Source organism: Mesorhizobium sp. M0923 (assembly GCF_040319365.1).
Classification (GTDB): Bacteria; Pseudomonadota; Alphaproteobacteria; order Rhizobiales; family Rhizobiaceae; genus Mesorhizobium.
Genome location: NZ_JAMYNW010000002.1, coordinates 339,272 through 393,515 on the forward strand (window position 1 = coordinate 339,272; position 54,244 = coordinate 393,515).

The 54,244-nt window shown below is 63.7% G+C and carries 60 protein-coding genes and 3 pseudogenes (2 of these 63 cut by a window edge); 30 read left to right on the top strand and 33 right to left on the bottom strand.

The window, feature by feature from the left end; translation table 11 throughout:
* Window positions 1-232, bottom strand: partial view of a glycosyltransferase gene (locus tag NKH89_RS05390; RefSeq protein ID WP_023716858.1) — the 5' portion only. The gene continues 272 nt to the left of window position 1, outside the view; only the first 232 of its 504 coding nucleotides appear in the window; the start codon lies at window positions 230-232; its stop codon lies beyond the left edge, outside the window.
* 151 nt (window positions 233-383) lie between these two features.
* On the opposite strand from NKH89_RS05390, the gene NKH89_RS05395 reads away from it, so the two are divergent.
* Entirely contained in the window at window positions 384-1,538 is a 1,155-nt protein-coding gene (locus NKH89_RS05395) for a PA0069 family radical SAM protein (protein WP_352483734.1), read from the top strand.
* Between the two features lie 166 nt (window positions 1,539-1,704).
* Window positions 1,705-2,400: a ribonuclease HII gene (rnhB, locus tag NKH89_RS05400; protein ID WP_352483735.1), complete on the top strand. Its 696-nt coding sequence runs from the start codon at window positions 1,705-1,707 to the stop codon at window positions 2,398-2,400.
* 247 nt (window positions 2,401-2,647) lie between these two features.
* On the opposite strand, the gene NKH89_RS05405 is transcribed toward rnhB, so the two are convergent.
* From NKH89_RS05405 to NKH89_RS05435, 7 genes are all read right to left on the bottom strand, one after another.
* Entirely contained in the window at window positions 2,648-3,139 is a 492-nt protein-coding gene (locus NKH89_RS05405) for a F0F1 ATP synthase subunit B (RefSeq protein WP_023716855.1), read from the bottom strand.
* A 10-nt stretch (window positions 3,140-3,149) separates the two neighbouring features.
* On the bottom strand, window positions 3,150-3,731 hold the full coding sequence (locus NKH89_RS05410) for a F0F1 ATP synthase subunit B (protein ID WP_023716854.1): 582 nt from the start codon (window positions 3,729-3,731) through the stop codon (window positions 3,150-3,152).
* A gap of 81 nt (window positions 3,732-3,812) precedes the next feature.
* Window positions 3,813-4,037: a F0F1 ATP synthase subunit C gene (locus NKH89_RS05415; protein WP_006206606.1), complete on the bottom strand. Its 225-nt coding sequence runs from the start codon at window positions 4,035-4,037 to the stop codon at window positions 3,813-3,815.
* 67 nt (window positions 4,038-4,104) lie between these two features.
* Window positions 4,105-4,863 (bottom strand): F0F1 ATP synthase subunit A, encoded by a 759-nt coding sequence (locus NKH89_RS05420; protein ID WP_023716853.1) that lies wholly within the window; start codon window positions 4,861-4,863, stop codon window positions 4,105-4,107.
* Between the two features lie 70 nt (window positions 4,864-4,933).
* Entirely contained in the window at window positions 4,934-5,332 is a 399-nt protein-coding gene (locus NKH89_RS05425) for an AtpZ/AtpI family protein (RefSeq protein ID WP_023716852.1), read from the bottom strand.
* 255 nt (window positions 5,333-5,587) lie between these two features.
* Complete coding sequence (locus NKH89_RS05430; protein WP_023716851.1) at window positions 5,588-6,772, bottom strand: cell wall hydrolase; 1,185 nt, start codon at window positions 6,770-6,772, stop codon at window positions 5,588-5,590.
* A 107-nt stretch (window positions 6,773-6,879) separates the two neighbouring features.
* Window positions 6,880-8,199, bottom strand: coding sequence for an MFS transporter (locus NKH89_RS05435; RefSeq protein WP_023716850.1), 1,320 nt, complete (start codon window positions 8,197-8,199; stop codon window positions 6,880-6,882).
* 120 nt (window positions 8,200-8,319) lie between these two features.
* Here NKH89_RS05435 and NKH89_RS05440 point away from each other — a divergent pair, with 120 nt between their 5' ends.
* Window positions 8,320-9,237 carry a LysR substrate-binding domain-containing protein gene (locus NKH89_RS05440; protein ID WP_352515631.1) on the top strand — a complete coding sequence of 306 codons (918 nt, stop codon included), beginning with the start codon at window positions 8,320-8,322 and terminating at the stop codon, window positions 9,235-9,237.
* A gap of 14 nt (window positions 9,238-9,251) precedes the next feature.
* Here the strand turns inward: NKH89_RS05440 and der are convergent, their stop codons facing one another.
* Both der and NKH89_RS05450 read right to left on the bottom strand, forming a co-directional pair.
* Window positions 9,252-10,685, bottom strand: a complete 1,434-nt coding sequence (der, locus tag NKH89_RS05445; RefSeq protein ID WP_023716848.1) for a ribosome biogenesis GTPase Der — start codon at window positions 10,683-10,685, stop codon at window positions 9,252-9,254.
* Between the two features lie 6 nt (window positions 10,686-10,691).
* Window positions 10,692-11,357, bottom strand: coding sequence for a tetratricopeptide repeat protein (locus tag NKH89_RS05450; protein WP_352807834.1), 666 nt, complete (start codon window positions 11,355-11,357; stop codon window positions 10,692-10,694).
* Window positions 11,358-11,554: 197 nt separating this feature from the next.
* Between NKH89_RS05450 and NKH89_RS05455 the strand changes: the two genes are divergently transcribed.
* The gene (locus tag NKH89_RS05455; RefSeq protein WP_502896873.1) at window positions 11,555-12,553 is read left to right on the top strand and encodes a polysaccharide deacetylase family protein; all 999 of its coding nucleotides are present in this window, start codon (window positions 11,555-11,557) and stop codon (window positions 12,551-12,553) included.
* A 26-nt stretch (window positions 12,554-12,579) separates the two neighbouring features.
* Here NKH89_RS05455 and sbmA read toward each other — a convergent pair whose 3' ends face one another.
* The 3 genes from sbmA to NKH89_RS05470 all read right to left on the bottom strand — a co-directional run bounded on the left by sbmA (window position 12,580) and on the right by NKH89_RS05470 (window position 15,453).
* Window positions 12,580-13,857 (bottom strand): peptide antibiotic transporter SbmA, encoded by a 1,278-nt coding sequence (sbmA, locus tag NKH89_RS05460; RefSeq protein ID WP_352588966.1) that lies wholly within the window; start codon window positions 13,855-13,857, stop codon window positions 12,580-12,582.
* 119 nt (window positions 13,858-13,976) lie between these two features.
* A complete protein-coding gene (locus NKH89_RS05465) occupies window positions 13,977-15,131 on the bottom strand; it encodes a YbfB/YjiJ family MFS transporter (protein ID WP_352588963.1) in 1,155 nt (384 codons plus the stop codon).
* Window positions 15,132-15,243: 112 nt separating this feature from the next.
* Window positions 15,244-15,453 (bottom strand): hypothetical protein, encoded by a 210-nt coding sequence (locus tag NKH89_RS05470; RefSeq protein WP_352496674.1) that lies wholly within the window; start codon window positions 15,451-15,453, stop codon window positions 15,244-15,246.
* 97 nt (window positions 15,454-15,550) lie between these two features.
* Between NKH89_RS05470 and NKH89_RS05475 the strand changes: the two genes are divergently transcribed.
* On the top strand, window positions 15,551-16,465 hold the full coding sequence (locus tag NKH89_RS05475) for a LysR substrate-binding domain-containing protein (RefSeq protein WP_352496673.1): 915 nt from the start codon (window positions 15,551-15,553) through the stop codon (window positions 16,463-16,465).
* Here the strand turns inward: NKH89_RS05475 and NKH89_RS05480 are convergent.
* The 3 genes and pseudogenes from NKH89_RS05480 to NKH89_RS05490 form a co-directional block, all read right to left on the bottom strand.
* Window positions 16,462-17,094: pseudogene (locus NKH89_RS05480) on the bottom strand (IS5 family transposase). The gene NKH89_RS05475 and the pseudogene NKH89_RS05480 sit on opposite strands and share 4 nt — an antisense overlap.
* Before the next feature lie 190 nt (window positions 17,095-17,284).
* The gene (locus tag NKH89_RS05485) at window positions 17,285-18,127 is read right to left on the bottom strand and encodes an SDR family oxidoreductase (protein WP_352548684.1); all 843 of its coding nucleotides are present in this window, start codon (window positions 18,125-18,127) and stop codon (window positions 17,285-17,287) included.
* 102 nt (window positions 18,128-18,229) lie between these two features.
* Window positions 18,230-18,613 (bottom strand): DUF1330 domain-containing protein, encoded by a 384-nt coding sequence (locus NKH89_RS05490; RefSeq protein WP_352484075.1) that lies wholly within the window; start codon window positions 18,611-18,613, stop codon window positions 18,230-18,232.
* A 152-nt stretch (window positions 18,614-18,765) separates the two neighbouring features.
* On the opposite strand from NKH89_RS05490, the gene NKH89_RS05495 reads away from it, so the two are divergent.
* The 3 genes from NKH89_RS05495 to NKH89_RS05505 all read left to right on the top strand — a co-directional run bounded on the left by NKH89_RS05495 (window position 18,766) and on the right by NKH89_RS05505 (window position 21,538).
* Window positions 18,766-19,656, top strand: coding sequence for a LysR family transcriptional regulator (locus NKH89_RS05495; protein WP_352908469.1), 891 nt, complete (start codon window positions 18,766-18,768; stop codon window positions 19,654-19,656).
* A gap of 211 nt (window positions 19,657-19,867) precedes the next feature.
* Complete coding sequence (locus NKH89_RS05500; RefSeq protein ID WP_352484077.1) at window positions 19,868-21,124, top strand: aminopeptidase; 1,257 nt, start codon at window positions 19,868-19,870, stop codon at window positions 21,122-21,124.
* A 57-nt stretch (window positions 21,125-21,181) separates the two neighbouring features.
* Window positions 21,182-21,538, top strand: coding sequence for a DUF488 domain-containing protein (locus NKH89_RS05505; protein ID WP_023716841.1), 357 nt, complete (start codon window positions 21,182-21,184; stop codon window positions 21,536-21,538).
* A 201-nt stretch (window positions 21,539-21,739) separates the two neighbouring features.
* Here NKH89_RS05505 and NKH89_RS05510 read toward each other — a convergent pair whose 3' ends face one another.
* Window positions 21,740-22,093, bottom strand: a complete 354-nt coding sequence (locus tag NKH89_RS05510; RefSeq protein ID WP_352908470.1) for an ArsC family reductase — start codon at window positions 22,091-22,093, stop codon at window positions 21,740-21,742.
* A gap of 174 nt (window positions 22,094-22,267) precedes the next feature.
* On the opposite strand from NKH89_RS05510, the gene NKH89_RS05515 reads away from it, so the two are divergent.
* Entirely contained in the window at window positions 22,268-22,618 is a 351-nt protein-coding gene (locus NKH89_RS05515; protein ID WP_031193345.1) for an ArsR/SmtB family transcription factor, read from the top strand.
* A 2-nt stretch (window positions 22,619-22,620) separates the two neighbouring features.
* Window positions 22,621-23,100 carry an SRPBCC family protein gene (locus NKH89_RS05520; protein WP_023716838.1) on the top strand — a complete coding sequence of 160 codons (480 nt, stop codon included), beginning with the start codon at window positions 22,621-22,623 and terminating at the stop codon, window positions 23,098-23,100.
* 17 nt (window positions 23,101-23,117) lie between these two features.
* Here NKH89_RS05520 and NKH89_RS05525 read toward each other — a convergent pair whose 3' ends face one another.
* From NKH89_RS05525 to NKH89_RS05555, 7 genes are all read right to left on the bottom strand, one after another.
* Window positions 23,118-23,753: a 2'-5' RNA ligase family protein gene (locus NKH89_RS05525; protein WP_352484078.1), complete on the bottom strand. Its 636-nt coding sequence runs from the start codon at window positions 23,751-23,753 to the stop codon at window positions 23,118-23,120.
* Window positions 23,754-23,974: 221 nt separating this feature from the next.
* Window positions 23,975-25,060, bottom strand: coding sequence for an ABC transporter ATP-binding protein (locus NKH89_RS05530; protein ID WP_023716836.1), 1,086 nt, complete (start codon window positions 25,058-25,060; stop codon window positions 23,975-23,977).
* A complete protein-coding gene (locus NKH89_RS05535; RefSeq protein ID WP_023716835.1) occupies window positions 25,050-25,658 on the bottom strand; it encodes a cupin domain-containing protein in 609 nt (202 codons plus the stop codon). The genes NKH89_RS05530 and NKH89_RS05535 overlap by 11 nt, the downstream gene beginning before the upstream one ends.
* 59 nt (window positions 25,659-25,717) lie before the next feature.
* Window positions 25,718-26,788 (bottom strand): ABC transporter substrate-binding protein, encoded by a 1,071-nt coding sequence (locus NKH89_RS05540; RefSeq protein ID WP_352484080.1) that lies wholly within the window; start codon window positions 26,786-26,788, stop codon window positions 25,718-25,720.
* The gene (locus NKH89_RS05545) at window positions 26,773-27,651 is read right to left on the bottom strand and encodes an ABC transporter permease (RefSeq protein ID WP_023716833.1); all 879 of its coding nucleotides are present in this window, start codon (window positions 27,649-27,651) and stop codon (window positions 26,773-26,775) included. The genes NKH89_RS05540 and NKH89_RS05545 overlap by 16 nt, the downstream gene beginning before the upstream one ends.
* Window positions 27,648-28,535 carry an ABC transporter permease gene (locus NKH89_RS05550; protein WP_352484081.1) on the bottom strand — a complete coding sequence of 296 codons (888 nt, stop codon included), beginning with the start codon at window positions 28,533-28,535 and terminating at the stop codon, window positions 27,648-27,650. The genes NKH89_RS05545 and NKH89_RS05550 overlap by 4 nt, the downstream gene beginning before the upstream one ends.
* A gap of 84 nt (window positions 28,536-28,619) precedes the next feature.
* Entirely contained in the window at window positions 28,620-29,903 is a 1,284-nt protein-coding gene (locus NKH89_RS05555) for an NAD(P)/FAD-dependent oxidoreductase (protein ID WP_023716831.1), read from the bottom strand.
* Here NKH89_RS05555 and NKH89_RS05560 point away from each other — a divergent pair.
* Window positions 29,788-30,132 carry a hypothetical protein gene (locus tag NKH89_RS05560; RefSeq protein WP_352908471.1) on the top strand — a complete coding sequence of 115 codons (345 nt, stop codon included), beginning with the start codon at window positions 29,788-29,790 and terminating at the stop codon, window positions 30,130-30,132. The two genes, NKH89_RS05555 and NKH89_RS05560, sit on opposite strands and share 116 nt — an antisense overlap.
* The gene (locus NKH89_RS05565; protein WP_352850382.1) at window positions 30,129-31,286 is read left to right on the top strand and encodes a fumarylacetoacetate hydrolase family protein; all 1,158 of its coding nucleotides are present in this window, start codon (window positions 30,129-30,131) and stop codon (window positions 31,284-31,286) included. Before NKH89_RS05560 ends, NKH89_RS05565 begins: the two co-directional genes overlap by 4 nt.
* A 45-nt stretch (window positions 31,287-31,331) precedes the next feature.
* Here NKH89_RS05565 and NKH89_RS05570 read toward each other — a convergent pair whose 3' ends face one another.
* The 3 genes and pseudogenes from NKH89_RS05570 to NKH89_RS05580 form a co-directional block, all read right to left on the bottom strand.
* Complete coding sequence (locus NKH89_RS05570; protein ID WP_352494013.1) at window positions 31,332-31,766, bottom strand: substrate-binding domain-containing protein; 435 nt, start codon at window positions 31,764-31,766, stop codon at window positions 31,332-31,334.
* 37 nt (window positions 31,767-31,803) lie between these two features.
* Window positions 31,804-32,181, bottom strand: a pseudogene (locus tag NKH89_RS05575) (type 1 periplasmic-binding domain-containing protein); the annotation flags it as partial.
* Window positions 32,182-32,206: 25 nt separating this feature from the next.
* Window positions 32,207-32,386: pseudogene (locus NKH89_RS05580) on the bottom strand (LacI family DNA-binding transcriptional regulator); the annotation flags it as partial.
* Between NKH89_RS05580 and NKH89_RS05585 the strand changes: the two are divergent.
* Complete coding sequence (locus tag NKH89_RS05585; RefSeq protein ID WP_352494032.1) at window positions 32,385-32,678, top strand: AMP-binding enzyme; 294 nt, start codon at window positions 32,385-32,387, stop codon at window positions 32,676-32,678. The pseudogene NKH89_RS05580 and the gene NKH89_RS05585 overlap by 2 nt on opposite strands.
* 6 nt (window positions 32,679-32,684) lie before the next feature.
* Here the strand turns inward: NKH89_RS05585 and NKH89_RS05590 are convergent, their stop codons facing one another.
* The 4 genes from NKH89_RS05590 to NKH89_RS05605 all read right to left on the bottom strand — a co-directional run bounded on the left by NKH89_RS05590 (window position 32,685) and on the right by NKH89_RS05605 (window position 35,982).
* A complete protein-coding gene (locus tag NKH89_RS05590; RefSeq protein WP_352484086.1) occupies window positions 32,685-33,893 on the bottom strand; it encodes a CaiB/BaiF CoA transferase family protein in 1,209 nt (402 codons plus the stop codon).
* A complete protein-coding gene (locus NKH89_RS05595; protein ID WP_023716825.1) occupies window positions 33,893-34,384 on the bottom strand; it encodes a MaoC family dehydratase in 492 nt (163 codons plus the stop codon). The genes NKH89_RS05590 and NKH89_RS05595 overlap by 1 nt, the downstream gene beginning before the upstream one ends.
* Before the next feature lies 1 nt (window position 34,385).
* Window positions 34,386-34,622, bottom strand: a complete 237-nt coding sequence (locus tag NKH89_RS05600; protein ID WP_023716824.1) for a biotin/lipoyl-containing protein — start codon at window positions 34,620-34,622, stop codon at window positions 34,386-34,388.
* Window positions 34,623-34,794: 172 nt separating this feature from the next.
* On the bottom strand, window positions 34,795-35,982 hold the full coding sequence (locus NKH89_RS05605; protein ID WP_352908472.1) for an ABC transporter ATP-binding protein: 1,188 nt from the start codon (window positions 35,980-35,982) through the stop codon (window positions 34,795-34,797).
* Between the two features lie 246 nt (window positions 35,983-36,228).
* Between NKH89_RS05605 and NKH89_RS05610 the strand changes: the two genes are divergently transcribed.
* The 8 genes from NKH89_RS05610 to NKH89_RS05645 all read left to right on the top strand — a co-directional run bounded on the left by NKH89_RS05610 (window position 36,229) and on the right by NKH89_RS05645 (window position 43,320).
* The gene (locus NKH89_RS05610; protein ID WP_352814336.1) at window positions 36,229-37,362 is read left to right on the top strand and encodes an enolase C-terminal domain-like protein; all 1,134 of its coding nucleotides are present in this window, start codon (window positions 36,229-36,231) and stop codon (window positions 37,360-37,362) included.
* Window positions 37,363-37,401: 39 nt separating this feature from the next.
* Window positions 37,402-38,199, top strand: coding sequence for an SDR family NAD(P)-dependent oxidoreductase (locus NKH89_RS05615; protein ID WP_352814338.1), 798 nt, complete (start codon window positions 37,402-37,404; stop codon window positions 38,197-38,199).
* A gap of 19 nt (window positions 38,200-38,218) precedes the next feature.
* Window positions 38,219-38,692 (top strand): VOC family protein, encoded by a 474-nt coding sequence (locus NKH89_RS05620; protein WP_023716820.1) that lies wholly within the window; start codon window positions 38,219-38,221, stop codon window positions 38,690-38,692.
* Window positions 38,693-38,787: 95 nt separating this feature from the next.
* A complete protein-coding gene (locus tag NKH89_RS05625; RefSeq protein WP_352908473.1) occupies window positions 38,788-39,795 on the top strand; it encodes an alpha-ketoacid dehydrogenase subunit beta in 1,008 nt (335 codons plus the stop codon).
* Complete coding sequence (locus tag NKH89_RS05630) at window positions 39,792-40,826, top strand: thiamine pyrophosphate-dependent dehydrogenase E1 component subunit alpha (RefSeq protein WP_352814341.1); 1,035 nt, start codon at window positions 39,792-39,794, stop codon at window positions 40,824-40,826. Before NKH89_RS05625 ends, NKH89_RS05630 begins: the two co-directional genes overlap by 4 nt.
* Window positions 40,805-41,089: a muconolactone Delta-isomerase family protein gene (locus tag NKH89_RS05635; protein ID WP_352494005.1), complete on the top strand. Its 285-nt coding sequence runs from the start codon at window positions 40,805-40,807 to the stop codon at window positions 41,087-41,089. Before NKH89_RS05630 ends, NKH89_RS05635 begins: the two co-directional genes overlap by 22 nt.
* Before the next feature lie 15 nt (window positions 41,090-41,104).
* Window positions 41,105-42,109 carry a MaoC family dehydratase gene (locus NKH89_RS05640; RefSeq protein ID WP_352494004.1) on the top strand — a complete coding sequence of 335 codons (1,005 nt, stop codon included), beginning with the start codon at window positions 41,105-41,107 and terminating at the stop codon, window positions 42,107-42,109.
* Window positions 42,106-43,320, top strand: coding sequence for a CoA transferase (locus NKH89_RS05645; RefSeq protein ID WP_352494003.1), 1,215 nt, complete (start codon window positions 42,106-42,108; stop codon window positions 43,318-43,320). Before NKH89_RS05640 ends, NKH89_RS05645 begins: the two co-directional genes overlap by 4 nt.
* A gap of 114 nt (window positions 43,321-43,434) precedes the next feature.
* Here NKH89_RS05645 and NKH89_RS05650 read toward each other — a convergent pair whose 3' ends face one another.
* On the bottom strand, window positions 43,435-44,451 hold the full coding sequence (locus tag NKH89_RS05650; RefSeq protein ID WP_352484090.1) for a LacI family DNA-binding transcriptional regulator: 1,017 nt from the start codon (window positions 44,449-44,451) through the stop codon (window positions 43,435-43,437).
* Between the two features lie 5 nt (window positions 44,452-44,456).
* Window positions 44,457-45,254, bottom strand: coding sequence for an SDR family NAD(P)-dependent oxidoreductase (locus NKH89_RS05655; RefSeq protein ID WP_023716813.1), 798 nt, complete (start codon window positions 45,252-45,254; stop codon window positions 44,457-44,459).
* Window positions 45,255-45,548: 294 nt separating this feature from the next.
* On the opposite strand from NKH89_RS05655, the gene NKH89_RS05660 reads away from it, so the two are divergent.
* The 9 genes from NKH89_RS05660 to NKH89_RS05700 all read left to right on the top strand — a co-directional run.
* Window positions 45,549-46,991 (top strand): extracellular solute-binding protein, encoded by a 1,443-nt coding sequence (locus NKH89_RS05660; RefSeq protein ID WP_352494002.1) that lies wholly within the window; start codon window positions 45,549-45,551, stop codon window positions 46,989-46,991.
* Window positions 46,992-47,028: 37 nt separating this feature from the next.
* Window positions 47,029-47,952 (top strand): carbohydrate ABC transporter permease, encoded by a 924-nt coding sequence (locus NKH89_RS05665; protein WP_352908474.1) that lies wholly within the window; start codon window positions 47,029-47,031, stop codon window positions 47,950-47,952.
* The gene (locus NKH89_RS05670; protein ID WP_352494001.1) at window positions 47,949-48,782 is read left to right on the top strand and encodes a carbohydrate ABC transporter permease; all 834 of its coding nucleotides are present in this window, start codon (window positions 47,949-47,951) and stop codon (window positions 48,780-48,782) included. The genes NKH89_RS05665 and NKH89_RS05670 overlap by 4 nt, the downstream gene beginning before the upstream one ends.
* Window positions 48,779-49,687, top strand: coding sequence for an SMP-30/gluconolactonase/LRE family protein (locus NKH89_RS05675; protein WP_352484092.1), 909 nt, complete (start codon window positions 48,779-48,781; stop codon window positions 49,685-49,687). Before NKH89_RS05670 ends, NKH89_RS05675 begins: the two co-directional genes overlap by 4 nt.
* The gene (locus tag NKH89_RS05680) at window positions 49,684-50,511 is read left to right on the top strand and encodes an SDR family NAD(P)-dependent oxidoreductase (protein WP_352789887.1); all 828 of its coding nucleotides are present in this window, start codon (window positions 49,684-49,686) and stop codon (window positions 50,509-50,511) included. Before NKH89_RS05675 ends, NKH89_RS05680 begins: the two co-directional genes overlap by 4 nt.
* A gap of 357 nt (window positions 50,512-50,868) precedes the next feature.
* Window positions 50,869-51,801 (top strand): substrate-binding domain-containing protein, encoded by a 933-nt coding sequence (locus NKH89_RS05685; RefSeq protein ID WP_023716807.1) that lies wholly within the window; start codon window positions 50,869-50,871, stop codon window positions 51,799-51,801.
* Between the two features lie 107 nt (window positions 51,802-51,908).
* Complete coding sequence (locus tag NKH89_RS05690; protein ID WP_352493998.1) at window positions 51,909-52,895, top strand: ABC transporter permease; 987 nt, start codon at window positions 51,909-51,911, stop codon at window positions 52,893-52,895.
* A gap of 4 nt (window positions 52,896-52,899) precedes the next feature.
* Window positions 52,900-53,694 carry an ATP-binding cassette domain-containing protein gene (locus tag NKH89_RS05695; RefSeq protein WP_023716805.1) on the top strand — a complete coding sequence of 265 codons (795 nt, stop codon included), beginning with the start codon at window positions 52,900-52,902 and terminating at the stop codon, window positions 53,692-53,694.
* Between the two features lie 50 nt (window positions 53,695-53,744).
* Window positions 53,745-54,244, top strand: partial view of a LacI family DNA-binding transcriptional regulator gene (locus NKH89_RS05700; protein ID WP_352908475.1) — the 5' portion only. The gene runs 523 nt beyond the window's last position; the window shows 500 of its 1,023 coding nt (coding positions 1-500); its start codon is at window positions 53,745-53,747; the stop codon falls past the right edge of the window.

A 54,244-nucleotide genomic window follows, 5' to 3' on the forward strand; every position in this document is an offset into this window, starting at 1 on the left:
GTTCCAGCAAAAGCAGCCAGTCGCCCTTGGCCTGCCTGATGCCGGCGGCGATGCCGCCGCTGACATAGTGGCAGCCGGCATGTTCGGCGACGCGGTGCGTCTGATCGGTCGAGCCGGTGTCGCAGACGAGAACGTCGCGCACCACGCCTTCGACCGCGCCGCCGATCAGCGAGGCGAGCGTGCGGGCGAGGCCCTCCTCGTCATTCAGGGTTTCGATCAGGACGCTGAGCATGTTTAGCCGAATAGCGGAAAGCGGTGGGCAGCGCCAGTTTTTGCGGCACGCCGCGAGAAAGTTCTTGCTTTGTTCCACTCGGTGCGATAGGAATACATTCATGAGCAGAGCGATTCGACAGCGGGCGGACAGTCCCTGGGAAAGGGCCAAAATGGAACAGATCGTGCGTGCCGACATTGCCGCCTTCGGCGCTGGCAGGGCCGAGATGGCGAATGCGATGATCGAGCAGAGCGGCATGCGCGTCCGCCCAGACCGCAATCGCGGCAGGTCGGCGGGCATCAATCCGTCCGGCCGTTTCGAGCCGGTCAGCCGGCATGTGTTCGACGACGGCTGGAATTCGCTGGAGGAGCTGCCGCCCTTCAAGACCGAGGTACAGGTCGAGAAGCCGCGCACCATCATCACCCGCAACGAATCGCCCGACATCTCCTTCGACCGCTCGATCAATCCCTATCGCGGCTGCGAACATGGCTGCGTCTATTGCTTCGCGCGGCCGACGCACAGCTTCATGGGCCTGTCGCCGGGGCTGGATTTCGAATCGAAGCTGTTTGCCAAGCCGGATGCGGCGCGGCTGCTCGACAAGGAATTGTCCAGGGATAATTACCAGCCGCGCACCATCGCCATCGGCACCAACACCGATCCCTACCAGCCGATCGAGAAGCAATACCGGATCATGCGCGAGATCCTCGAAGTGCTGGAGGCGCGCGGGCATCCGGTCGGCATCGTCACCAAGTCAGCGCTGGTGACACGCGACATCGACATTCTGTCACGCATGGCCGAACGCGGGCTGGCCAAGGTGGCACTGTCGGTGACGACATTGGACAGGATGCTGGCCAGAACGATGGAGCCGCGCGCGTCGACGCCGACCAAGCGGCTGGAGGCGATCAGGCAGCTTTCGGACGCCGGCATTCCGGCCTCGGTGATGGTCGCGCCGATCATCCCCGGACTGACCGACTCGGAAATGGAGCGCATTCTCGATTCGGCGCAGGCAGCGGGCGCGCGTGAAGCGGGCTATGTGCTGCTGCGCCTGCCGCTGGAGGTCGCGCCGATCTTCAAGGACTGGCTGCTGCGCCACTATCCCGACCGCTATCGCCACGTCATGTCGCTGATCCGTTCGATGCGCGACGGCAAGGACTACGATTCGGAATGGGGCAAGCGCATGAAAGGCTCCGGCCCTTATGCCTGGCAGATCGGCCGCCGTTTCGAGATCGCCGCCAAACGGCTCGGCCTCAATGCCGAGCGGCGCTCGCTGAGGACCGACCGGTTCGTCCCCGCCGCCAAGGCAACCGAGCAGCTGATGCTGCTGTGACAAAGCGTCTCGCGCCAGCCGCTTGAAGCGGCCGCAGCAGGCGAAAAATCCCGTCCGGCCTGTCCTGTCCCCGGGCTTGCAGACGGTAGCCCCTCCTGGTCCGGTGCCCCGCCCGACCCGGAGGGGACTTGCGGAGAATCGGAGCCGATGCGAACCTCGCCGCACCATGGCTCGCCCGCGTTCCGATTCTCCGCTTCTCTTCGAAATCGTCGAGAAACCCGACTTCTCGTTCGAGACGAAGGCGATGGCCGAAGGCCTGTGGCCGGTGGCGGGGATGGACGAGGCCGGCCGCGGCCCGCTCGCCGGGCCGGTGGTGGCTGCAGCGGTGGTGCTCGATCCCGCCAACATCCCCGACGGCCTCGATGATTCCAAGCGGCTGACGCATTTGCAGCGCGAGGCGCTGTTCCTGAAAATCCTCGGCTCCGCACTCGCCGTATCGATGGCCTCGGTCAGCGCCGAAGGCATCGATGCCTCCAACATCCTCAAGGCCAGCCTGGAGGCGATGCGCCGTGCAGTGGCCGGCCTGTCAATCCGGCCGAAGCTGGCGCTGGCCGACGGCCGCGACGTGCCGCCCGGCCTGCCCTGCGAGGGCAAAGCGCTGATCAAGGGCGACCAGCGCTCGCAGTCGATCGCTGCAGCCTCGATCGTCGCCAAGGTGTTGCGCGACCGCATGATGTGCGGCTGCGGCAGCCATCATGCGCGTTACGGCTTCGAGCTGCATATGGGCTACGCCACTGTGCGCCATCGCACGGCGATCGATCTGCACGGGCCAGTGGCACGGCTGCACCGCGCCTCCTTCGCGCCGTTCCGGTTCGGCGGCACCGAGGTGCTGGAGGAAGAGGGCCTTTCGGGCCTGGATTGAGCGAAAGCGGCTAGGCGTAATCTCCCCCTAGAGGGGGAGATGGCCAGGCCAGAGGGGGTCGCCTCGCGTGAAGCGCCAACCTTCTCTTTCGTCCCACATGGCGTCGCGCCAGGACGTACTGACCCCCTCTGTCGCCTTCGGCGACATCTCCCCCTCGAGGGGGGAGATTTGCGCTCAGCCGCTTTCGCTAACAAAAAAGCCGCCAGGTTTCCCAGGCGGCCTTGGATGAATTTCTCGACGACGTCGCTTAATTCAGCTTCGACTTCAAATCCTGCAGCGAGGCGTTGAAAAGGTCGGCGCCGGCCTTGGCGTCGATCTTGCCGGCCAGCAGCGCGCGCGCGGCTTCGACCGCGATGTCGACGGCGCTGGCGCGCACTTCGCCGATCGCCTCGCGCTCGGCCTGGCCGATCTTCTGCTCTGCCAAGGCGGTACGCCGGGCGACATAATCCTCGGTCTTCTTGTGCGCCTCGGCGGCGAGCATGTCGGCTTCGCGCTTGGCGGCGGCGACGATGGCCGCGGCCTCCTGCTCGGCTTCCTTGCGCTTGCGCTGATATTGGCCGAGCAACTGCTGGGCCTCTTCGCGCAACCGGCGCGCTTCCTCGAGTTCGCTGCTGATCTTGTCGGCACGGGCATCGAGCGCCTTGGCGATCATGCCCGGCACCTTGATGTAGATGGCAATGCCGAGGAAGATTATGAGGGCAACGGTTGCCCAAAGCGTCGCGAGAGATGTGGCGTCCATGATGCGCTCCTCACCCGGCCACGGATTTGACCGCGGCCGCGATCTCGGCCTTGCTGGCCTTGCCGCCGACCAGCGCCTCGACGATGGCCGAAGCGGTGTCCTCGGCGATCGTGCCGACTTCCTTCATGGCATTGGCCTTGATGGAAGATATGCGCGCCTCGGCCTCGCCAAGCTTCTGGTCAAGCGCTGCCTCGATCGTCTTGCGGGCAGCCTCGGCTTCCGCCTTGGCCGCATCGTTGGCCTGCTGGCCGATCGCATTGGCCTTGCCCTTGGCTTCCGCCAATTCCTGCTCATAGGCGGCAACGGCGGCATCGGCCTCGCCTTTCAGCCGGGCAGCATGATCGAGATCCTGCGTGATGCGGTCGTTGCGCACGTCGATGATGCCGCCGACGCGCGGCATCACTACCCGCTTCAAGAAGAGGTAGAACAGCCCGAAAGTGATTGCCAGCCACAGCAGCTGTGACGGGTACGTCGCCGGATTGAATGGCGGGAACGTGCCGTGCGCCTCGGCAGGCACGCCGGTGGCGGCGTGCGTTTCGCCTTCCGTTGCGGCGGGCGCGGACTCTTGCGCAAAGGCAGATGTCACGAACATGGACTATCCCCGAAATTCAGACCCGCCGCAGGATCGCGGCCGGCCTGTTCAATTCTTCCCAATGTTCAGCCGAACAAGTATTCAGCCGAACAGGGCGAGAAGCGCGATGAGAAGCGAGAAAATACCCAGCGCTTCGGTCACGGCGAAGCCGAAAATCAGGCGGCCGAACTGGCCGTCGGCGGCCGACGGGTTGCGCAGCGCGCCCGCCAGATAGCTGCCGAATATGTTGCCGAGGCCAATGCCCGCGCCGCCCATGCCGAGGCATGCGATGCCGGCGCCGATGTACTTTGCTGCTTCTGCGTCCATTTGTTCAACTCCTTTGGATCTAAAATTCCGTTGCAAATTCGATCCGGCGGCAATGCCGGAAACCTTGTTAGTGCCCGGGATGCAGGGCGTCGTTGAGATACATGCAAGTCAGCACGGCAAAGACGTAGGCCTGCAGGAACGCGACCAGCAGCTCCAGCGCCGTCAGCGCCACGGCCATCGCCAGCGGCAGAACCGAGCCCGCCACGCCGACCGCGCCGAGCGCGCTCAGGCTGACGACAAAGCCCGAGAACACTTTCAGCGTGATGTGACCGGCAAGCATGTTGGCGAACAGACGAACCGAGAGGCTGACCGGACGCGAGACGAAGGAAATCACCTCGATCAGCACCACCAGCGGCAGCAGGTAGACCGGCACGCCATGCGGGACGAACAGCTTCAGGAAGCCAAAGCCGTGCTTGGTGAAGCCGTAGACGACGACCGTTCCGATCACCAGCGCAGCGAGGCCGAAGGTGACGATGATGTGGCTGGTGATGGTGAAGAAATATGGGAACAGGCCAAGCAGGTTGGCGACAAGCACGAACATGAACAGCGAGAACACGAAGGGGAAGAACTTCATGCCTTGCGTGCCCGCGGCGTCCCTCAGCATATTGCCGACAAATTCATAGGCCATTTCCGAGACCGACTGAAGGCGGCCGGGAACGAGGCTGCGGCTCGACGTGCTGAGGTAGAGAAACGCCGATGCAACAGCAACCGTCGCAAGCATAAACAGAGCCGAATTGGTGAAAGACAGGTCGTAGCCGCCGATGTGAATCGGAATGATCGGCTGAATCTGGAACTGGTGGATCGGATCGACCTTGTCAGCAGCCACTTTAAATCCCCATCGAAGCCGCAGACGGCTTGAGTATCCTGTTCAATGCGCCGGCATGCGGCGCCTCAATTCATTCTTTCGGATCGCGCGGTTTGTCGCCCGTTCCGAATTCCGACACAAGCCCGGCTGAACGCAGGACATTGAGCACGCCGGCGCCAAAACCCAGCAACAGCCCGACTATCAGACCCCATGGCGATGTCCCCGCCACGCGATCGATAAACCAGCCGAGAGCCGCGCCGACCACTATCCCGGCGATGAACTCGCTGGACAGCTTGAGCGCCTGGCCGTACCCGGCCACACTGCCCGCTTTCGCGTCGTCTTTCCCCTCGAGCCGGTCCGGCCGCCTTGTCGCAAGCGATGCTTCAAGGTCGCGCCGACGGCGCTCAAGATCGTCGTCGCGGATGTCGGCTTCATGCTGCTTGCCGCGGCCGGTTTTTCCGGTTCCGTCTGGCCCATTCTTGTCGGCCACGCAACCCCCCTGCCCGGTCAGACCGTCACCGTCCGTCCGCTTCTTAAAGTCGCCGGCAACATAGTTAGAGGGTCCGCGCCCGTCAAGCCACGAGCGGACGTTCAAGCTCAAGTATTTTTTCGTTATAAATCAGCTACTTGCTTGGGTGCGACATCGTGCCCGACGCGGTCTCTGGCGGGCTGCGGCCGAATCCCCACGACGACGGGTCTTCGATCGGCCGCTCTCCCGCGAAAGATGCAAGGGCTGCCCGAGCACTCAGCTCCAGCCGCCGCCATAGGTGCGGTAGAAGATATGCAGGCCGATCCTGGTCATTTTCTTCATCGTCCTCGCCCAGCCCGGATGGACGTAGTTGGCGTAATAATGGGTCGACGAGCCGACTTCCGGAATGAATATCTTGCCGGCTGTGACAGCCATGGCGACATCCTGGGCGGTCTTGTAGGCGGCGGGATTGTCGATGCGCTTCTTCCTGCCGTCGCAGGCGAAGGAAAACTGGCAGCGGTTGAACCAGTTGTCGTTCTGGTAGACGACGCCGCAGATCGAGTTCGGATAGGCCGGGTTGCGGACGCGGTTGAGGATAACCTGGGCGACGGCGGCCTGGCCGCGCACGGATTCGCCGCGCGCCTCGAAATAGATGCCGTTGGCGAGACAGGCCTGCTCCGGTTTGGAAAAGACGCTCGCCGGCAGCGGCGTCTGCATCCAAGAATGATCGCCCTTGCTCAGCGGTGGAATGAAGCGGCCATCGTTCGGGTCCTCGTCCTGCAGCAAGGCCTCGAAAGGCGATGCCTTGGCATAGTCGGGAGCCGACGAGGCATAGGCGGTTGCCAGCACGTCGGGATGATCGTTGTTGACCAGCGCGGCAAGCATCGCCGGCACGCCGGGATCCGGCTTCTTGTCGACGCGCGTGTGGAAGGCGGCGGCGATCTGGATTTCCTTGCCTTTGATCTCGGGCTTGGCGAAAGCCATCCTCAGGCCGCTGTCCATGCTTGGGCGGAGCAGTGAGGAGGTGCGCTCGAAGATCGAGCCGGCGTTGAAGTTCTTCGGCGGCGAGACGGGCGAGACCTGGATGATGCGGCCCTTCTTGTCGGCACGCGTGATACGGTTCTCGTCCGGCGTCGTGCCGGCGATGCCGCCCTTGCCGCGAAACGAGACGGAGCCGATGCCGGGCAGTTGGACGCCGGAGCCGGAGAGCGAGCCGGTGCTGCTGGAATCGAGGAAGGGCATTTCGGCGGCGTGAACGGAGCCGGCGACGGACTTCTCGACATAGGCGTTCCAGCGGACGCTCGGCGCCTCAAGGCCGGAGACCAGGCTTGTCATGTCCTGATAGGCAGCGACCGTCGGAAAGCCGATCCAGATGCCAAGGCCAATAATAAACGGAGACAGGAAGGAACGTTTTTTGTCACCGGCGGCGGCGACAAGCCGCGTCAAAACACGTCGATGCACGGAACTCTCCAGAAACGCAACGGACCCCACTGGAGAGCTACAATGATGCATTAACCTTGATGGGGCGTTAACAGCTTAGAACGTTGTTTTCCCATCTCATGTCGAAGTCAGGCGCTTTTGCGGCCATCGCTTGACGGAAGAAAGATCGGCCAGGCGATCAGTGCGCAAATAGCCGCACCCAGCCAGACGCCTGCCCACGAGCAGAGCACGAGAAGTCCGGGAATGGCGATCGGCACCAGGAAGAAGGCAATAAAGACCAGGCTGTTGGCGAGGCCGAGCGCCGTTCCGGCCTGGCTCGCGCCGGCCAGCGTCGCAAGCTCGGTGTAGGCGACGCCATGCCAGGAGGAGACGCAAATGCCGGCCACGACCAGCATCGCGACGATCGCCGGCGACAGCATCGGCACTTGGCCTGACAAGAATTGGGCCGCCAACAAGACGAGCGCCGCAAGCACGGTGAAGGCGATCAGGCTCAACAGGCTGCACAGACGCAGAAACGACCGGCGGTTGCCGTGACGGTCGGTGTAGCGGCCGCTCCAGACGCGCATGACCATGGCGCCGACCTGCACGGTGGCGAGGCTGGCGCTGATCACGGCTGTTCCCATGCCGGCGAAATCATGCAGGAAGACGGAAGCAAAGGTGAGCACCGCCACCTGCGGAAAGCACAGCAGGCCGATGGCTGTTGCGATGCGCCAGACGGCCGGGTTGCGCAGCGGCGCCGGGCCGGCCGGCAATGCCGTGCTGCTCGAATTGGTATCGTCATGCACCGGTGGCTGATGCAGCCAGCGCCAGGCGAGAGAGGTCGAGACGGCGGATGCAGCCGCCAGAAGTCCGAAGACCGCCGTGAAGCCATGGGCCGAAGCGAGCGACGGCAGCACGAGCGCGCCAAGCCCGCCGCCAAGCGGCACCGCTGTCTGCCTGATGCTCATGGCAAAGCCGCGCTCGCCTTCGCCGAACCAGGCCATGATGGCACGGCCGCTGGAGCCGTTGACGCTGCCGCCGAGCAATCCGGTGACCAGCAGGGCAGCGGCGAGAAGCGCGATGCCAGGAATGTGGGCCGGTGACGGCACGATCAGCGCGGCCATGACAAGCAGCCAAACCGCGGTTGCGCCGAGCCCGGTCAGCAGCACGCGGCGGTCGCCCCAGCGATCGGTCAGCAGTCCCCACGGCAATTCGCTCAGCGCTACGCCCAGGCCGAGAAGACCAAGCGCCATGCCGAGTTCGCCATTGGAGAGATGATAGCCCGAGCGCAGGAACACCGCCGTCGCCGGAATGCCGGAGAAGGTCGCGGAAAAGCAGGCATTGGCGGCGACGCCGATGCCCAGCACCTTCCAGCGATGATTGGCTCGAAGTGCCGCCGCTTCCGACGGGGCGGCAACGGCGCCTGGGCGAAGCGGTTTGCAATCTGGTCCTGTGGCGACAGCAGACATGGTTCAGCTCCTGCATGGGCTGGTTGCGTTCGGTCTTGACGCGCTGTCTCTATCGCCATAGCTTCGTCCTGAATATCAGGAAGTTTTTGACGTAATGTCCCAAATATCAGGATTATTGCCATGCGACGCGTGACATTCGATCTCGACGTCCTGCGCAGCTTCGTCACCGGTATGGAGTTGGGCAGCTTCGCCAAGGCCGCCGACCGGCTCGGCCGCTCGACCTCGGCAATCAGCGCACAATTGAAGAAACTGGAGGAGCAGGCGGCGACGCCGATCTTCCGCAAGTCGGGGCGCAGCCTGGCGCTGACCGAGGCAGGCGAGACCATGCTGGGCTATGCGCGGCGGCTGATCGAGCTCAACGACGAGGCCGCGTCCGCCATCCACGACGTCGAGCTGGAGGGCTGGGTGCGGCTTGGATTGCAGGAGGATTTCGGCGAGGCGGTCCTGCCGGAGGTGCTCGGGCGCTTCGCCCGCGCCCATCCCAAGGTCAAGATCGAAGCCAGGATCGCACGCAGCCACGAGCTTGCCGAACGGATCATTTCGGGCAGCCTCGATATCGCGCTTGCCTGGCACAATGGCGCGACGCTGCCCTACAGCCGGCATGTCGCCGACGTCCAGATGCGCTGGATCGGCCCGGCAAAACAGATCGAGACCAGCCTGCGCGATGGCGAGCCTTTGCCGCTGGTGGCGCTCGAAGCGCCGTGCCTGCTCCGCAGCGTGGCGACCGAAACCCTGGACCGCGCCGGTCTGGCATGGCGGATGGCCTTCTCCAGCCCGAGCCTTGGCGGTATCTGGGCAGCCGTCGCCGCCGGGCTCGGACTGACGATCCGCACCGATATCGGCCTGCCGGCCACCGTCAGGGCGATGACGCCGGGGATCGCCGGGCTGCCCGCTTTGCCCAAGATGGCGCTGTTCCTGCATCGCAAGGAGGCCGAGCCCGACCCGGTGGCGGCGCGGCTTGGCGACATCCTGCTGCAGGCGGCGCTGGAAGCGTTGCCGCAGACGCAAACAGCGCCTGTCCTGCGCAACGTGGCGTAGAGGAGAAGTGGCGCTCAGCGGCGCTTCTTTGCCTTGCTGGCGAATGGGTTGTCCGAGGTGCGCAAGGCGATGCGGATCGGCACGCCGGGCATGTCGAAAGCCTCGCGCAGGCTGTTCGAGAGATAGCGGACATAGGATTGCGGCATCGCGTCGGGCCGTGAGCAGGAGACGACGAAGCCCGGCGGCCGCGTCTTGGCCTGCGTGACATATTTGATCTTCAGCCGGCGTCCGGCGACGGCGGGCGGCGGGTGATGCGCCAGGATGCCTTCCAGCCAGCGGTTGAGCTTGCCGGTCGACACGCGGCTGTTCCAAACGCGATGCGTCCTGATGACAGCATCCATCAGCTTGTCGAGGCCACGCCCGGTCTCGGCCGAGACCGGCACCGCCTGCATGCCGCGCGCCTGCGGCAACAGCCGCTCGGTTTTTTCGCGCAGCTCGGCCAGCAACTCCTGGGGATGGTCGATAAGGTCCCATTTGTTGAAGGCGATCACCGGGGCACGGCCCTCGCGGATGATCAGGTCGGCGATCTGCAGATCCTGCTTCTCGAAGGGAATAGTCGCGTCGAGCACGATGATGACGATCTCGGCAAAGCGGATGGCGCGCAAGCCGTCCTGCACCGACATCACTTCGAGCTTTTCGTGGATCCTGGCCTTGCGGCGCATGCCGGCGGTGTCGAACAGTTTTAAGCGGCGGCCATGCCAGTCCCAGTCGACCGAGATGGAATCGCGGGTGATGCCGGCCTCGGGGCCGGTCAACAGCCGTTCCTCGCCGATCAGCGCGTTGATCAGCGTCGACTTGCCGGCGTTGGGACGGCCGACGACGGCGATGCGCATCGGCTTGGTGTCGTCATAGCTCGGCTCTGCGTCCGGGTCGGTGATGTCCTCGCCGATCAGCACCTCGCTGGCGGCGACCTCATCCTCGCCGGCCTCTTCGTCCTCGCCGAAGGCGCGCGCCTCGCCAAGTGCCGCGATCACCGCGTCGCGCAGATCGGGCAGGCCCTGGCCGTGTTCGGCCGAGACCGGGATCGGTTCGCCAAGGCCGAGCTCCCAGGCCTCCAGCATGCCGCCCTGGGCGCCGCGCGCCTCGGCCTTGTTGGCGACGACGACAACCGGCTTGCCGGATTTGCGCACGATCTCGGCGAAGGTCTTGTCGTCGGGCATCAGCCCGGACTTGGCATCGATCGTGAAAAAGATCAGGTCGGCCTCGCGGATGGCGATCTCGGTCTGGGCGCGCATGCGGCCGGGCAGCGTCGAGGCGGCCGCATCCTCGAAGCCGGCGGTGTCGATGACGTCGAAATGCAGATCGTAGAGTTTTGCGGCATGGACGCGTCGATCGCGGGTGACGCCCGGCGTATCGTCGACAAGCGCCAGCTTCCTTCCCACCAGCCGGTTGAAAAGGGTCGATTTGCCGACGTTAGGCCGGCCGATGATGGCGACTTTGAAGGTCATCCGGTCTTACGATACACCGCCCGAGCCGCGGATCAGCTCGGACATCAATGTCGCCCTTTCGCGCGTGTTGCGCGGGGCGCCGTCATCCGCGGCGATCTGGTCGAACAGCTTCAATGCATCCGCCGCCTTGCCTTCCTTCCAGGCGGCAAGGCCAAGCGCCTCGCGCGCCGTATGGCGCAGCGTGTTGGTGTCGGCGGTGAGCGCCTCGACGCGGCTGGAGACATCGGCGAAAGTGCCATGGTCGACCAGAAGCAGCGCTGCCCTGAGCCGCGCCATGTCGCGAATGCCGGAGGGGATCTTGGTGTCGGCGGCGACCTCGTCGAAATCCTTGACGGCGGCATCGACGTCGCCCTTGTCCGCCTTGACGGTTGCCGCACGCATGCGGGCGAGCAGCGGATAGGCGCCGTAGCCGTCCTTCTCAAGCCCCTCCAGAGCGGCAAGCGCCTCGTCGTTCTTGCCCTCATTGGCAAGCTTTAGCGCTTGCGAGAAGGCATCCCCCGAGCGGTTGGCGCGGGTCTCGTCCCAATAGCGGTAGCCGACGACAGCAGCCGTGCCGAGCACCACCAGCACGGCCAGCACAAGCACGGCGGGACCGAAACGGTCCCACAGCGCATGCGCCTGATCGCGACGAATCTCTTCGTTGACTTCGCGGATAAAACTGTCGTCCGACATAGATCAAAACCATTCATGCCCCGGCCGGGGCGGTTGATGAGCCCGCGTTTTAGCGAAATTTTGCCGGCATGGAAGGGGTTCGGCAGGAAAATCGCCTATTCACGAGGCTGTCGCCGCCAACGGCGGCCGACAGGTCGATCGTACCCGTGCCATATTTCACCGGTAGGCGGTGCTTCTACATTCCTTGATCCGGTCAGATGCCTTTGCCTCGTTTGTATCGCGCTGTTGCGTTTTCCATTGCCGCATTTGCTGCCGGCACGGCTTTTGCCGACCCGCCGGCGACGCCGGCAAAACCGAAGCAGATCGTCATCATCTCGTTCGACAGTGCCCGCGACATTTCGCAATGGCAGCGCAGCCGGGCGCTGGCCGCACGCACGGGTGCGCATTTCACCTATTTTGTCTCCTGCGTGTTCCTGCTCTCGCCCGAGACACGCAAGGAATATACCGCGCCAGGCAAGACAGAAGGCAAATCAAACATCGGCTTTGCCGCCTCCAAACAGGAAGTCGCCGAGCGGCTCGAGCAGATCAACCTCGCCGCCTCCGAAGGCCACGATATCGGCAGCCATGGCTGCGGCCATTTCGACGGCAAGGACTGGAGCAAAGCCGACTGGCTGAGCGAGTTCGGCGCCTTCAAGCATATTCTCGAAAACGCCTATTCGATCAACGGCATCGCACCCGAACCAAAGGGATGGCGCGATTTCGCGCGCAAGTCGGTGGTTGGGTTTCGCGCACCCTATCTGTCGGCAAACAAGGCGCTTTACGAGGCGCTGCCCGCGGCCGGTTTCCTGCTCGACGCAAGCGGCGTTTCGCGCGGGCCGGTCGAACCGCCGACCCTAAATGGCGTCACGCGCTTTTCGCTGCCGCAGATTCCGGAAGGGCCGAGCTCAAGGCGCGTGATCGCCATGGACTACAATCTCTATGTCAGGCATTCCGGCGGCTTCGAGCGGCCGAGCATGGCAGAAGAGTTCGCTGACCGGACCTATCACGCGTTCCGCGCCGCCTTCGATGCGCAATACCAGGGCAAGCGCATTCCGCTTGAGCTCGGCTTCCACTTCACGCTAATGAATGACGGCGCCTACTGGAACGCGCTGGAACGCTTTGCCGGCGAGGTCTGCGTCAAAGCGGACGTCGAGTGCGTTAGTTTTCGCGATTATGTTTCACGGCGTGGCGAAAGGCAGGCGGCGGTGGGCGGCTGAGCCCAAGTGATCGCCGCCCGCCATCATCAGCTTACCGGTTGATCCTCAGGGCGCAAGCCGGCTTGCTCACGTTCCAGATAGCGCTGGTCGATTTCAGGCAGCGGTTCCCCTTCCAGCGTCGCCTCGAAGGCGCGTAGGCGTTTGTGCACCGACTGCAATTCAACGATGGTCGACCAGGATGTGAGCAGGAACTGGAGCGATCCTGTTACTCGGCCGAACGCATTGGAAATCTGCTGGAAGGGTCCGAAAGTTATCCTGTGAGCCACGAAGGATGGCCCAAGGATCAGCATGGCGAAGATATTGTCGGCCTGCAGGTAGGTGTAACGCACCACATTGAAATAAATATAATGAAAGTACAGCCGGAAATAGTTGTGACGGACCTTGGAAAACAGCTCGGCAGTGGTTGCAGGCTGAGCCCTGTCCGCATGATCCTCGCCGTAGACGAGTTCCTTGCGATAAGCAGCCTCGACACGTTGGTTGCGAAATTGCAGCCCAGGCAGCTTCAAACCCGCAACCATAACCGAAATCGTTCCGAACAGGCACCAGGCAAGCGCGGCAACGACCAGTGGCTGCGGAATCGCACCGACGATTGGCAGTTCGCTGATATGGCTCTGCAACTGGATCATCACCGGCAGGAATGCGATCAAGGTCATGATCGACTGGACAAAGCTGGAACCCAGATCTTCCATGATCTGCGAGAACCGCATCGTATCCTCCTGAATGCGTTGTGAGGCGCCCTCGATGTGGCGGAGCCTGCTCCAGTTCTCTACAAAGTAATTGTTCATCGCGGTGCGCCAGCGGAATATCCAGTGACTTACGATGAAGGCATTGACGACCTGCACATTCATTCCTATCAGCGCGAGCCATGAAAAGCTGGCCAATCCGGCATAAAACTCTGCGTCGGTGGATTTAATAGTCCCCGACATCAATCCCTGGATATAGTCGAAGAAAGGCCCATACCAGGCGTTGACCGCGACACTGACCTGCACATTGAAGTAGATGAGGAACAGGATGACCGCGCTGATCAATATCGACCAGTTTTGCCACGGATGCGGTGCATACCAGCTCCAGAATGCATAGAAGACGGCGACGCAAAAAGCGAAATAGAGATAGAACCACAGAAACGGCTTCGACCAGAGTACGGCGATACCGATAATGGGCGGTGCATCAGCCGCAGCTGGCGGCAAGCCGAACACAGCGCCCAGCTGTCCGCCACCGAAAAACCAGAACAGGATAGCGGCAAGGCTCCAGACGGCCAGCGAACTGAAGAACAGCTTCGGCTGCGGGAAGAAGGATACAAACACTGTGGGGAAATCCTCGCTCGATGCGCAAATCAGCGGCGTTGTTCAGCGGGCATAAAGTCACACATTAGTGGGAAAGAAAATGCCCGCTACCCGACGCCCGGTGCCGAGCAAGACCATAATCATGGCGATTTTGGCGCAGCCGACCAGGCGATCGCGCCGGAGGCGAGCAGGACGGCGGCGGCCACGATCGAGGCAAGGAAAAAGTTACCCGATGCCTGCGCAAGCATCCCGGCGACGATCGGGCCGATGATCTGGCCGAGGCCGAAGGCGGCCGTCATTACCGCCAGCATCCGGCGTGGTGCTTGCGGAGCAAGCTGCCTGCCGGTCTGCAGTCCAAGCGCGGTGATGGCGATGAAGGTGCCGCCGACAAGAAGGCCGCCGAGCAGCGGCCCTGTGTGCCCGCCCATGATGACACTGGCGCTGACGCCGACCACCTCGACCAGGCACCCAAGGGCGTAGGTGGCATAAAGCCCGATTTTAGCCGCGAGCTTCTGCCACAGCCAGACCGAGGGAAAACCGGCAAGTCCGGTGACCATCCAGACCACAGCCTCGAAGAGGCGGCCGCCGCCGCCCTGGCGGACGATGGCGACCAAGAACGTTGCCGTGACGATGTAGCCGAAGCCGAACAGGCCGTAGGCGACGATGATCTTCACCAGCGACTGGTGTGTCGGCAATGCCGGCTCGCTCCCGGTGGTGCTGTTCGCGGCCGAGGTGCCGCCGGCCAGCAAGGCGACGGCGGCAAAGCCGCAGGCTGAAATCACCGCCGACCACAGCCAGCCCGCAGCCCAGCCGGCATGTTCGGTGACGAGGACTGCCAACAGCGCCGAAGACGCCGCGATGCCGAGGCCGACTCCGCCGAAATACAGCGCCTGCAGGTCGTTTCGCCCGGCTGCGGCGAGATGACCAAAAACGATGCTGGTCATGAAGACCAATACGAAGGCGCTGGCGAGGCCGGCAAGAAAGCGGATGAGGAGAAAGACGGGCATCGTGCCGGTCAGGCCCATCAGGCCGGCGAGGATCGCAGTGGCGGCGAGGCCGGCCAGCATCAGCTGGCGCTCGCGGCCTTGCGCCCAGCCGCCGGTGGCGGCAAGCGCGCCGACGAGGTAGCCGAGATAATTGGCCGATGCGATCCAGCCGGCATCGGCCGGCGACAGGCCGAGCTCTTCCATCATTCCGGGCAGGATCGGCGTATAGACGAAGCGGCCGATGCCCATGGCGACGGCCAGGGCGATCATGCCGGCGATTGCCAGACGCAAGGGCGAAGCGATGTTCATCGCGGTGCACCATAGGTGCGCCTGCCAGTGAGACAATCCGCCTTTTATTGGGCCAGAAGTGTTCGCGGCCGCGTCGGCGGCTGGCTCGCCTGAAGTGCCAGCAAGTCCTTGTTTAGCCGCAGCAGGTCCTTGGCGGGGCCGTCTCAAAGTGAGTACGACCCGCAGTCAGCCTGAACGGCATGTCGGCGAGTTCGCGCTCCGACATGGTGTCGAGCACCGGATGCGACAGCGGATCGGTCACCCAGTTGGTGGCCTCGCTGTCATGCCGGTGTGGCTGCATTCCGATTGGGGAAAAGGCGCCGAGCCATGATAAAATCTTCATCGGATTTGCCTCCTCACTCTGAGTAACCCACCTAAAATCCGGCATTCGGCAGCGCCTGGCAATTGAGATTTAAGCCGTACGAGTTTAGAAAAACTGTATGGCTATGCTGAACCGTGTCCATCTCAACGGCTTGCGCGCCGTCGAAGCCGTCGCCCGCCTGGGCTCGCTCGCGGCGGCGGCCGGCGAGCTCAACGTCTCGGTCAGCGCCGTCAGCCAGCAGATCAACCGGACCGAAAAGCAGCTCGGCCGGGCGCTGTTCGAACGAACGCCAGCTGGCCTGGTGGCGACGGAATTCGGCACCGTCTTTACCGCGCGGCTCAGCGCAGGCTTCCGCGAGCTCGCACAGGCGGTAGCGCTTGCCGATGAAAGCTCGGAGTGCACGCTGGTGGTTTCGGTGGCGCCGGCTTTCGCCTCGAAATGGCTGCTGCCGCGGCTGTCGCGGCATTTCGCCCGCCATCCGAACGTGCTCCTGCGCATCGATGCCTCGGTGCGGCTTGCCGATCTCGATCGCTCGGACATCGACGTCGCCATCCGGCTCGGCGACGGCAAATGGCCGGGCGGGCGGGCAGAATTGCTGCTGGCGCAGGAGGTGTTTCCGGTCTGTGCACCGGTGATCGCCAGCAAGCTGAAATCGATCGAGGACCTTGCTTTGACCTGTGCGATCACCGACGAAAGATCGATGATCAGCTGGGGGAGCTGGTTCGAAGCGGCGGGGGTGGAGCCGGTCACCTTCATGAAGGGCGCGCGCTTCACCGATCCGATGCTGTGCCTGGAATCGGCGATTGCCGGTCACGGCGTCATGCTCGGCTGGCAGTTGCTGGCCGCCGACGCACTGGCCGACGGCCGGCTCGTCGCGCCGTTCGGCGTACGCGCGCAGAGCGGCCTCGGCTATTGGCTGGTGACTTCGGCCAGCAAGGGCGAAAGCCGCAAGGTCAGGGATTTCAAGACCTGGATGCGCGAAGAGATCGAGGCGACGATGGCGCAGTTCAGATCGCTCGAGAGGGCCAGCTAGGACGTAGACTCATTACCGCGTAGCCAGATGCGGATTGCGACGAGTTTGAGCGCGGTAAGATAGTTCTCAGCCAGCTTGTCGTAGCGGGTTGCGATGCGGCGGAATTGCTTCGCTTTGTTGAAGAAGCGCTCAACTAAGTTGCGGGCCTTATACAAGAAGGGGCTGAAGCAGATCGGGTCCTTGCGGTTGGCCTTGGGCGGGATGTTGGCCCATGCTTTTCGCTCGCTGACCGCATTGCGCAAGGCGTCGGCATCATAGCCCTTGTCGGCGAGTAGCATGGCACCCTCCGGCAAATCCGTGATCAGGTCCGCGGCCGAGGTAATGTCACTCATCTGACCTGCCGTGAGCATCAGTTTGATCGGCATGCCTTTGGCGTCGACAAGAGCATGGATTTTGGTTGTCAGCCCGCCTCGGGAACGACCGAGACAATGATCTCGATCCCCCTTTTTTGCCGTCGCGCCCTGCTGATGGACGCGAACAATAGAGGTGTCGATCATCTGCACCTTGCCGTCATGGACTTTGGTGATAGCACGCGCCGATCATCGACACGCGGCACACCTCGTGGCCTTTTTGGGCAAAAGTGGCTTGATCACGTGCCATTCGAAGTCGGTCAGGTCATATCGGCTCATGCAGAGTCTGGAATCAGATTCCCCTGCAATAGGAAAGCCGCCAGTCGACAATCGACCTCTTAGCGGACGTATTTGATCAATTCACAGGTGGTCTTGAGAGTGCCGCAGCCACGAAGTCTTGACCTCGGAATTGCAGTGCCAATGGTGTTCAGCCACCAGCACGGCAAGTCCGGACGTTCCGCAGGGGTCGTTAGTTGCGGCCGTTGTCGTCGATGGCGAGGGAACTCGACAGCTCGCGATAGGTATCGATCTGCTGCTGCAGAATGGCAATCTTCTGCTCTGCCGTGGCAATGGCATCGGCACCGGCAAGGAAACGGTGGGGCAGCACGTCCCCAGCCGCGAGCGTGATCAGGGCGCGCGCAAGCTTGGCGGGGTCACCCCCTTGCTTGCCGTTTTGAGAACGCCAGAAAGCGATCTGCGCCGTCCGCCGCTCATGGTAGTCCTCGACGGAAGGCGCGGCATAGTTGGTCGACTCTTCCGTGAGAAGCTCGGTGCGGAAGAAGCCGGGGTTCACGATCATCGTCTCGATGCCGAACGGCACGACTTCGGTCTGCAGCGCCTCCATCCAGCCGTCGAGGCCGAACTTCGAGGCTGAATAGGCCGAGCAGAACTCGAAACCCATCAGCCCGGCCGTCGAGGAGATCGAAATGACCCTGCCGGACCGCTGGTTGCGCATCGCTGGCAGAAAGGCCCGCGTCACCTTCATGGGACCGACGAGGCTGGTGCTGAGCTGCAGTTGCATCTGTTCGGCGGTCAACTCTTCGAAGTACCCGGCAAAGAAACTCGCCGCATTGTTGACCAGCACGTCGATGCGGCCAAACCGGTCAAGCGTTGCCTGGGCAGCGGCTTCGGCGTCGGCCGCGCTCGTCACGTCCAGCTTGACGATAAGGAGGTTCTCGGACTTTCCGACGGCCCTTGCGACCTTTTCCGTGTTGCGGCCGGTTGCCACCACCTTGTGGCCCGCCGCCAACGCGGCCTTGGCGATATCCAGACCGAGGCCCCGGCCTGCGCCGGTGATGAACCAAACACTCATATTGGGCTCCTGTTGTCTAGGCCGCAGCTCGGCCTCGAATTCGGACGGATGGCCAGCATGGGCTGACGTCCCATGCTGGTACCCATCCGCTAGCGGACTGCATCACTGCGGAAGGCCGGCGCCTTCGGTGATGATGCGAAATCCTTCGGTCGACTTGGTAAAAAACTGCCGGGCCGCCGTGTATCCCGGCGAGTTGTAGTAGCGCTTGGCGTCAGCAAGGCTCGGGAACTCGGCGATGGCGATCACCGATCTCGAGCTTCCTTCGATGGCAGTGACATTAGGATTGTAGACGATCACGCGGCCGCCATACTGGGTGACGAGCGGCGAGGCGGCTTCGATGTACTGCTGAAACACCGCCTGATCCTTGATGTCATAGCTGCCGATCATGTAGGCGCGGGGGACGGCGCCCGTCGCTTCCTGAGCAAAGGCGGCCGGGCTCACGATCATGGTGAGAGCGGTGAGCGCGCCCACGATTACCTTCTTCATTTTGTTCTCCTTCAGTGGGCCAGTTGGACGGTAGGCATTGCGCGGAGAGTTGCTCCGGTTGACCGTCTGGCCTTGATGTCAGGAAGTTAGCTCCTTTAGCGGCATGCAATTAGATGGTATAATTTGCATGAGCTTAGAAGGGGGATTGATGAATGCGTCGCGACAGCCTGGATGACTTCCTGACCTTCATCGCCGTCGCCCGCGAGCGCAGCTTCACCAAGGCGGCCGCCATGCTCGGCGTGTCGCAGTCGGCTCTGAGCTATTCGATCCGGACGATGGAAGAGCGCCTCGGCGTTAGGCTGCTGACCCGCACGACCCGCAGCGTCTCGCTAACCGAAGCGGGGGATCGCCTGTTTCGAAGCATCGCTCCCAAGTTAGATGAGATCGCAAGCGAGATTGCCGCCCTCAGCGCCCTGCGCGACAAGCCGGCCGGCACAGTCCGGATCACCACGGTGGAGCATGCCGGCGAGACCATCATCTGGCCCGCCATGGTCGGGCTCATGCGCGACTATCCCGACATCAGGGTCGAGATTATCCACGACTACGGCTTGGCAGACATTGCGGCCGATCGCTTCGATGCGGGTGTACGGCTTGGCGAACAGGTGGACAAGGACATGATCTCGGCGCGCGTTGGGCCAGACTTCCGCATGGCGGTTGTGGTAGCGCCTTCATACTTCGCAAGCCGCTCCCGTCCGGTCACGCCTGAAGACCTTGCCGATCATGCGTGCATACCCCTGCGACTGCCCACAGGCGGCTGTGCACCGTGGGAGTTTCGCAAGGAGGGGCGGGAGTTGAAGGTGCGCGTTCAAGGACACGCCGCGTTCAACACCCTCGCGATGATCTGTCAGGCCAGCCTTGAAGGATTCGGGCTCGCCTATCTGCCCGAGGATCTGGTGATCTACCCACTCGAACAGGGTCGCCTGGTGCGTGTTCTTGAGGACTGGTGCCCCCTTCGGCCGGGATATCACCTGTATTATCCAAGCCGGCGCCAACACTCGCCGGCTTTCGCACTCGTGCTGGAAACGCTGCGCTACCGCGACTGAGTGCGGTTGAAATAAGGGTCGTCAGACCTCGACGACCATGGCACCTATCCAAGCCGCCCAGTACAGGAAGTCCGGAGCGTCCGTTTCCCACCGATCCCAGTCTTCCCCAATTTATGAGTTCACGGCCTAGGGCTGCCGGCGTCATCAGAGTGGAAAGGTCGGTAGCGCCGGTCTATGTAAGACACAGTCCCCAATCACGGCAGGCAGGATCATGACCACACATTCGCGCGGCGTTTCCGCAAGCATCGACCCGGTGAAGCTCGACAGGCTGGCGGAGGTCGCCGTCAAGGTCGGGCTGCAATTGCAGCCGGGGCAGGATCTGGTGCTGACCTCGTCTATCGCCGCGCTGCCTCTGACGCGGCGGATCGTCGAGCACGCCTACAAGGCAGGTGCGGGCCTGGTGACGCCGATCTTCAACGATGACGAGATCACGCTGGCGCGCTTCCGCTACGGCGCCGACGCCGGCTTCGACCGCGCCGCCGGCTGGCTCTTTGAAGGCATGGCAAAAGCCTTCGCCAATAATGCGGCGAGGCTTGCCGTGCGCGGCGAGGATCCGTCGCTGCTTTCTTCTCAGGACCCGGCAAAGGTGGCGCGTGCCAACAAGGCGAATTCGATGGCTTACCAGCCGGCGCTGGAGAAGATCACCGGCTTCGATATCAACTGGAACATCGTCGCCTATCCCGATCAGGCCTGGGCCAAGCAGGTTTTCCCGGACGACGCCGAAGACGTCGCCGTGGCCAAGCTAGCCGACGCCATCTTTGCGGCCTCGCGGGTGGACGTCGAAGACCCGATCGGCAACTGGACGGCGCACAATGCGGCGTTGAAGAGCCGCACCGAATGGCTGAACGGCCACAATTTCCACGCACTGCATTTCACCGGCCCCGGCACCGACCTGACCGTCGGACTGGCCGAAGGCCACGAGTGGATGGGTGGTGCCTCGACCGCCAAGAACGGCATCACCTGCAACCCCAACATCCCGACCGAAGAGGTTTTCACCACGCCGCATGCAAGGCGCGTCGAGGGTCATGTCACCAGCACCAAGCCGCTGTCCTACCAGGGCACGCTGATCGACGGCATTGCGGTGCGTTTCGAGGCGGGGCGCATTGTCGAGGCCAAGGCCACGAAGGGCGAGGATGTGCTGCAAAAGGTGCTGGACACCGACGAAGGCTCGCGCCGTCTCGGCGAGGTGGCGCTGGTGCCGCATTCCTCGCCGATCGCCAAGAGCGGGCTGCTGTTTTTCAACACGCTGTTCGACGAGAACGCCGCCTGCCACATTGCGCTCGGCCAGTGCTACTCGAAGTGCTTCGTCGACGGCGCCTCGCTCAGCCAGGACGAGATCGCGGCGCGCGGCGGCAACAAGAGTTTCATCCACATCGACTGGATGATCGGCTCCGACAAGATCGACATAGACGGCATCCACAAGGACGGCAGCCGCGTGCCGGTGATGCGCAAGGGCGAGTGGGTTTAGGCCCGGGATCGCTAAGCGAAGGCCAGCAAGCATCGGCGCCTGCTGGCCCATGCGGAGTTGGCAATGGAGCTCGCGGTCAAGCGCATCTATGAGCCGCCGGCGCCCGATGACGGGCAGCGGGTGCTCGTCGATCGCATATGGCCGCGCGGCATCGCCAAGCAGGACGCGGCGCTGACGGCCTGGCTAAAGGACATCGCGCCAAGCGACGCGTTGCGCAAATGGTTCGGCCATGAGCCGGCGCGCTGGGCGGAGTTCCAGCGGCGATACCGCGATGAGCTCGAACGGAACGGCGAGGCGGTGGCGGAACTGCGCGCCCTGCTCCGTGAAGGCAAGGTGACGCTGCTCTACGGCGCCCATGACGAGGCGCACAACAATGCGGTGGCACTGGCTAGCTATTTGCGTGAGAACAATTAGTCACGCCGGCGGGACAGCACCCCTCTCTGTCCTGCCGGACATCTCCCCCTCGTGGGCCCCCAAGGGGGGGAGATTGGCAGCTTCGCCGAAAGCGCCCTTCTTTGGAGACTAGCGAACGCCGAAGTGACATCCAATCACCCCACTAGAGTGGGAGATGTCCGGCAGGACAGAGGGGGCGCGACGGATCGCGGCGGGTCGGTCCTATTTCCCACTCACCGCCTGCTGATAAACATCAGGCTTGAAGCCAACGAGAACCCTGTCGCCAAGTTCCAGCACCGGTCGCTTTATCATCGTCGGTTTGGCCAGCATCAGCGCCTTGGCCTTGTTCTCGTCCAGACCCAGTCTGTCCTCCTCCGACAGTTCGCGAAACGTCGTGCTCGCCTTGTTGAGCAGGATTTCCCAGCCGACCTTGCCTGACCAGCCGTTCAGCCGATCCGCGTCAAGCCCGTCTGCCCTGTAATCGTGAAAGCGATAGGCAACATCACGGCTCGCCAGCCAGGAACGCGCCTTCTTGACCGTATCGCAATTGGTGATGCCGTACATGGTGATCGTCAAAACGCTTCCTCGGATCGGTCGAATCTGATGGCACCCTAAAACCGTGCCTCTCACTTTTCCAGCTGCCTTGCCAGGCATCCGTGATTTTTGCGCTTGCCAATAGTAAGGAATTTTCCTAACTATTGTCCCGAGCTAATTTTGGTCACGCGGAATGGCCGAGGCAAGGAAATGACCATGACGAGCCTGCAGACCGAAAGCCCCCCACCGATCGACGGCATTTTCCGTGCGCTCGCCGATCCGACCCGGCGGCGCGTGGTCGAGCGGCTGAACCGAAGCCCCGCCTCGGTCAGCGAGCTTGCCCAGCCGTTCGAGATGGCCCTGCCATCCTTCATCGAGCATCTCAGGGTTTTGGAAGGCTGCGGGCTGGTGCGTTCGGAGAAGGCCGGCCGCGTCAGGACCTACCGGCTTGCGCCGGAGCCGCTGAAGCTCGCGGAAAGCTGGCTGGCCGAGCAGCGTGAGCTGTGGGAGCGCCGTCTCGACCAGTTCGACGACTACGTGCTGAAACTCAAGGAGACAGACAGATGAATATGGTCGCGTTTTTTCAACCCGATCCGAAGCTCGACCTCGTGCTCGAACGGACGATCGAGGCGCCACGAGAACTGCTGTGGACGGCCTTGACGAAGCCCGAGCATGTCCGCCAATGGTTCACGCCGAAGCCGTGGATCATCACCGATTGCGAGATCGACCTGCGGCCCGGCGGTCTGTTCCGCACCCGCATGCAGTCGCCCGACGGCAAGGAGGTCAACGACAGGCGTTGCTGCTACCTCGAGATCGTCCAGAACGAGCGGCTGGTGTGGACCGATGCGCTGCTGCCCGGCTACCGGCCGTCAGGCGACCCATTCATCACAGCCGTCATATCGCTGCAATCGCAGGGCGAGGCGACGCGCTACACCGCGACCGCTATCCACCGCGACGAAGCCACGCGCAACAGCCACGAGGAGATGGGCTTTTACGACGGCTGGGGCACGGTGGCGGATCAGTTGGCGGGCTACGTCAAGACGATCTGAGGGGACCCTGGCTTGGCTCACATTGCGGCCACGGAATCGTCGTGGCCGTTCAACCGCCAGCGCCCGAGCTCTTCGTACCGGCCTTGCCGGATCAGACTGCGGATGAGCACAAAGTCACGTACGGTCCAGCTGATGGGTTCGATCGCCCGTTCTCGAACCCTTTGAACCCGCAATTTGTCACGAAGCAATGTAACATGAGGTTCAAAGGAGCTCCCCACAAAGGGCTTCAGCGGGCTGTCGGCGATCAGGGCGGTAAGATTGCGCCAGAACGCTTGCAGCGGCGGGACGCCGTCGCTGCCACGCAGCACCAACGCACCGCCGCCGAAAGCCGACAACCGATCGAACGACACCTCAAACGGTTTCGCCTGGACCATCGAGGCGACGTGGCGGGCGATTTTGACCAATTCCTCCGGCAGTCCATCATAGTCGCCGAGCCCAATAAGCGAGATGTGCAGGCGTTCCGCCGGAAACACTTGCCCTCGCAATCCCGATTCTCGCCGCCAGACTGCGGCCCGGCGTGCAAGCGGCACGGCGATCGTACTTTCAAGAAGAATGGCGAAGAACAGCCGGTCATTCCAGCGCCGATCCAGCTCCTGCCAGTTGAACACGGCTTGGCCGTTTTCGGTGATCCTGAATGCGGGCAGCTCATTCATGTTCATTGCTCCTCTCAAAGCCATTCCCGCCCAGCCAAGCAGAATAGAACAAAAAGGGAACAAATCAAACGAAAATGATACGAGCGCCGGTACTGGCAGCACCAACGCTCGCAACCACATTTCGGTCGGCCGTATGTTGATGGCTCAGGCGCCGTCGCCGATGATGCCCTTGATCTCGAGGAAATCGTGGATCGCCCGGTCGGCGTATTCGCGGCCGTTGCCTAGCTGGACAGCATAGGGCAGTTGGCGCCACGGCGCAGGCTGATATGCGCCACGTCGCCGACGCTGAATTGAAAACCCTCCGCCCGGCGCGGCGCGTCGATCACCACCTGTGTCCCCTGCCCCAGCTCCGCATGAAGGCGCAAGGTGCGGCCGTGGAAGACGATGCTGTTCACCCGCACCGGTACAGTGCCGGCCGCCGCTTCGGTCGTCGCCAAAAAATCCTCTGGACGCACGCCGATGGTGCGCACCGTGCCCTCGCCAGGCAGTTCGCCCGTCTCCGAAACCGCTTCCAGCGGCAGGGCGCCGGCGGCGAACCGCAAGCGCTCGCCGTCACGGCCGACGAAGCGCGACTGCAGAAGGTTCATCGTGCCGATGAAGCTGGCAACGAATTTGGTGGCGGGCCGGTCGTAGAGGGTCGCCGGCGGCGCAATCTGCTCGATGCGGCCTTTGTTCATGACGACGATGCGATCAGAGATCGACAGCGCCTCGGTCTGGTCGTGCGTGACCATGACGAAAGTGGTGCCGAGGCGCGACTGCAGTCGCTTCAATTCGACCTGCATCTGTTCGCGCAGATGCGCATCGAGCGCCGACAACGGCTCGTCGAGCAGCAGCACGCGCGGTTCGCAGACGATGGCGCGGGCAAGCGCGACGCGCTGGCGCTGGCCACCCGACAATTCGGACACGCGGGCGCCGAGCTTTTCAGCAAGGCCGACCATGTCGAGCGCTGCGCCGACGCGCTTTGCCTGTTCGGCACCGGAGAGCTTGCGCAGCGACAAGCCGAAGCCGACATTTTCGGCGACGTTCATGTGCGGGAACAGCGCGTAGTCCTGGAATACGGTATTGACCGGACGGTCGAAGGGCCTGAGCGCACTGATGTCGCGGCCTTCGAGCAGAACCTTGCCGCTCGACGGGCTTTCGAAGCCGGCGATGACCCGCAGGCTGGTGGTCTTGCCGCAGCCGGATGGTCCGAGCAGGGTCAGGAACTCGCCGCGCGAAATATCGAGATCGACGGCATCGAGCCCGACGATGCTGCCGGGGAATATCTTGGAGACCTTGTCCAGCCGGACGAGTGGATCAGGTGCCATCGCGAACCTCGGACGGCTTGGTCGTGTTGACCCACAGGATCTGGCAGCGCTCGCTGCCCGGATTGCGGAAAGCATGCAGCAAGGTGCTCTTGAAGGCGAAGCTGTCGCCGGCCTTCAGGCCGTATCTGGTCGAATCGACCACCAGCTCGACCTCGCCCGAAAGGACGAACCCGAATTCATGGCCGGCATGGGCGTAGGCTTCGGCGGTGCCGCCACCGGCCTCCACCGTCACCAGCATGCCGGTCAGCGCAGCAGCCGGCGGCGACAGCAGCGACTTGGCGATGCCTTCCGACTTGACCGGGATCTGACGCCGGCTGTTGGCGCGCACACAATAAAGATCGTTGCCGGCGTCGTTGCCGTCGGCGATCAGCGCGGACGGCTCGATGTCGAGGGCGGCGGCGAGCGGCCAGATCACTCGGACCCGCAATGACGACATGCCGCGCTCGATCTGGCTCAGCGCTCCGATCGAGACGCCGGCTTTGGCTGCAAGTTCGGCCAGCGAGAGATTACGCTCCAGCCTGAGCGCCCGCACGCGCCGGCCGACCCTGACGTCGGCGTCGTCCTTCGGCTTCTCAGCCGCTTCGTCCAGCATGTCCATCCATTCGTCCTTTTTGCCAACGCTTTCCCTTCCCCTTGCGGGAGAAGGAAGAAGCAGGCTCAGCCGCCCGCCTTGACCTTCTCGAACATCTTGGCGAGTTCATCATTCTGTTTCATCGGCCCGGTGAAGATGGTGGTCTTCAACATCACTTCCGGATCGGAGGGCAGCTGCAATTTCTCCAGCTCCTCCTTCGGCACGGCAGCGAAAGCCGAGCTGGTCGAGCTGCCATAGCCATAGGCCTGGATCAGGTATTTGCCCGAGTCCGTTTCCAGCCGGCTGTTGATGAAGTCATAGGCGAGGTCGACGTTCTTGGCGTCCTTGAGCATGACGAAACCGCAAGCCCAGGTAAGCATGCCTTCCTTCGGCTTCATGAACTCGACAGGCACGCCTTGCTTCTTCAGCGACGTGGCCGAGGCATTCCAGGTCATGGCGGCGACCAGCTGGCCGCTGGCCAGCGCCTGTTCGACCGATGTCATGTCTGTGGTGTAGTTTGAGAGCAGCGGGCGCTGCTCGCGCAATTTCTCCGCAACCTTGTCCATCTGTTCCGCCGTCATGTCGAATGGATTGACGCCGGCAAGAAGGGCCGCCACCACCGGAGTGTCGTGGACGGCATCGATGGTCGCCATGCGCCCGGCATATTGCTTGTCCCAGAGCAGGTTCCAGCTCGCTTCCGGGTTCTTCACCAGATCGGTGCGGTAGAGAATCGAGGTGTTGCCCCAGTCCCACGGCACCATCCAGACCTTGCCGTCGCCGGCCTGCAGGTCGGGCAGGTTCTTGAAGACCGGGAAGATCGAATCCCAGTTCTTGATGCGCTTGGTGTCGATCGGCTGCAGCAGGCCTTCCTTGTTCCAGCGCGCCACCTTGTCATAGCATGGGTGCGCGACATCGGGGCGGAAGCCGGCCTTGACCTTGGTGAAAGCGTCATCGTCGTCGCCGAACATCGAGGCTTCGACACCATCCGGGTGCGCGGCGAGGAAGCTCTTGTTGAAGTCGGGCAGCTCATAGCCCGACCAGGTGAAATATTGCAGCTTGTCGCCGGCAAAAGCGACAGTCGACGCAAGCGCCAGCGCGAAGGCGGCCAGTCCGGTTTTCGCTGTCTTTGTCGTTATCGATTTCAGGTCGAATGCCATTGCAGTTCTCCTCTTTCGGTTTCTTCTGGTTTTGACAGGCTGGCGGTCGCTGGCCGCTGAGCGGCGGCAAGCCCGCGATGGCGCAGGATTTCGGCGAGTGCGGCGGTGACGAAGGACACGGCCAAGATCGCCGTGCCCAGCGCCATGACGGTCGGCAGCGATTTCGGGAAGCGCAGCTGGCTCCAGATATAAAGCGGCAGCGTCGGCTCGGTACCGGCAAGGAAGAAGGCGACGATGAACTCGTCGAACGAGGTCAGGAAGGCCAGCATGAACGCCGAGATAATGGCGGGCAGGCTGAGTGGCAGCATCACCCGCCTGAAGGTCGTCCAGTCGGAGGCGCCGAGGTCGAGCGCTGCCTCACGGATGGTCTTCGGGATGGCGGCGAAGCGGCTGCGCATGACCACCACCGTCGCCGGCAGCGCCACCAATATGTGGCCGAGCACAATGGCAATGCGCGACGGCCCAAAGCCGGCGAGGTTGACGAGGATGAGCAGCGATATGCCGACGATGACGCCTGGGATCAGGATCGGCAGCCGCGCTATGGCACTGATGGTGGCGGCCAGCGGCGAGCGTCCGTAGAGGTCCATATAGGACACCGTGATGCCACAGAGCGTGGCGCCGGTGGCGGCAATGGCGCCGATGACGAGGCTGTTGGCGAGCGCACCGGACAGCGCCGAATTGCCTAACAGCGTGCCGTACCATTCAAGCGTAAAGCCTTGCAGGGGAAATGCCGCCTGGACGGAATTGTTGAAGGAAAACAGCGGGATCAGCAATATCGGCAAATACAGGAACACCAGATAGGCAAGGACATAGGCACCGAGCCAGCCGCCGCCCTGCCTTGCATCGATACGCGCTGTGTTCATGTGCGGCTGCGGTATCGGCGGTCGGCGAAGCGCACCACCAGCACCACGGCGAGAATGACAAGCATGACGGCGACGGCGAGTGCGGCGCCGAACGGCCAGTCATTGGCCTTGCCGAACTCGGCCTGGATCAGTGTGCCGATCATCGTGCTGGCAGGGCCGCCGACCAGCGCCGGGGTGACGTAGTCGCCGACGGTCGGCACAAAAACGACGAGGGCCGCAGCCAGCACGCCGGGCATCGAATTGGGCAGCACGACGCGGCGGAAGCTGGTGAACGGTTTTGCGCCGAGATCGGAAGCGGCTTCGAGCAGCGATTTCGGGATCGTGTCCAGCGCCACGTAGATGGGCAGGATAGCGAATGGCGCATAAGCGTGGGCGAGCGTGACGACGACTGCTGCCGGCGTATTCAAGAACGCCAATGTCGGCTCCGACCAGATGCCGCTTTCAATCAGCGCCGAGTTCAGCACGCCATTATAGGCAAGCACGATCTTCCAGGCGAAGACGCGCAGGAGATAGCTGGTCCAGAACGGCAGGGTCAGCAGGAACAGCAGCAGCCCACGCCGCCGCCCGGCATGGAAAGCCAGATAATAGGCGACGGGATAGGCGGTGACGACGGTTGCGAGCGTGACCAGGCCGGCGATGCCCAGCGAGCGCAGCGTCACCGTCCAGTACAGTGGATCGGTGGCCACAGTGACGAAATTCGCAAGGGTAAAACCAGCCCCCAGCAGCGAGCCGTCATTGCCGCGGAAGGCAAGGAAGAACACCAAGCCAAGGGCGAAAAGGATCAGCAGAAAGGTGACCAGCCCGCCGGGCAGCAGCATAGCGAAACGGAAGCCTGGCGAAGACCGGGTTTCCGGCAGCGGCTGCGTTGCGGCAATGGTCGACATTGACTGTCCGTCGAAATTTGAAATCGACTAAGCTTTTTTCATATTGGTGAAACTGTCAAGCTGTTTCACGCTTGGGAATGAAAGTCAGCGTTCGAACGCGTCCAGCATCCGGTACCAGGCGATGGTCGCGGCAACGCCGACCTGCCGAAACGCGTGAAAAGGGATCGGCCGGATCGGCGATATCGGGAACGGCAATTGCCTGGTGTCGCCGCTCGACAGATAGGAGGCGATGCGCTCGCCAAGCGCGGTCATCAGGCCGATGCCGCGGCCCTGGCAGCCGACGACCGCCAGCAGACCCTTCTCTGGCTCGTGGATATGCGGGAGATGGTCCGGCGTCATTGCCACCCGGCCGAACCACCGCTTTTCAATGGCAATGTCTGACAGCGCCGGATAAAGCCGCAGCAGCGCGCGTTCAAGATGCGCCCAGTCGGCCGGGCCGTTCGGCAAAGCCATGCGGCCGCGCCCGCCGAGCACCAGCCGGCCGTCGGCACTCTTGCGGTAATAGACGAGGATGCGGCGCGAATCCGAAACCGGCTGCCCTTCCGGCAGGATCGCCGCAGCGAGATTGGACGATAGCGGCGCTGTCGCGATCTGGAAGGAATGCAGCGGAACGATCGTCTCGGCGAGGCCGGGAAGCAGGCCGCCGGTATAGGCGTTGGTCGCCAGAACGACCGCCTTGGCCTTCAGTTCGGCGCCGCTTTCCGCCGAAACGTGCCAAATGCCAGCACCCTTGCTGATCTGCATCACGTTCTGGCGTTCGGCGATCTTCACGCCCGCCGCGGCAGCGACGCGCGCCAGTTCCGACGTGTAGGCGAGCGGATCGATGACACCGGCGCGGCGATCGAGCCAGCCGCCGAGATAGCCTTGCGCGCCGGTCATCGTCGCAATCTCCGTCGCGCTCAGCAGCCGGACATCGGCGCCGCGGGCGCGCCACTGCCGATCCCGGTTTGCCGCCGCTTTTAGCGCGGTCCCGGTATGCGCCGCCTGGATCCAGCCATTACGGACGAACGGCACCGCCAGTCCTTCGTCGCGGATCAATTCGAAGACGGTGTCAGCGGTCGAGGCGGCAAAGTTGACGAGCGCTTCGCCGCGCTCCAGACCAAAATGCTCCAGCAGCCAGTCCGGATCGTATTTCAGGCCGGGAATGACCTGACCGCCGTTCAGGCCGGATGCGCCATTGCCGATTTCGCCGGCGTCCAGCACCTGGACGGCAAGACCGAGCCGGGCGGCGTGCAAGGCCGTCGACAGCCCCATGATGCCGCCGCCGACGATGACGACATCGACGCGTCGGCCGGCTGGAAAAAGCGACTGGAACGCGGTTGCTGTCCGCGGCTTTTGCCAGATTGGATCGGAAAACCGTAAGCGCAAGCGTCACCTGGAGATTTCAGTAAGTGAAAACCCTAGCGACGGTTTCATTATTTTGAAAGAGCGTTTTCCATGGCAATGGGCGCACGTCAGGCTCGATCAAGGTCCAGCGATGCGAAGACCGCTGGAAAGAATTGACAAAGCTCACCCTGGAAGCGGGATAGACGTTTGGCGGGAATTTGTTGAAAGTGCCGCGGCCAAAGGACAAGACAACAGGAAACGCAAGTCATGACGAACGCCACACATTTGCCCGCCGAGGGCCTCTTCGTAGGCCGCGCCCGGACGAGCGATGCTTCCCATCCGCTGGTGGTCACGGTGCGCGACGGCACGGTCTTCGACATCACGTCAAATGTGGCACCGACCGTACGCGACATTTGCGAATTGCCGGATCCGGCAGGACACGTCCGCTCGGCCAAGGGGCGGCCGATCGGCCCGCTCGAAGCCATTGCCGCCAACAGTTTCGAGACAGCGCGCGATCCGGGAACGCCGTACCTGCTGTCCCCCGTCGACCTGCAGGCGATCAAGGCGTCTGGCGTTACCTTTGTCGTCAGCCTGCTCGAGCGCGTCATCGAGGAACAGGCGCGCGGCTCGGCGGAGAAGGCCGACGCCATTCGAGCCGACATCGCCGGGCTGATCGGCCACGATCTGTCGAAGCTCAAACCCGGCTCGCCGGAAGCGATGGAGATCAAGGCCAAGCTGATCGCGCGCGGCGCCTGGTCGCAATATCTGGAAGTCGGCATCGGGCCCGATGCCGAGATCTTCACCAAATGCCAGCCGATGGCCTCGGTCGGCTTCGGCGCCGATGTTGGCCTGCATCCGGTTTCGACATGGAACAATCCGGAGCCGGAGATCGCCATGATTGCCGCCAGCAGCGGCAGGATTGTCGGGGCGACGATCGGCAACGACGTCAATCTGCGCGACGTCGAGGGACGCTCGGCGCTCCTGCTCGGCAAAGCCAAGGACAACAACGCTTCGGCAGCACTTGGCCCCTTTATCCGGCTGTTCGACGAGACATTTTCCATCGGCGACGTGAAGAAGGCGGTCGTACGGCTGAAGGTCGAGGGCGAGGACGGGTTCTCGCTGGAGGGCGCCAGTTCGATGGCCGAGATCAGCCGTTCGCCGGAAGAGCTGGTCGCAGCCGCGATGGGGCCGCACCACCAGTACCCGGACGGGCTCGCGCTCTATCTCGGCACGATGTTCGTGCCGTCGAAGGATCGCGGCGAAAAAGGCAAGGGTTTTACCCACAAGGTCGGCGACATCGTCACCATCTCGTCGGACAAGTTCGGCGCCTTGGTCAACCGCGTGCGGCTGTCACCCGACTGCCCGCACTGGACCTATGGCGCCAGCCATCTGATGCGCGACCTCGCCAGAGCCGACCTGATCTGAATAGAGAACGATCCAATTCGGCAGTAACCAGGCCGTGAACCGCCTCTATTTCGGGACGGGCAAGCAGGAGCCGCCGAGGATCAGATGGGTCGGAAAGGCGATGCGTTGCGCCGGCCGCTCGCTCTGGCGGCCGAGCCGCTCCAGCAGAAGCTGTGCTGCGGTGCGGCCGATCTCCTCGACGGCCCGGTCGATGAGCGTGATCGGGCCGGGATAAAGGAGCGCGACGTCCGACCTGTCGCAGCCGATCAGCGAGATATCGCCCGGGACCGAAACGCCTTGCTGCTGGATGGCGCGCAGCACGCCGACCAGAATGCGGTTGCCGGCGGCGATGATGGCGGTTGGACGCTCCTTCATCTGGAACAGGGCGGTGGCCTCGCGGAAACCGAAGTCCACCGAGAGGCTTTGCGAGCGGATCAGATCCTGCGGCACCGGCAGGCCGCTGCGCTGGAACGCCTCTACGAAGCCGCGCACCCCGTTCACGGCCCGGCCTGATGTCGCTGCCGGCCGTGATGATGGCAATGCGACGGTGCCCGAGTTCGATCAGATAGCTTGTCGCCTGCCGTAACCCGGTGGCGTGCTCGGTCAGCACCGCGTCGATCTCGAGCGGAATGTCGCGATCGAGCAGTACTGATGGAATCCGCAACTCCTTCAAGCGCTTGATGGTGCGCGCATCCTGTTCGTTGTTGATGGTCATGATCATGCCGTCGGCCCGCCCATGCTGCAGCATGTCGATCGCCGCCGCCTCCTCGGTGGCGCGGCCGTTGGTGCTCATCAGGTAAAGCGAATAGCCGCGCTGGCGCATTTCCGCGTCCACCGCCTTGAAGCAACTGGCATGCCAGGGATTGGCAATGTCGTCGATGACGAAACCAACCGTCATGGTGTTCCGACGGCGCATGTTCTGGGCGCGAATCGGGCTGGAAGCCGAGCGACTGGATTGCCGCGCGTACCTTCCCCAACGTCTCCGGCCTGACAGTCTCAGGCGCGTTCAAGCTCCGTGAAACGGTTCCGACGGACACGCCGGAAACGCGCGCCACGTCGCGTATTGTCGCCGCCAGAATCCGGGTTTTCCATGTCGCGAAACTGAAAATCGAACGCGACATGATGAATGCTGGCGACTTCCGCGTCTCGCCGCTGGAAGTCGAGGCAGCGCTTGCGCCCTGCCCCGGCGTCGCCGAGATCGCCGTTGCCGAACACCGGGTGCGCGACGATGTCTCGGTTATCGCGGCCTATGTCGTGCGCAAGGCAGGCGTCAGCGTCAGCGCCGAAGATATCGTCGCCCTGGCGGGGCAAAGGCTCGCCGCCTACAAACGGCCGAAACAGGTGTTCTTCGTGCCGAGCCTGCCGCGCAGCGCCAACGGCAAATTGCTGCGCCGAAATCTCGCGCCGGACTGAAGTGGTTCAGGTCTTCTGCGTCGGCTTCTTTGCGGCTCCCCGACCCCCAGCGAAGCGGGCGAGCACCGCCTCGGTATCGGCGTCGAACGGACGGCCCTGATGACGCAGGCGGCCGGGTGTCTTCGACATGCCGGCAACGACATTCTGCATCACCACGCCGTCCACTTCGGCGATCATACCGCGGGCGCGGAAATGCTCGTCGTCAAAGATGTCCCTCATGTCGAGGACCTTGGCGATTGCCGCATCGACGCGGCGGAACTCGCGCAGCACCTCCTCGGATGGCCGGCCGGCGACCCAGGCGGCGACATAGGCCTCCAATGCCTCGCGGTTCTGGCTGCGGGCCTGGAAGCCGGCAAAGCGGGGATCGTCACCGTGACCGATCAAGGCCAGGACGCGGCGGGCGACGGAATCGGACGAGCTCGAAATCGCCACCCACACGCCATCGGCGCAACGATAGGTGCCGCGCGGGACGGTGTAGGGGATGCCGGAGCCGAGCCGCGGCTGCAGATAGCCGAGATGGGCATAGGCGGACGGTAACGGCCCCATGATCTGGAACATCGAGTTGAGCAGATTGACGTCGACTGTCTGGCCTTCGCCTGTCCGCTCGGCATGACGCAGCGCCGCCAGCGCCGCAAAGGCGCCGACAAGGGCGGTGACTTCGTCGGTCATGGCGATCGGCGGCAGCAGCGGCGGGCCCCCGGCCTCGCCGAGGAGCCCGGAAAACCCACTCATCGCCTCGGCAATCGTGGCGAAGCCCGGATGCATGGCATAGGGACCATCCTGGCCGAAACCGGTGATGCGCAGGATCACCAGCCTGGGATTGCGGCGCAGCAGTTCGTCCGGCGCAAAACCCAGCGCCTCGAGCTTGCCCGGCCGCATGTTCTCGATCAGTACGTTGGCGTCGAGCAGCAGCGACCAGAGATTTTCCTTGCCGGTATCGGTCTTGAGGTCGAGCGCAATGACCTGCTTGTTTCGGTTGACCAGTTTCCAGAAATAGGAATCCGTTTCCCCCGGACCGGTCCACCCCATGCGGCGGGTCGGATCGCCACCCGGCCCCTCGACCTTGATGACCTCCGCGCCGAAATCAGCAAGATAACGGCCGGCACCCGGCCCGGCTACGACGGTGGCCAGCTCGATGACGCGGACGCCGTCGAGCGGCCCCGACGCTTCGGCCTTCGGCACGGTCTTGGTCGCTGGCGGAGCCGGCTTGTCCATCACGCGTCCTTCCCGGGGCGCAGCGGCAGCAGGACCGAGCGCGTGAATGTGCAGACTTTGAGCCGGTCCTGGTTGAACCCATCCGTGCGAACGGTCAAAACCCCCTCGCCCTGCCTGGAGGCGGATGGACGCTGCGCCAGTATTTCGGTCTCGCCATAGAGCGTATCGCCATGGAACAACGGAGCGAGATGGCGCAGCTCGCTAAGGCCGAGATTGGCGACCGCGCGTCCGGAAATGTCGGGTACGCTCATGCCGAGAAGCAGCGAGTAGACATAGGTGCCGACGACGACATTGCGGCCTTGCGCCATTTCGGTCTCGGCGAAATGGCGGTCGATGTGGAGCGGGCTGGCCGCCATGGTCAGCAGGCAAAAGAGGTGGTCATCGGCCTCGGTAACGGTCTTGCCCGGCCAGTGCTTGAACACGTCGCCGATCTCGTAGTCGTCGAGATACGAGCCAAACCTTTCGTCGCGGGCCGAATGAACCCTCGGCATGTCAGACCTCGAGCACCAGGGTCGGGGCGCCGGTCCTCACGTCATCGCCGACAGCGATCAATATCTCGATGACGGTTCCGGCGAAGGGTGCGGGAACCTCGACCTGGGTTTTGTCGGTCTCCACCGTGAACAGGGTTTGCCCCTCGGTGATCTTGGCACCGATGCTGGCCTGGATTTCGCTGATGACGACTTCATCGACGGCATCGCCGACCTTGGGCATCTTGAGTGTGGAACGCATCGTCAGTTCTCCGTCTGCAAGGCGAGGGTTGAAGGAAGTCCGCCGGCTGGCAGCCAAGCTTCGCGGCGGATGGGCGCTTGAAAACACCCACTTCTTCGTTGCCAGACGACAAGACCCCCGCCAAGATCGAGCGCAAAGACTTCGGTGAAATTCGAGGCGGCACGCGTTCTCATCACAGCGCCTTGCCCGTGGTGCCGTCGAAGAGATGCGCGCGGCTACCATCGATGACGAGTTCCAGCATCGTGTCGCGGCGCGGCACCTTGTCGGCGCTGACGCGAAGCACGATCAGGCGGGCATCCCGGCGCACCAGCTCGGCCGGATCGGCGGGAGTGCCGATCGAATAATCATCAGCGGTGCGGATGACGACCTGGGGATTGGCTGGAGCCACCGCGATGAAGGATTCAGGTTCGAGCTGTTCGACCAGCTCGACACGGCCGGCCAGACAGCTTGCTGCCCCCCCGCTGGCCGAAGCTTCGCCTGCAGGCCGCCATGACAGGTGCTCCGGCCGGAGGCCGACCAGCAATGTTCTGCCGGCCGGGAGGTCGTGGGCATCCGACTTCGGTGTCACAACCAGCCGACCGTCGCCGATGGACACGACCATCTTGCCGCGCCCGGCATCGACTACAGTTGCCTCAAGGAAATTCATCGCCGGGCTGCCGATGAAACCGGCAACGAAAATGTTGGACGGCGCGTGATAGAGCGCGTGCGGCGTGTCGTACTGCTGCAGCGCGCCGCGCGAAAAGACGGCGACGCGGCTGCCGAGCGTCATCGCTTCGACCTGGTCGTGGGTGACATGGATTGTGGTGACGCCGAGCCGCACATGCAGGCGGCTGAGCTCGGCGCGTAGCTGGACGCGCAATTTCGCGTCAAGATTGGAGAGCGGCTCGTCGAGCAAAAAGGCCTCCGGATCGCGCACAATGGCGCGGCCCATGGCGACACGCTGCCGCTGGCCGCCGGAGAGCTCGCGCGGCTTACGGTCAAGCAGATCGGCGAGGTCGAGAATTCGCGCCGCTTCGCTGACGCGGCGGTCGATCTCGGCCTTGGCAAATTTACGCAACTGCAGCGCGAAGGCGATGTTCTCGTGCACCGTCATTTGCGGGTAGAGCGCATAGTTCTGGAAGACCATGGCAATGTCGCGATCGCGCGGCGACACCTCGTTCATCACCTTGCCATTGATGCTGATCTTGCCGGTGGTGATGGATTCCAGCCCAGCGATCATGCGCAATAATGTCGACTTGCCGCAGCCGGACGGGCCGACGAAGACGACGAACTCGCCGTCCTCAACCTCAAGGTCGACGCTATGGACCGCCGAAACGGCGCCATAGAGCTTGCCGACCTTCTGCAGGCTGATCGATCCCATCAACACCCTTCCCTGCGCAACGGCCTGCAAGCAGCCAGGCGCGGGCGATGCAGGAGCGCATTTCGCACCGTTGGCGACTGCCGACAAAAGCGGTCCCGCACCAGAAATTGTGGCGCGAGACTAGGCAATTCGAGAATCTATGTCAATCGTTTGACCAGACCAGATCAATCGGTTGACCAAACCGCCTCGCGGGGCTATGGTTGCTCCGCTTTCCCGGGTCGGCCGGGGTCCTTGGGAGGGGATGGAATGCCTGGTCCTTCAACTATCGTCGATATCAGCGTCGCCGCCATACTGGGCCAATTGCCGGCGCCGGTGATCTTTGGCGACTGGGTGATGAAGCAAAGGGAATTCGTGGTCGTGCGGCTGCGCACGCAGTCCGGCCATGAGGGCTGGTCGTTCACGCTGACGCGGGATGGCGCCTGCGCCGAGCAGATCCGCAAGAGCATCGCCCCAGTTTATATCGGTACCGACGTTGGCGACCGCGTGAAGACCTTCAAGACAGCCAAGGGGCGCAGCTACGGTTCGCACAGCGCCGGTGTCGGCTTGCGCGCGCTGTCGCAGGTCGACCTCGCCGCATGGGACGCGGCAGCAAAGATAGCCGACAAGTCGATCGCCGAGTTCCTCGGCGGAACAACCGCGCCAATGCCGGCAACCGCGATCGTCGGCTACCCGCCGGCGCTGATGAACCCGCAGCAGATCGGCGAGCAGGTGAAAGGGCTCTATGCCGCGGGCTGGCGCCGGTTCAAGGCGCCAATGGGCGTCACGCTGGATGAATCCGAAGCGCGGCTGCGCGCCGCGCGCAGGAACGCGCCGGACGCCTGGCTCGGCACCGATCTGGTCTGGATGTTCTCGGACGTCGACGCGGCTGCCGCCTATGCCAACCGCCTCGCCGATCTCAATATGGGCTGCATCGAAGACATCTTCCCGCCGGGAAACGCCAGGAAGCTCGCCGAGCTGCGCAAACGCGTGCCAATGCCGATCTGGCAAGGCGACGAACAGGGCGGCTCTTACTATCCCGAAGCGCTGATCATGGCCGGCTCCGTCGACCGCGTGCGCGTCGACCTGACCTGCATGGGTGGGATTACCGGCGGCCGCGCCATTATCGACGAGTGCCTTGCCGCGGGCGTCGATTTCGGTCCGCACATGTTCGCGCATGTGCACAGCCAGGTGTTCAGCGCCTGGGGCTTTTCCGACAAGCCGGTCGAATGGGGCGTGCCGTGGAGCGGCGTCGACCCCTATGCGGACAGCCTGGTGCAACCGGAAATCATCAAGGGCGGGCTGATGAAGCCGCTTCCTGCCAAACCCGGCTTCGGCGACATGATCAACCGGGAATGGGCGCTGAGCCAACCGCACCAGGATCCCGACCACATTCTCGACTGACCAAAGCCGCCGCGGAGCGGCCTAGACACGGGCATAGCGATGACCGACGACCAGACCGTTCCCGCCAATTATGCAGTGGGCCTCTTCGACCTCTCCGGCCGCGTCGCCGTCGTGACCGGCGGCGGCAGCGGGCTGGGTGCCGCGATCGCGATCGGCTACGCGCAATTGGGCGTCACCGTCATCGTTGCCGACATCAACATGGCCGGCGCCGAAGCGACGCGCGCAACGATCGCCGAACAGGGTGGCAAAGCCGAGGTCGCCAGCCTCGATGTCACCAAGCGCGACCAGTGCTTCGCCTTGGCCGAGGCGGTCAAGCGCGGTCACGGCCATATCGACATACTGGTCAACAGCGCCGGCTCGGCCTTCCGCAGCCCGGCCGAGGAGTTCCCCGAGGACAAATTCAACTTCATCCTCGACCTCAACCTGAAGGGCACGTATTTCTGCTGCCAGGCCTTTGGCGGAGTGATGCTCGGCCAGAACAAGGGCTCGATCATCAACATCGCCTCGATCGGCTCGTTCAAAGCCTATCCCTGGGCGAGCGCCTATCTCGCATCGAAGGGCGGCGTCCTGCAGGTCACCCGCGCACTGGCGCTCGAGTGGCGCGACCGCGGCGTCAGGGTCAACGGCATCGGGCCGACACTGATGGAATCGCCGCTGACCAGGGCGGCGGGAGCGACAAGCTCGATCACCGCCGATTTCATCAAGGCGCGCATGCCGCGGCCGCGACTCGGCTTGCCGCGCGAACTGATCGGCACGGCGGTGTTCCTCGCCAGCGACGCCTCGGAACTGGTCACCGGCCATGTCGTCATGTGCGACGACGGCTATCTGAACGCCTGACCAAAGGAGCGCAGACGGAATGGCCAGGATCACGAAAGCCCATCACACCGGCTTCACCGTGCGGTCGCTCGACCGCTCGATCGCGTTCTATCGCGACGTGCTCGGATTCGAGCTGGCGTTCCAATGGAACCCGCGTGCGCCCTATATCGGCGAATTGGTCGGCTATCCGGAAGTCGACCTGCACAGCGCCATCCTGCGCCTGCCCGGTACCGACGTCTGCCTCGAGCTTCTGGAATACCGCAATGTCGAGCAGATTCCCGTCGACATGCATAACGGCAATGTCGGCAATGGCCACATCGCCTTCAACGTCGATGACCTCATGTCGTTCTACGAAAAACTGACGGCGATGGGCGTCAAATCCGTGTCGCCGCCGGTGACACCGACGATCGGGCCGAACAAGGGCGGCAAGGCGGTTTACATGATCGACCCGGACGGCTTCCGCGTCGAGCTCATCGAAAGTGCCCAAGCCTTCGGCAGCTACAAACCGGAATGACGCCAGTGCCGATAAAAACGTTCCAAATTTCTTCCGCTGCGATAATTTCGCCGACGCTATCGACGATCCGGGCAGTGCATTGGGAGGTCTGAACCTTGGCTAAGATCTGGATACGGCAAGCGGTTCTGCGGGCACTTGACGACGCGATGACGGATGACCCCAGCGTCATCGTCATGGGTGAAGACATCGCCGCCGCCGGGGGTCCGTTCAAGGTGACCGAGGGGCTGCTTGCCACGCATGGCCCCGAACGGGTGATCGACACACCGATTTCGGAAATGGCGTTCATGGGTGCCGCGGTCGGTGCTGCCGTCTGCGGCCTGAAGCCGGTGGTCGAGATGATGTTCATCGAATTCATCGGCGTCGCGCTCGACCAGTTGACGACGCAGGCGGCAACGATGCGCTATCTGTCGCGCGGCCGGCTGCCGACGCCGCTCGTCGTGCGGGCGTCCGCCGGCGCCGGCCAGGGGTTTGGCTGCCAGCATTCGCAGATGCTCGACCACTGGTTCCGCGGCACGCCCGGCCTCAAGGTCGCGGTGACCAGCAATGCGCGCACGACCTATGGCCTGCTGCGGTCGGCGATCGAAGATCCGGATCCGGTGGTGGTGCTCGAACCGCGCGTGCTTTACGCCGAGCGCGAGGAATACGAATTCGACCGCAACTACCGCATTCCGCTCGGCCAAGCCGAGATCGCGCGGCCCGGCAGCGACGTGACGCTCGTCACCTGCGGCGCGATGCGGCGGGTGGCGCTCGCGGCAGCGGAAACCAGCCACGCCAATATCGAGGTCGTCGACCTTCTGACGCTGTGGCCATGGGACCGCCGGAGTGTTGCCGAATCGGTTGCGCGCACAGGCCGCCTGGTGACACTCGAGGAGGCGCCGGCCGGCAGCGGCTGGGGCGGCGATGTTGTCTCGTCGATCGCCATCGAGGCGTTCGGCCGGCTGAAGGCGCCGCCGCATCGTATCACGCTTCCCGAAGCGCCCGTACCTTATAGCGGCGCGCTGGAAGCCCGTTTCCTGCCGAGCCCGGCCTATGTGGCAGAGCAGATCGCGACGCTTGTCTCGACCAACAAGCCACCCCTGCCGTGGTGGAGGAACGCAGCATGACGCTCTCCAATTCGAATGTGCCGATCGTGCGGCGCGAGGCCTTGAAGAACAGGCTGGAGCAGCTCACGCGCATGGTCGAGATCCGCGCGGTCGAGGAGCGCATCCAGAAACTCTTCGCCGAAGGACATGTCCGCGGCAGCACACATCTTGCCTGTGGACAGGAGGCCGTCTCGGTCGGCATCGCGCGCTCGATCGAGCCCGACGACATCGTGACCTGCACCTATCGCGGCCATGGCCACGCGTTGGCGCTCGGCGTGTCGCCAACGGCGGTTATCGGCGAGATCTGCGGCCGCGTCATCGGTTGTGCCGGTGGCCTCGGCGGTTCCATGCATCTGGTCGAGCCAGAGGTCGGGCTGCTGCCGACCGCCGCCATTGTCGGCGCCGGCCTGCCGATCGCCTGCGGCGCGGCGATGGCGGCACGCGCCCGCGGCAAGGACCGCGTCGCCGTATCCATTTTCGGCGACGGCTCGGCCAATATCGGCGCCTTCCACGAGTCGCTCAATTTCGCGGCGATCCGCAAGCTGCCGGTGGTCTTCGTCTGCGAGAACAATCTCTACGGCGAATACACCCGTATCCAGCTGTCGACCCCGGTCGAGGACATCGCCATACGTGCAGCGAGCTACAATATGCCGGGCGTCGTCGCCGACGGGCAGGATGTCGACAAGGTGGCGGAGGCGATGGCGACCGCCGTCGCCCGCGCCCGCCGCGGCGAAGGGCCGACACTGATCGAAATGAAGACCTATCGCTATTCCGGCCATTCACGTTCGGACCCGGCGACCTATCGGCCGGCCGGCGAGCTCGATGCCTGGCTGAAGCGTGACCCGATCGACATCCTGGCAGAGCGGCTGGCCGGCGAAAAAATATTGGCGCCGGGCGGTCTCGACCAGCTTAAGGCCGACATAAGCGATGCCGTGGAGCGGGCGACAATGGAGGTGCTGGACTCACCGGCGCCGGATCTCGGCGAAATCCTGGCGCATGTCGGCGCCCATTCGGCTGGAGGGGACCAGAGATGGAATTTCTGGTCGAAATAGAGGTAAATTTCCCGCCCGACGGCGACCCCCTGCAAAAGGCGGAGCTGATCGCGGCAGAAGGCCGTCGCGCCAAGGAACTGGCCGCGGCCGGCATCGTGCGCCGGCTGTGGCGTCAGCCGGGCCGATGGGCGAATTTCGGCATCTGGGAGGCGCCGGACGCGACCGCGCTGCATGAGGCGATCGCGTCGCTGCCGTTCTACCCCTGGCTGAAGGTGGTGGTGCGGCCGCTGGCAGCGCATCCTTCTGATCCGGGCCGAAGCTGACGAAGGTTCAGCAGCGTGATCACGTCTCCCCCCGCAACAGGCATCGACGGTCCGTTCTACGAGGATCTCCGCATCGGCGACCGCTTCGACGGAGCGCCGGTGATGCGGCTGAGCGATGGCCTTGCCGCTGCCCACCATGCAATCGTCGGCGGCAGGCTGAGGCTGGCCTTCGATGCGGCACTGTCGGCATCCGTGACCGGACTAAAGCAGCCTTTTGCCGCGCCGGCGCTGGTCTGGGACGTGGCGATCGGCCAGTCGACGCTGGTGACGCAGCGGGCGATCGCCAACCTCTTCTACCGCGGTCTGATCTTTCGCCGGGCGCCGGCGATCGGCGACAGTTTGAAGACCGTCACCACCATCATCGGGCTGCGGTCCGCCGCCGCCAGGCCGGGGCGTGCGTCGCGCGGCCTGGTCACCATGCGGATCGCCACCAGCGATCAGGAGGACCGACCGGTACTCGATTTCTGCCGGTGCGCGCTACTACCGGCCAGACAGGCAGGGGATGGTGCCGCGCAGGGCGAAACCGATCCGCCGCGATCCGAGTTCACGGGAGCGCCGGCGGCGATCGGCGGATGGAACCTCGACGCTTACCGCAAGGCGGTGCCTGGCCCGCATTTCAACGATCTCAGCGCCGGCACCATCCATCGCCTTGCCGGCGGCGATGTGGTGAGCAGCGCGCCGGAGCTGGCGCGGCTGACGATGAACCTGGCGACGATCCACCATGACCGCACCCAGACGGGGCAGCGCCTCGTCTATGGCGGCCATACGATCGGGCTGGCAGCGGCACAGTTGACCCGTGCACTGCCGTCGCTGGTCACCTTTTTGGGCTGGCAGGACTGCGATCATCTGGGGCCGGTGCACGAGGGCGACACGCTGCACTCCGAAATCGGCATCGGGCACTGCGAGCCTCTGCCCGGCGGCGGTGGGCTGGTGCATTTGCGCTCACTGGTGCGGGCGACCGCTTCCGATGGCGGGATTTCCGACGTGCTCGACTGGCGATCAGTGGGGCTGTTCGCATGAGCGGCGGCATTCTCGCCGGCCTTAGCATCGTCGAGGGCTCGGCCTTCGTGGCGGCACCGCTCGGCGGCATGACGCTGGCACAATTGGGGGCCGACGTGATCCGCTACGACCAGATCGGCGGTGGGCTCGACCATGGCCGGTGGCCAGTGGCGGACAACGGCCAGAGCCTGTTCTGGGCCGGCATGAACAAGGGCAAGCGTTCGATCCAGATCAACCTGCAGTCGCCCGAAGGGCAGGACGTCGTGGCCAGTCTGATCGCGAGACCGGGGCCGGGCAACGGCATCTTCCTGACCAATTTTGCGGCGCGCGGCGCCCTCTCCTACGAGGCCCTGAAGCACCGGCGCAACGACGTCATCATGATCGCGCTGACCGGCAACAATGATGGAACCAGCGAGGTCGACTATACCGTCAACGCGGCAACCGGCTTTGCCGAAATCACCGGCGCGCGCGGCGCCACGGAGCCTACCAATAGCGTGCTGCCGGCCTGGGACATCGCGATGGGCGAGATGGCGGCGGTGGGCGTGCTTGCCGCCGACCGCCACCGCAGCCGCACCGGCAACGGGTCATTGGTGAAACTGGCGCTATCGGACGTAGCGCTGGCCATGACCGGCAATCTCGGTCGGCTGGCGCAGGCCGAACTTGGAGGCAGTGCCGAAAAGGACGGCAACTATCTCTATGGTGCGTTCGGGCGGGATTTCCTCACCGCCGACGACCGCCGCGTCATGGTGATGGCGCTGACCGGCCGGCAATGGGCCGTACTGCTGCAGGCGACCGGGCTGGACACGGCAAAGCTCGCGGCAACAAGCGGCGCCGACCTCGACAGCGAAGGCGGGCGTTATGCGGCGCGCGAGGCGATCGCCGCCCTACTGGCGCCGTGGTTTTCGGCACGGAGCTTCGCCGACGTGCGGCGCATCTTCACGGCATCCGGCGTCTCGTGGGGGCCTTACCAGACATTCCGGCAATTATTGGTCGAGGATCCGCGCTGCTCGACGGACAACCCGATGTTCGCAAAGGTCGATCACCCCGGTCTCGGATCGCTGCTGACGCCGACTTCGCCACTGGATTTCTCCTCGGTGGAACGGCTTCCTGCAGTCCGCGCGCCCGTACTTGGCGAGCACACCGACGAGATCCTGACCGAACTGGGGTTGAGCGACGGCGAGATCGGAAGCCTGCACGACCGCGGCATCGTCGCCGGTCCGGCGACGGCTTGAGCCGCGAAGGCTTTAGCGCAATTCCAGGAAAGGTGTGAAACGGTTTTCCGTCCGGAATTGCGTAGAAACAAAGAGATAGAGCGGTTCGGCGTTTCCGTGAAACGATGAACCGCTTTAGCGAGGCGGCGGCGCCACGGATTCGCGGTAAACCAGCTTCGGCGGGATATCGATGACGACATCCTGCGGTTCGCGCCCCTGGATCATGGCTTCGAGCTCGACTACGGCGCGCGCGCCCATTTCGGCGAGCGGGGTAATGATGGCGGTCAGCGGCGGCGCGGTAAAGATGGCGTCCTCGCCGTCCAGCGTGACCACCGAAAGATCGTCCGGCACGCGCACGCCGCGCACACGGGCCGCCGCCAGCGCACCGATGCCGACCAGCATGTTGAAGGCGAAGACGCCGGTCGGGCGTTGCGCCTCATCGAGCAGCCTGTGCAAGGCATCGTAGCCACCGCGGCGCGAGACCGGGCCGGCGATTTCGACGACGGCCGGCAGGCCGGCAGCCTGGCAGACTTCGACGAAGCCATGGCGCCGGCGTCGCGAGGTGTCGAGTTCGGGCAACGCGCCGATGAAGCCGAGGCGCCGATGGCCGGCCTCGATCAGGGTCTGCGCGGCAAGCCGTCCCGAAGCCTGGTCGTCGACGGTGACGCTGCGGCCGATGCTGGAACGGCGGTTGACGAAGACGTGCGGCACCGGATTGTTCTCGATGGCAGCGATCATCTCGCTGGTTTCGGCGCTGACGGCGATGATCAGCCCGTCGATGCGGCGTTCGCTGACCAACCGCATATAGGCGGCGGCGGAGGTGCGCTCGTCCGCAACCTCGGCAATGAGCATGACGTAGCCGGACCGTTCGGCCTGGCGCATCGCACCATGCACCGTCTCGGCATAGATTGGATTGGTGAGGTCGGGCAGCAGAATGCCGAGTGCGCCGGTGCGCTGGGTGCGCAGGTTGCGAGCAAGCGCATGTGGGCGATAGTTGACCCGGCTTGCCTCGTCGATGATTGCTTGGCGCGTCTGCGGCCGCACGCTGATGCCGCCGTCGTTGAGCACCTTGGAAACGGTGGAAACGTCGACGCCGACAGTGCGGGCAATGTCCTTCAGCGTGGCGCGCCCCGGCGGGCTGATTGGCTTCAAAGGCTTCAGCCCTTTCCGTACATGGCGAGCAGTTGCGCGTCGGGCGCATAGCGGTAGCAGCGCGAGGTCAAGCCGCCATCGACGGCCAGCGACTGGCCGGTGACGAACGAGGCCTCGGACGAAATCAGCCACGAGACGGCGGCCGCGATCTCCTCCGGCTCGCCGATGCGCTCGAGCGGATGCTGAATCGACATTTCCTTTTCAGCCACCGCGCTATCGGGGCTGTCGCGGATCACGCGTTGCACCAGCGCCGTACGGACGGCGCCGGGCGCGACCGCATTGGCGCGGATGCCGATCGGCCCGTATTCGACCGCGATATAGCGGGTCAGCGCATCGATGCCGGCCTTGGCCACATCATAGGCCGCCCACATGTTGAAGGCCGAGCGGCCATGCACCGAGGAGACATTGACGATCGAACCGGTCGCCCGGTCTCGAACCCACGTCCGGATGGCTTCGGACGAGCCCCAGAAATGCGACATCAGGTTGACGGCGAACAAACGCTCGACCTCGGGCTCATTGGGTTCATGCAGATTGCCCATCAAGGCGATGCCGACATTGTTGACCCATCCGCGCAACGGCGCGAGTTGTTCCGCCGCCTCGCGGGCGGCTTTCAGCACCGAGCGGTCGGATGCGTCGCCGCACACCGCATGATGGCCGTTGCCAAGCGTCTTGCCAAGCGCCTCGGCTGCCGCCCGGTCAAGTTCGAGGCCGACGACATTCCAGCCGTCGGCGGCCAATCGGATCGCTATGGCGCGTCCTATGCCGTCGCCCGCACCTGTCACGACAACGCTTCCCAGGCTCATCGACGACCTCCCTGTCGGTTCGGGCTTCGGATGCGCTGGAAGGCCGCCATTCAGTCGCCTGGCACATTGTTGTTTGCCAGCGTGTAGAGGCCGTGCGCGACAGCTGTCAAGCGCCTGCGCCCGAGACAATTTTCACCCATAGAGCACGGCATCGATAACACGACGTGTTTGTTCAAGCAATCGTTTGAGCGATCATTAAGCAATCGATTGACTATTTAGATCGCCGGATGCAATCTGCCGTCCGGACCGATGCAGTCCCGTCGGCAGAACAAAGAAGAAACTGGGGAGTGAGACATGAGCGGAAAAGAGCAGACGGATCACCCGCGGCCCGGCGAAAACGCCGCCGTGGATACAGGCGGCCTGACGCGCCGCGACCTGATGCAGCGCGCCGGCATGCTGGGCCTGGCAACGGCGTTTGGAGGACTTGGCGGCACCGTGCCGCTCTACGCCGCCGGTTTCGACATGAAGAAGTTCGCCGGCACCAAAATCAACATCCTGATGACCGGCGATGAGAACGACCATCGCGCGCTCGCCGACATGCTGCCGAAATTCGTCGAGGAGACCGGCATGGAACTGGAGATCACCTCGCCGGCACTCGGCGCGCTGATCGAAAAGACATTGCAGAACCTCAAGGCAGACAAATCCTCGTTCGAATTGATCGAGTATCTTGGGTTCCTGACGACCCAGCAGGTCGGCGGCGGCTATTACGAGCAGCTCAACGCCTATATCGACGATCCCGCAAAAACGCCGCCGGACTGGGATTTCGCCGATCTCATCCCGGCGGCGATGAAGAATGTCGGCATTTTCGACATGGCCTCCGGCACAGTTGGCAAAGGCAAGGACGTCTACGGCATACCCGGCCTGCATTCCGGGTCGGTCATCTATTTCTATCGCAAGGACCTGTTCGACGCGGCAGGCCTGCAGCCGGCCAAGACCTGGGACGAGTTCAAGGCTGCCGCCGAGAAGCTCAACACCGACGACGTGGCCGGTTGCTCCTTCATCGGCGCCAACGATTTCTCGCTCGCCGCGGTCGACTGGTACACTCGCTTCATCACCACTGGCGGCGTGCTGATGACCGGCAGCGCCAAGGAGAAGAATTTTAAGCCGCAGGTCAATTCCAAGGAAGGCATCGGCGCCTTGCAGATGCTGATCGACCTGCTGCCGTATGCGCCGAAGAATGTGACCAAATACGGCTTTGCCGAAAACGTCGACGGCTTCTCCACCGGCAAGATCGCGCAGATGATCTTCTGGTCTACAATTGCCGGGCCGATCCTGAACAGCGAGAATTCCATGGTCGCCGAGACCACCGCGACCACCCCGGTTCCTTCCGGCGACGGCAAGTCGCCGCGGGCAATCCAAGGCGGCTGGGGGGTCGGCATCCCGAAGAATATCGACCCGGCGAAGAAGGACGCCGCCTGGCTGGCGCTGACCTGGATCACCAGCAAGGCGGTGAACCGCTATTCCATCGAGAAATACAACATCGATGCGAACCGCACCTCGGCTTTCACAGATCCCGAGCTGGTGGCGAAGTTCCCCTACCTCAAGGACGCGCTGACGGCGATCGAGACGGCCGACACCATACCGACGTCGCTGATCCCGGAATTCTTTCAACTCAACGATGTCATGAACGTCGAGTTCAACGCGGCGCTGATCGGCACGCAAGATGCCAAGACTGCCTGTGAAAAAGTGCAGACCCAGTGGGAGGCGATCTTGCGGAAGGCAGGCCACCTTGCCTGATCGGTGCCCGCGCGGATCGCTGTGGATGTGATTTTCGATGAGCCTTGCGACAACCGCCGCCACCCAGACGAAATTCGTCTTCGGCACACGTGACGAGCCGGGGAGAGCCGTGTGGCTGCTCCTCGGCCCGTGCCTGCTTTACCTGATCGTCTTCAGCATTTATCCGCTGTTCCACAGCCTGCGCCTGTCGCTTACAGATTTGACCGCCGCGACCGGCACCGGCAATTTCGTCGGCCTCGCCAATTACCGTGCCCTGCTGGTCGATCCGCTGTTTTGGAACGCCGCCATGAACAGCGCCATCATGGTGTTTTTCTCGGTTTCCATCCAGGTCGTGCTCGGCGTCGCACTGGCGATGTTCTTCAACCTGCAGCTGAAGGGCGCCTGGATCGTGCGCGGCATCCTGTTGCTGCCGATGCTGATGACGCCGATCATCGTCGGGGTGATGTGGCGCGCCCTGCTCAATCCGGACTGGGGGCTGGTCAACTGGGCGATAAAGCAGATCGGACTGACGCCACCCGACTGGCTGGGCTCGGTCGGCATGTCGATGGTGACGGTGATCCTCGTCGACTGCTGGCAATGGACGCCATTCGTCTTCATCATCGTCTTTGCGCGCCTGCAGGTGCTGTCGCAGGATGTCTTCGAAGCCGCCCAGGTCGACGGCGCCGGCCCATTCGTCACCTTCCGGCGCATCACGCTGCCGATGCTGACGCCGGCCATCGTCTTCGCCGCCGTGTTCCGCGCCGTCGATGCTTTCCGTTCGTTCGACCTGATCTACGGGCTGAGCTATGGCGGGCCAGCGCGCAGCACGACGACGCTGTCCTTTTTCTCGTTCCAGAACGGCTTCCAGTTCCAGAATTACGGCTATGCCGCGGCGGTCGCCTACATGATGCTTTTGATCCTCGCCGTCGGCACGACAGTGATGCTCAGATACGTCCAGATCCGGCCCGGGAACTCGCGATGAAGATCCGCCCGGGCCGGGTCATCGCCTACCTCTTCCTCATCGTGCTCGGCATCTTCGGCGCCGCGCCCTTCCTCTATCTGGCGGTGCTGTCTACCAAGAAGCGCATCGAGATCCTGGCGCAGGTGCCACCGACGCTCAACCTCAACTGGACGCAGATCGTCAAGAACTACAATGAGGTGCTGTTCAGCCAGGGGATGCTGGCCTTCACCCTCAACTCCATCATCGTGGTCGGCATCGCAACCGCAGCCGCGATTCTGATCGGCACGCCGGCGGCCTATGCGTTTTCAAGGCTGCGCTTCAAGCGTAGCGAGCAGCTGGCAAGCACCATCCTGTCGATGCGCTTCATGCCGCCGATCGCGGTCGCCATTCCGCTGTTTCTGATGGTCAAGACGGCCGGCCTGCAGGACAGTTATCCGGGCCTGATCCTGCCCTATATCGCCTTTTCGCTGCCGCTCGTGGTGTGGATCATGATCGGCTTCTTCGACGAAATCCCGAGCGAGATCGATGAAGCGGCGATGATCGACGGCTGCACGCGCGTCGGTGTGCTGTGGCACGTCATGCTGCCGATCGTGCGGCCGGGCCTGGTGACGGCAGCGCTGTTCGGCGCGCTGTTCATCTGGAACGAGTTCCTGGTCGCACTCTACGTCATCGACAGCCGTGCCTTCCAGACCATATCGCTGGGTGCCGCGACCCTGGTCAGCGCGCAGCGACCGATCGACTGGAACATCGCCGCGACGGTCGGCGTCGTCACTGTCATCCCGATCCTCCTCTTCTCGCTTTTCGTCCAGCGCTACATCGTGCGCGGACTAACCGCAGGGGCCGTGAAATGAAGAACGATCTTTCGCCGGAACTGGTGACGGACAATCTCGGATGGCCGGAAGGGCCGACCGTGATGCCGGACGGCAGCCTGGTCTTCGTCGAAAGCTACCGCAGCCAGCTGACCATCGTTGGCAAGGACGACAAGGCAAGGCAATTCGCCTATGTCACCGGCGCGCCGAACTCCTGCGTGCTTGGCTCCGACGGCGCGCTCTATGTCTGCCAGAACGGCGGCACCGTCGGTCCGTGGCGCGCGCCTGAGATGACCGTGCCATCGATCCAGCGGGTGCGGCCGGGCGCCGGGCCGGAAATTCTGGTGACCGAGGTCGAGGGCGTCAAACTCAATGGCCCGAACGATCTGGTCTTTGCGCCGGATGGTACGCTGGTCTGGACCGACCCCGGCACCTATAATCCCGCCAGTCCCGACCCGAGCTACATTTTTGCGCTGGCGCCGGACGGCAAGGCGACAATCAAGGTGGCCTTCCCAGAACCGGTGTTTCCGAACGGCATCGTCGTCGAGGCCGACGGCTCGATCGTCTGGGACGAATCTTACACCGGCCGTGTCAGGCGACTGAAGGGCGACGGCAGCATCGAGGATCTCGGCCGCATGCCGGGGGATAACCCGATCCTCGACGGCATGACGATCGCCGCCGACGGTTCGCTGCTGGTCACGGATCTGGTCGGCGGCGGCATCCATGTCGTCGCCCGCGACGGCGCCATCAAGGGCTTCATCAAGTGCGGCGGCGCGCCGACCAATCTCGCCTTCGATGGCGAGACGCTGTGGGTGACCGACGCCAGCGTGCTGGCATCGAGCGACAAACCGTCCTATGCCGGGCGCCTGTGGCGGCTGAAAGTGCCGGGCGGCGGCGCCCCGACCTACAAAGGCACGATCAAAATGGCAACGAAGGCCGGCGCATGAGCCCGCGCGAACCGTTTCCCGGACTTTCCTATCAAGGCAAGGTCGCCTTCATCACCGGCGGCGGCTCGGGCATAGGCCGCGAGACGGCGCTGACACTGGCCGATCTCGGCGCCGATGTCGCGATCCTCGACTGGACCGCGGGCGCTGCTGCAGACACCGCCAGGCAGGTCAAGCACATCGGTCGGAAAGCGATCGCCTTCGAAGGCGATGCCGGTCATGAGAAGACCGTCGCCGATGCCTTTGCGGCGACGCGCAAGCAGCTTGGCGAAATCGATGTCGCCGTGGCCTGTGCCGGCGTGCTCGGCGCCGGCGGGCCGGTGTTCGAGACCTCGGTCGAGGATTTCGAGCAGGTGATGGGCGTCAACGTGCGAGGCTCATTCCTGGTGGTGCGCGAGGCGGCCAAGGGCATGCGCAAGCAAAAGAGCGGCGCCATCGTGCTGCTCTCCAGCCTCGATGGGCTGCAGGCCGAGCACGGCATGTTCTCCTACTGCGTGTCGAAGGGAGCGCTGCTCAACCTTGCCCGCGCGGCGGCGCTCGACCTGGCGCGGGACCGGGTCACGGTCAATTGCGTCTGCCCGAGCGTGACCGATACGCCGCTGCTGGCCGGACGGCTGGCAGCGCTGCCGAATGGCGACGAGATCCTCGCCTCCTACGCCGAGCGGCATCCGCTCGGCCGGGTGCTGACACCGCGTGACATAGCAGCGGCGATTGCGTTCGTTGCCTCGCCCATAGCCAATGGCATTACAGGCGCTGCCATTCCGGTCGATGCAGGCATCGGTGCCACATGGGACAATTTTCGCGACCCCGCCTGGATCAAGGGCTGATCTTGACACCCGGAACCTGAGGTCTTCGGTATCAAACGGGCCCGCAGCGCCCACGACAAAGGACGTCATGGTCATTTGGAGTAGATGGGCGCCGGGAGCAATCCGGCCGACGCAGTCCAGGAATCGCCTGCCTGGAAAATATCACGCAAACTGATGCAATCTGATGGTAGGGCTGATGGCGCCTGCGGATGCGCCAACTACCACTGGCAGATGAAGGCTTGCCATCGATCGAAAAAGGGGATGCTCTGATGCACCCAGGTCGACGCTGGCAGAATACGATCGCGGTTTTTGCCGCGCACGGTTTTTCGCCGCGATCGTCGTGGGAGGAGGAGTTCGGTTCAAATGGGAGGAAATCAAATGCTGACGAGGCTAAGACTGCTTGTACTTGGCTTGGTGGTGGCGCTGGCCATTCCGGCCGCGGCACAGGCCAAGACATTCTACTGGATTTCGCATGGCGGCCCGGCCGATCCGGTCTGGACCTACTTCCTTGCCGGCGCCAAGCAATGGGCGACGGACACCGGCAATACCGTCAACACCTCGTTCCACAATGGTGACGTGGCGTCGCAGCAGGAAGCCGTTCGCGCCGCAATCGCCGCCAAGGCCGACGGCATCACCACCACCAGCCCCGATCCGGGCAGCCTTGTCGAGATCGTCAAGGAAGCGCGGGCGGCGAACATCCCGATCATCAACTTCAACACGCCCGACCCGAAGGCGGATTTCAACGCCTATGTCGGCGGCGACAACGTCACCTTCGGCAAGCATTGGGCGCAGTATCTGGTCGACAAGGGCCTGGTGAAGAAGGGCGACTTCGTCTGGATGCCGGTCGAAATTCCCGGCGCCACCTATGGCGTCCAGGAAGAGGAAGGCATCAAGAGCGTCTTCGAGCCGCTCGGCATCACTTATGAAATCACCGAAGCGACGCTCGACCAGGCCGAAGTGATCAACCGCATGGTCGATTACCTCACCGCCAACAGGGCCAAGGTCAAGGCGGTCATCGGTCTCGGCGACCTTGTCACCGGTTCGATCAAGCGAGTGTTCGACCAGGTCGGCGTCAAGCCGGGCGAAATCCCGGTTGTCGGCTGGGGCAACTCGCTCGATACCACCCAGGAAGTGCTGAACGGCTACGTCAATGCCGGCCAGTGGCAGGATCCGCAGGCGACCAGCTACGTCGCGCTCTCGCTCGCCAACATGGCGGCGAGCGGCATTCCGCCCGGCTTCGACGTGATCACCGGCGCGCTGTACGAGAAGGACACCGCGGCAGTCTACGACAAGATCCTGTCCGGCAAATAAATCCGCGATCGAGTTGGTCACGGCCGCTCCGGCGGCCGTGACTGTCTCATCATTCCGCCGAAGCCGGTTGCCGTCTCGGCCAGTTCCAATCCTATCGCGGGTCCAAGGTGGAAAATCGTTCCCTTATCCAACGCTCGATCGCGCGGCCAGAGTTCGGGCCTTTCGTGCTGCTTGTCGTCGAGATTGCCGTGTTCTGGGGCATCAATCACGACTTCCTGTCGCCGCAGAACATCTCGAACACGCTGGCCTTCACGGTCGAACTCGGGCTGATCGCGCTGGCGATGACACTGCTGATGACATCGGGCGAATTCGACCTCTCGGTCGGCTCGGTGTTCGGCTTCTCGCCGGTCCTGATGTGGACGCTGTTCAACAGCGGTCTCACCTCGCTCGAAGCCGCCTTCGCCGTTGCCCTGGTGGTTGCCGCCTTCATCGGGCTGGTCAATGGCTGGTTCGTGACGCAGCTCAAGATCCCGTCCTTCCTGGTGACGCTGGGCATGCTGCTGGTGGTGCGCGGCACCGCTTTGTTCGTCACCAACGGGTTTCCGCAGCGGACCTGGAGCGCCGAGGGGAGCTGGCTGGCGGAAGCCCTGGTCGGCGATTTCTTCATCGGGCCGTTCCGTATCTATATGTCGCTGTTCTGGTTCATCGCGGCCGCCGTCGCGCTCGGCTACGTGCTGACGCAGAGCCGGATCGGCAACTGGATCCAGGCGGCCGGCGGCAACCCGAGTGCCGCAAGGGCGCGCGGCGTCAATGTCAGCGGCGTCAAGATCGGCCTGTTCATCCTGTCGTCGATCCTGGCCTCGCTTGCCGGCGTCATCAGCTCGCTGCGCACCTCGGCGGCCAACCCCAACAGCGGCACCGGCTACGAGCTCGAAGTCATCGCCATGGTGGTGATCGGCGGTACGGCGCTGACCGGCGGGCGCGGCACCATCATCGGCACAGTGCTCGGTATCCTGATCCTGCGCGTGATGCGCAACGGCATCGTGCTGATCGGTGTGCCGGGCCTTGCCTACAACATCTTCATCGGCGCTATCATCCTCGGCATGATGGCGCTCCACTCCTGGCTGGAACGCCGGCATCAGGCAGGGACTTGAGACGATGGTCGAGCCGCTGATCCGCATGACGAACATCCGCAAGTCCTATGGCCGCGTTCAGGCGCTGGTTGATGCCAATTTCCATGTCAACGAAAGGGAGATCGTCGGACTGCTCGGCGACAATGGCGCCGGCAAGTCGACGCTGATCAAGGTGCTGTCGGGCGCGGTCCCGCTGACCAGCGGCGACATCTTCATCCGCGGCAAGAGGGTAAATTTGCGCAGCACCAGCGACGCCATCGCCCACGGCATCGAGACGATCTACCAGGACTCGGCGCTGGTGACGCAACTGTCGATCGCCCGCAACCTGTTCCTTGGACGCGAGCCGATCAAGCCGCCGCGTTTCCTCAACCGCATGGACCAGGAGGCGATGAACGTGGTTGCCCGCGACCTGCTCAAGCAGGTCGGCATCTCGAAGAACATTCCGCCGACGACGCCGATCGGCTCGCTCTCCGGCGGCGAGCGGCAGGCGGTGGCGATTGCACGCGCCATGCATTTCGACAGCGACCTCATCATCCTCGACGAGCCGACCAACAATCTCGGCGTCGCCGAAACGCAAGGCGTTCTAAGCTTCGTGCGCAGCGCCCGCGATTCCGGCCATTCCTGCATCTTCATCGCCCACAACATCCACCACGTCTTCCAGGTGGTCGACCGCATCGTCGTCATGCGCCGCGGCAAGGTGGTCGCCGACGATATCGACCCGAAGAAGACCAGCGTCGCCGAAGTCGAACGCGTCATCACCGGCATGTCGGACAAGGAGATCCACGACGCCCTGGTCGAGCGCACAAAGCGGCACGACTGACCGCCGGCTGACCGCCGAGGCACTGGATCGCATCGCCACATGGTTGCGAGATGAAAGCCACCGTTTCGGATATTGCCAGGAGCTGCGGCCTGTCGACCGCGACGGTCGACCGTGTGCTCAACAACCGGCCGGGGGCGAGTGCCGCCAACCGGCAGCGCGTAATGGAGGCGGCCAAGCAGCTCGGCTATCTGCCGGTTGTCGACCAGGTCGCGTTGCCCTCGCGGCCGGCGCATCTCGAATTCTTCCTGCCGATCGGCAGCAATGCCTTCCTGGCCGATCTGGCCAGGCACATCGAGGATTATGCGGCGCGCCTGCCGCTGGTCGCCTCCTGCCGCATCCATAAGCTCACCGGCATTTCGCCGAGCGCCTTACAGACAGCCGTCGAAAACCTCTCCCTCAAGGCGAACGGGGTCGGCGTCATTGCCGTCGATCATCCAAGGACGCGCAACATCTTGCGCGAGATCGTCGAGGCCGGCATCCGCCTAGTCACGCTGGTGTCCGACGTTCCGGGCGCGCCCCGCTCGGCCTATGTCGGTATCGACAACCGGGT

What these genes read in the sequence shown, in the direction of transcription:
- NKH89_RS05395 (WP_352483734.1), top strand. Translation starts at nt 384, where the DNA reads ATGGAACAGATCGTGCGTGCCGACATTGCCGCCTTCGGCGCTGGCAGG.
- rnhB (WP_352483735.1), top strand. Translation starts at nt 1,705, where the DNA reads ATGGCTCGCCCGCGTTCCGATTCTCCGCTTCTCTTCGAAATCGTCGAG.
- NKH89_RS05405 (WP_023716855.1), bottom strand. Translation starts at nt 3,139, where the DNA reads ATGGACGCCACATCTCTCGCGACGCTTTGGGCAACCGTTGCCCTCATA.
- NKH89_RS05410 (WP_023716854.1), bottom strand. Translation starts at nt 3,731, where the DNA reads ATGTTCGTGACATCTGCCTTTGCGCAAGAGTCCGCGCCCGCCGCAACG.
- NKH89_RS05415 (WP_006206606.1), bottom strand. Translation starts at nt 4,037, where the DNA reads ATGGACGCAGAAGCAGCAAAGTACATCGGCGCCGGCATCGCATGCCTC.
- NKH89_RS05435 (WP_023716850.1), bottom strand. Translation starts at nt 8,199, where the DNA reads ATGTCTGCTGTCGCCACAGGACCAGATTGCAAACCGCTTCGCCCAGGC.
- NKH89_RS05440 (WP_352515631.1), top strand. Translation starts at nt 8,320, where the DNA reads ATGCGACGCGTGACATTCGATCTCGACGTCCTGCGCAGCTTCGTCACC.
- der (WP_023716848.1), bottom strand. Translation starts at nt 10,685, where the DNA reads ATGACCTTCAAAGTCGCCATCATCGGCCGGCCTAACGTCGGCAAATCG.
- NKH89_RS05450 (WP_352807834.1), bottom strand. Translation starts at nt 11,357, where the DNA reads ATGTCGGACGACAGTTTTATCCGCGAAGTCAACGAAGAGATTCGTCGC.
- NKH89_RS05455 (WP_502896873.1), top strand. Translation starts at nt 11,555, where the DNA reads ATGCCTTTGCCTCGTTTGTATCGCGCTGTTGCGTTTTCCATTGCCGCA.
- NKH89_RS05465 (WP_352588963.1), bottom strand. Translation starts at nt 15,131, where the DNA reads ATGAACATCGCTTCGCCCTTGCGTCTGGCAATCGCCGGCATGATCGCC.
- NKH89_RS05470 (WP_352496674.1), bottom strand. Translation starts at nt 15,453, where the DNA reads ATGAAGATTTTATCATGGCTCGGCGCCTTTTCCCCAATCGGAATGCAG.
- NKH89_RS05475 (WP_352496673.1), top strand. Translation starts at nt 15,551, where the DNA reads ATGGCTATGCTGAACCGTGTCCATCTCAACGGCTTGCGCGCCGTCGAA.
- NKH89_RS05485 (WP_352548684.1), bottom strand. Translation starts at nt 18,127, where the DNA reads ATGAGTGTTTGGTTCATCACCGGCGCAGGCCGGGGCCTCGGTCTGGAT.
- NKH89_RS05490 (WP_352484075.1), bottom strand. Translation starts at nt 18,613, where the DNA reads ATGAAGAAGGTAATCGTGGGCGCGCTCACCGCTCTCACCATGATCGTG.
- NKH89_RS05495 (WP_352908469.1), top strand. Translation starts at nt 18,766, where the DNA reads ATGCGTCGCGACAGCCTGGATGACTTCCTGACCTTCATCGCCGTCGCC.
- NKH89_RS05500 (WP_352484077.1), top strand. Translation starts at nt 19,868, where the DNA reads ATGACCACACATTCGCGCGGCGTTTCCGCAAGCATCGACCCGGTGAAG.
- NKH89_RS05515 (WP_031193345.1), top strand. Translation starts at nt 22,268, where the DNA reads ATGACGAGCCTGCAGACCGAAAGCCCCCCACCGATCGACGGCATTTTC.
- NKH89_RS05520 (WP_023716838.1), top strand. Translation starts at nt 22,621, where the DNA reads ATGGTCGCGTTTTTTCAACCCGATCCGAAGCTCGACCTCGTGCTCGAA.
- NKH89_RS05525 (WP_352484078.1), bottom strand. Translation starts at nt 23,753, where the DNA reads ATGAATGAGCTGCCCGCATTCAGGATCACCGAAAACGGCCAAGCCGTG.
- NKH89_RS05530 (WP_023716836.1), bottom strand. Translation starts at nt 25,060, where the DNA reads ATGGCACCTGATCCACTCGTCCGGCTGGACAAGGTCTCCAAGATATTC.
- NKH89_RS05535 (WP_023716835.1), bottom strand. Translation starts at nt 25,658, where the DNA reads ATGGACATGCTGGACGAAGCGGCTGAGAAGCCGAAGGACGACGCCGAC.
- NKH89_RS05540 (WP_352484080.1), bottom strand. Translation starts at nt 26,788, where the DNA reads ATGGCATTCGACCTGAAATCGATAACGACAAAGACAGCGAAAACCGGA.
- NKH89_RS05545 (WP_023716833.1), bottom strand. Translation starts at nt 27,651, where the DNA reads ATGAACACAGCGCGTATCGATGCAAGGCAGGGCGGCGGCTGGCTCGGT.
- NKH89_RS05550 (WP_352484081.1), bottom strand. Translation starts at nt 28,535, where the DNA reads ATGTCGACCATTGCCGCAACGCAGCCGCTGCCGGAAACCCGGTCTTCG.
- NKH89_RS05560 (WP_352908471.1), top strand. Translation starts at nt 29,788, where the DNA reads ATGATGCCGCCGCCGACGATGACGACATCGACGCGTCGGCCGGCTGGA.
- NKH89_RS05565 (WP_352850382.1), top strand. Translation starts at nt 30,129, where the DNA reads ATGACGAACGCCACACATTTGCCCGCCGAGGGCCTCTTCGTAGGCCGC.
- NKH89_RS05585 (WP_352494032.1), top strand. Translation starts at nt 32,385, where the DNA reads ATGATGAATGCTGGCGACTTCCGCGTCTCGCCGCTGGAAGTCGAGGCA.
- NKH89_RS05590 (WP_352484086.1), bottom strand. Translation starts at nt 33,893, where the DNA reads ATGGACAAGCCGGCTCCGCCAGCGACCAAGACCGTGCCGAAGGCCGAA.
- NKH89_RS05595 (WP_023716825.1), bottom strand. Translation starts at nt 34,384, where the DNA reads ATGCCGAGGGTTCATTCGGCCCGCGACGAAAGGTTTGGCTCGTATCTC.
- NKH89_RS05600 (WP_023716824.1), bottom strand. Translation starts at nt 34,622, where the DNA reads ATGCGTTCCACACTCAAGATGCCCAAGGTCGGCGATGCCGTCGATGAA.
- NKH89_RS05605 (WP_352908472.1), bottom strand. Translation starts at nt 35,982, where the DNA reads ATGGGATCGATCAGCCTGCAGAAGGTCGGCAAGCTCTATGGCGCCGTT.
- NKH89_RS05610 (WP_352814336.1), top strand. Translation starts at nt 36,229, where the DNA reads ATGCCTGGTCCTTCAACTATCGTCGATATCAGCGTCGCCGCCATACTG.
- NKH89_RS05615 (WP_352814338.1), top strand. Translation starts at nt 37,402, where the DNA reads ATGACCGACGACCAGACCGTTCCCGCCAATTATGCAGTGGGCCTCTTC.
- NKH89_RS05620 (WP_023716820.1), top strand. Translation starts at nt 38,219, where the DNA reads ATGGCCAGGATCACGAAAGCCCATCACACCGGCTTCACCGTGCGGTCG.
- NKH89_RS05630 (WP_352814341.1), top strand. Translation starts at nt 39,792, where the DNA reads ATGACGCTCTCCAATTCGAATGTGCCGATCGTGCGGCGCGAGGCCTTG.
- NKH89_RS05635 (WP_352494005.1), top strand. Translation starts at nt 40,805, where the DNA reads ATGGAATTTCTGGTCGAAATAGAGGTAAATTTCCCGCCCGACGGCGAC.
- NKH89_RS05645 (WP_352494003.1), top strand. Translation starts at nt 42,106, where the DNA reads ATGAGCGGCGGCATTCTCGCCGGCCTTAGCATCGTCGAGGGCTCGGCC.
- NKH89_RS05655 (WP_023716813.1), bottom strand. Translation starts at nt 45,254, where the DNA reads ATGAGCCTGGGAAGCGTTGTCGTGACAGGTGCGGGCGACGGCATAGGA.
- NKH89_RS05660 (WP_352494002.1), top strand. Translation starts at nt 45,549, where the DNA reads ATGAGCGGAAAAGAGCAGACGGATCACCCGCGGCCCGGCGAAAACGCC.
- NKH89_RS05665 (WP_352908474.1), top strand. Translation starts at nt 47,029, where the DNA reads ATGAGCCTTGCGACAACCGCCGCCACCCAGACGAAATTCGTCTTCGGC.
- NKH89_RS05670 (WP_352494001.1), top strand. Translation starts at nt 47,949, where the DNA reads ATGAAGATCCGCCCGGGCCGGGTCATCGCCTACCTCTTCCTCATCGTG.
- NKH89_RS05675 (WP_352484092.1), top strand. Translation starts at nt 48,779, where the DNA reads ATGAAGAACGATCTTTCGCCGGAACTGGTGACGGACAATCTCGGATGG.
- NKH89_RS05680 (WP_352789887.1), top strand. Translation starts at nt 49,684, where the DNA reads ATGAGCCCGCGCGAACCGTTTCCCGGACTTTCCTATCAAGGCAAGGTC.
- NKH89_RS05685 (WP_023716807.1), top strand. Translation starts at nt 50,869, where the DNA reads ATGCTGACGAGGCTAAGACTGCTTGTACTTGGCTTGGTGGTGGCGCTG.
- NKH89_RS05695 (WP_023716805.1), top strand. Translation starts at nt 52,900, where the DNA reads ATGGTCGAGCCGCTGATCCGCATGACGAACATCCGCAAGTCCTATGGC.